This window comes from Rhodococcoides sp. S146-33 (assembly GCF_059489205.1).
In genome coordinates, this window is record NZ_JCAJWY010000003.1 from 338,239 (window position 1) to 395,784 (window position 57,546).

The following is a 57,546-nucleotide window of genomic DNA, read 5'->3' on the forward strand; positions in this document are numbered from 1 at the left end:
ACGAGGCGGTTCTCGCTGCGCGGAAAGAGCAGTAGCGGGTCAGCCCACTACTTGCTGACGCAGACCTTCGGTCGCCGCCTCGAGGATCGTCTTGGTTCCCTTTTTCACCAGGAAGCCTGGGAGCGGAATCTTCGGGTCGACCGTCAGCTCGAACTCGACGTGGGTGCCGTTGTCCTTGGGCGTCAACGTGTATCGGCCGTCCTGGGCCTTCTGCTGATCGCTTTCCACCAAGGTCCAGGACACCTCGTTCTCGCTCCAGGTGTATTCGACCAGCTGCTCGTCGTTGACACCGATGATCGAGACGTTCATCTTGACGTGGTTCGGTCGACCGTCCTCGAATCGATCGACCACCTCGCACTTCTTGTGCACCGGAGACCACGAGGGGATGCCTTCGACATCCGCGAGGACGTCGAGAATTGTCGCTGCGTCGGCGTCGATATCGACGGACTTGTTCACTGTGACTGCCATGGGGAGAAGGTATCTCAGCTTTCTGTACGGGGGCTGACGTTATGGGCGAACTCGCCGATGGCGCGTAGCGCGCGTCGGGCCTCGGGAACGAAATCGGCTGCCTGGAACACGTGGACCTGATCCTCGTACACCTGAAGTTCGCAATCTACCCCGGCGACTGCGAGACGCTGAGCCATGAGTTCGGCGTCGGCATAGACCATTTCGGTCGACCCGACCTGAATCAACACCGGCGGCAGACCCGTGAGGTCACCGTCGACGGGGGAGACCCGTGGGCCTCGCTGGCCCTCGACGACGATGCGCGCATCGACGCGATCGGCCAACGCAGTCAGTGCGGGAACTGCATTGGACGGAAACACCGAACACTTCGACGCGTTCTCGTGGTCGAGTTTGCGGGAGGGGTCCATATCGGTCAGCGGAGACATGGTGAAGATCCCTGCCGGTGCGGGCAGGCCGACGGTGCGCAGCGCCAAGGTGACCATGAACGCGAGATACCCGCCGGCCGAATCGCCGCCCAGGACGATCTGCTCCGGGCGGTAGCCGGAATCGAGGAGGAAGCGGTACGCGTCGACGCCGTCCTCGACGGCATGGTTGATGGGATTGCGCGGCATCATGCGGTAGTCGACCGAGAGCACTGGGCCGTCGATCTGCTTGGAGACCCGGGATGTCATTCGGCGATGGGTCCGCAGACCGCAGCAGACGAAGGCACCTCCGTGCAGGTACAGAACGACACGATCGGTTCCGGTGCCCTCGGCTCGGATCCATTCGGCCTCGCACTCGGCGAGCATGACGCGACTGCGTGTGGTGCCGCTGATCTGTGGGACGAGCAGCCCGGCGTAGTCGACCAGCCCCATCGGCCACGGAAGGGAGGGAGCCTGCGCCCACACCGTCAGAAACGGTCGGACGGTGAACTGCAGGTACTTGGACAGGATCTGTGATTGCAGGCTCGCGCCACGGATGTCACGGCGGCGTGCGGTGGCCGCCGGATCGGTCGATTTCACTACGGTGAGCGCCGGATTCATAGCCGTCGCCTCCATCCCCGTTGTCGTTGCGCGGAGCGTGTGCGCCGTGCGTCGGAACCCCGCTCTACTTGGAACCCCTGGTAACGGACAATAGCGGGTGGGTTTTCGTGAGCGCACGTAAGGTCGTGTTCTGAGTCACATTCGGTGCCGTACCGTGACATAAAACAAATGGAAAAAGGACAGCTCATGGCACTCATGCCCATCACCGAATCGATGTTTCTGATCGCCGAGTCACGGGAGCACCCGATGCACGTGGGCGGGCTGCAGCTGTTCGTTCCCCCGGGCGACCCGCACGAGTTCGCGCAAGAGGTGCACCACAAGTTCACCACCGGTGAGGTTCACGAGGTGTTCCGTAAGCGGCCTGCCCGGCCCGTACAGATCATGGGAAACCTGGCGTGGGCCTACGACCCTGACGTCGACTTCGAGTACCACGTCCGACGCACCGTGCTGCCCTCACCGGGACGCATCCGTGAGTTGTTCCAGTTCTTGTCTCTCACTCACAGTGCACCGCTGGATCGGTACCGGCCCATGTGGGAACTGCACATCGTGGAGGGGCTGGCCGACGGACGAATTGCGTTGTACACCAAGATGCATCACTCCTTGGTCGACGGCGTCAGCGCTCTCAAGCTGTCGATGCGCACGCTCACGAACGATCCGGACGATCGCAACGGGGTGGCCACCTGGGACCCGTCGTTGTTCCGCAAGCGCACGAAGCAAGCCGATGCCGAGCAGCCCGGGCGTTTGGCGCAGCTCGGAAGCGGGCTCTCGTTGGGACGCAAGATTGCCGGCGACCTGGTGGATTTCGCGCCGGCATCCGCTCGAATCGGGCTGCGCGCGTTGAAGAAACAGGGTGCACAGCTACCGCTGCAGGCACCCAGGACGATGCTCAACGTGCCGATCGGTGGAGCCCGTCGATTCGCCGCCGAGAGCTGGTCGATCGAGCGCATTCGCAAGGTCGGTACCGCGCTCGACGCCACGCTCAACGACATGGTGCTCGCGATGTGCGCCGGAGCGTTGCGCGCGTACCTCATCGACCAGAACGCGTTGCCCGAGGAGCCCCTGATCGCCATGGTTCCGGTGTCGCTGCGCAAGGAGGGCGACAGCAAGGATGCGGGTAACTCCGTGACGACAATCCTGTGCAATCTGGGAACCGACGAATCCGATCCCCTGCTGCGGCTCGAGCGCATCAAAGATTCGACCGTCAAGGGCAAGCAGATGATGAGCGAACTCAATACCCTCGAAGCTCTTGCCGTCGGCGCAATCACCATGGCTCCGTTGCTGTTCGGGCCGGTGCCGGGATTCGTCGACTACACCCCGCCACCGTTCAACGTCGTCATCTCGAACGTGCCGGGCTCCAAGGAGGATCTGTACTGGAACGGCGCGAAACTCGATGGCATCTACCCGGCGTCGATCGTGGTCGACGGGCAGGCGCTCAATATCACCGTCGCCAGCAACGGCGATTCGCTGAACTTCGGACTCATCGGGTGCCGACGCAGTGTGCCGCATCTGCAGCGCATGCTGACGCATCTGGAGAACACGTTGGAGGAGCTCGAGAAGACCCTGTGAGAGCGGCTTCGCCGCATGTGAACGAAAATTCGTAGTGGGGGTCGAAGTTTCGCTCACATGCGCGGAGCGCTCTACTCGTACTTCGGGAACACCGGCGTCGGGGTCGGTAGGGATGTGCCGGGTACCGAACGTGTTGTCAAATCGGCGAATTCGCGGTTGGACGCACCGAGCAGGTCGAGGATGCGAGACGCGGAATCGGGCATGACGGGCTGCGCCAGGATGCTCACGATGCGGAGCACCTCGATCGTCACGTACAGCACGGTGGCCATGCGATCGGGATCGGTCTTGCGTAGCACCCACGGCTGCTGCAACGAGAAGTAGCGGTTGGTCTCACCGAGTACCGACCAGATCGCCTCGAGCGCGGAATGGATTGCCTGCACGTCGAATTCGCGTCGGCAGATCTCCAACAGCGCGTCCGCGCGGGCCAGCATCGCCTCGTCCTCGGCGGTGAAGTCGCCCGGTGTCGGAAGCTGTCCTTCCAGATTCTTCGCGACCATCGTCAACGAACGCTGCGCGAGATTGCCGAGTTCGTTGGACAGATCCGCGTTGACGCGAGCGACGATGGCCTCGTGGCTGTAGCTGCCGTCCTGACCGAACGAGACCTCGCGCAGAAAGAAGAAGCGCACCGGATCGAGACCGTAGTTCTCCACCAACGACTGCGGGTCCAGTACGTTGCCGAGAGACTTGGACATCTTCTCGCCCTTGACGTTCAAGAACCCGTGCACGAACACCCGCTTGGGGAGCTCGATGTCTGCGGACATCAGGAACGCCGGCCAGTAGACGGTGTGGAAGCGAGTGATGTCCTTGCCGATGACGTGGAGATCGGCAGGCCAGAACGTGCGGAACGATTCGGACTCGAGGTCCGGGTAGCCGGCGCCGGTCAGGTAGTTGGTGAGCGCGTCGACCCACACGTACATGACATGTGCAGGATCGCCGGGAACCGGTACACCCCAGTCGAATGTGGTGCGCGAGATCGACAGGTCGCGTAGACCGCCCTTGACGAAATTCACGATCTCGTTTCGGCGCGTGTTCGGTGCGATGAAGTCGGGCGACGCGTCGTACAGCTCGAGAAGCTTGTCCTGGTAGTTCGAGAGCCGGAAGAAGTACGACGGCTCCTCGGTCCACTCGACAGCGGTGTTGGTCTCCGTGGCGACGCGGGAGCCGTCCTCGGCGAGGGTGGTTTCGGCTTCGGTGTAGAACGCTTCGTCGCGTACCGAGTACCAGCCGGAGAACGCGTCGAGGTAGATGTCGCCGTTCGCTTCCATCCGTCGCCACAGTTCCTGGCTCGCGGCGTGATGGTCGGCGTCGGTGGTGCGGATGAAGCGTCCGTACGAGATCTTCAGCAGATCCTGCGCAGTCTGGAACGCGTCGGAGTTGCGTGCTGCCAGGTCGCGGACGTCGATGCCCTCGGTCTGCGCGGTCTGCTGCATCTTGAGCCCGTGCTCGTCGGTTCCCGTCAGGAATCGCACGTCGTAACCGTCGAGGCGCTTGAAGCGCGCGATGGCGTCGGTGGCGATGTACTCGTAGGCGTGCCCGATGTGGGGAGCGCCGTTGGGGTACGCGATCGCCGTGGTGACGTAGAAGGGTGGCCGTGAGGCATCAGCTGGCGCAGTCATGGTGCGCCTACTCTAACGATCGTGAGTAGAGACCGTCCCGCACCACCGTTGCCCGAGCCCGTCGGCACCCTCGTCGACGCGCACACCCACCTCGATGCGTGCGGCGCGACCGACGCGGCGAGTGTGGCCGCGATCGTGGACAAGGCCGAGTCCGTCGGCGTCACCCGCGTGGTCACCATCGCCGACGATCTCGATGCCGCGCGCTTCGCCGTCGACGCTGCGTCCTGGGATTCGCGGGTGTGGGCCGCGGTGGCCATTCACCCCACCCGCGCGAACGTGCTCGACGACGACGCCAAGGCGGAGATCGAGCGATTGGCATCCGATCCGCGTGTGGTTGCCGTCGGTGAGACGGGGCTGGATTACTACTGGCCCGGCAAGCTCGACGGTTGCGCGACGGTGGCCGAGCAGCACGAGGGCTTTCGCTGGCATATCGACCTCGCCAAGCGGCTCGGGAAGCCGCTGATGATCCACAACCGCGAGGCCGACGAGGATCTGCTGGCGGTGCTGAGGTCGGACGGTGCACCCGAGACCGTGATCTTCCACTGCTTCTCCGGCGGTCCCGAGACCGCGAAGGCCTGCGTCGACGCCGGCTACGTTCTCAGTTTCTCCGGGACCGTCAGTTTCAAGAATGCGCACGCTTTGCGTGAGGCCGCGGTGCTGGTGCCCGACGAGTTGGTGCTGGTGGAGACCGACGCACCGTTCCTGACTCCGCATCCGTTCCGTGGCGCACCGAACGAGCCCTACTGCCTGCCGTACACCGCCAGAGCCTTGGCCGACGTTCGCGGCCAGGATCCGGCCGAGCTGGCGGCGCACGCGACGGCCAATGCCGAGCGGGTGTACGGCCTGTAGCAGCTGAAGTTGCGGCGTGGGTACTAATTCGTTACCGTACCGTGACCGAACTCGGCGTTTCGCGTACCGAGTCACGCTCGCAACCGCCAGGAATACGAAACTTGTCGACTATCAGACGTCTCAACTCCGCCCGTTCGACCACGCTCTACCTGGTCGTCGCGGCCCTGTTGATGACGCTCGTCGCCGGTGGCGTGATGGCCGTGAGCCGTCACAAGACCGTGACCATCGACGTCGACGGCGACATGATCTCCCTCAGCACGATGAAGACCGACGTGAACAGCGCCTTGGTCGATGCGGGCTACGCGCCGTCGGACAAGGATCTGGTTGTTCCCGCCCCCGATTCCGGACTGAGCGACGGCGACACCGTGGTGTTGCGCCGCGCGCGTGAGATCACGCTGAACGTGGACGGTAAGCCCGAGGACATCTGGACCACCGCCTTGACCGTCGACGAGGCGTTGCAGCAGACCGGTTTGGCCGAGGACGTGCACGTGTCCGCGTCCAGGTCCGAACGACTGCCCCTCGACGGAACCGAGCTCGATGTGGCTCTCCCGAAAAAGGTCTCACTGGTCGACGGCGGATCGCCGGTCACACCGCTCACCCTGGCCGCACCGACCGTGCGTGAATTCCTCGAAGCAGCGGGTAAGCCGCTGGAAGAGGCCGATACCGTCACCCCGGATCCCGACGCCACCGTCACCGACGGCGCGGAGATCGTCGTGACGCGCGATCGGACCGTCACCAAGACCGAGACCACCGATACAGATGCCCCGGAACAGCGCATCGAGGATCCGGCGATGAACATGAGCAAGACCGTCGTCGAGAACCCCGGCGCTCCCGGTGTCTCCGACATCACCTGGAAGATCAACATGGTCAACGGGGTCGAGGTCGGACGCGAGAAGGTCGACGAAGTGGTCAAGGTGCCGGCGCAGCCGAAGACCGTACGCGTCGGAGCCAAGCCCGGTACCGAGGTTCCGCCCGTGGAGAACGGTGCGATCTGGGACGCGCTCGCTCAGTGCGAGGCAACCGGCAACTGGGCCATCAACACCGGCAACGGTTTCTACGGCGGCGTGCAGTTCGACCAGAACACCTGGGAACGCCAGGGCGGCCTCAAATACGCTCCGCGCGCCGACCTCGCTACCCGCGAAGAGCAGATCGCCATCGCCTCGGTGACGCAGAAGTCCCAGGGTTGGGGCGCATGGCCGGCATGCACCTCGCGCTTGGGTTATCGCTGATTGCCTCAGTAGAGTCTCCCCAGTGTCCGAACATGTGAGGGGAGCTGCGGCTCTGCTCGGTCCCGCAGAGGTCCGTTCTCTCGCCGCCGAGCTCGATGTACGGCCCACCAAACAGCTCGGGCAGAACTTCGTCCACGACGCCAACACCGTTCGACGAATCGTCGCCTCGGCGGGCGTCGGCCCGCAGGACACGGTGCTCGAGGTCGGTCCAGGGCTTGGATCGCTGACCCTCGCGCTGCTCGATGTTGCCGAGGCCGTCATCGCGGTAGAGATCGACCCCAAGCTCGCGACCCGTCTGCCGATCACGGTGGCCGACCGGGCCCCGACTCTGGCCGACCGCCTGACGGTCATCGAGTTCGACGCCCTTCGTATCCGTGCCGCAGACATCGCCGGCGAGCCGACCGCTCTGGTGGCCAATCTTCCCTACAACGTCGCCGTTCCCGTGCTGATCCATCTGTTCTCGGAACTGCCGAGCCTGAGGGTGGCCGTGGTGATGGTCCAGGCCGAGGTGGCCGATCGACTGGCCGCGGTACCGGGAAGCAAGATCTACGGCATTCCCAGCGTCAAGGCCAGATTCTTCGGTGATGTCAAAAGGGCAGGCGCAGTGGGCCGTTCGGTGTTCTGGCCGGTGCCCAAGGTCGAGTCGGGACTGGTTCGCATCGATCGGTACGCCGAGCCACCGTGGCCGACGGACACAGCGCATCGCAAGGCCGTCTTCGCCGCGATCGATGCCGCATTCGCGCAGCGGCGCAAGACTTTACGAGCAGCCCTGGCGGGGTGGGCCGGTTCCCCGGTTGCCGCCGAACGGCGCCTCCGCGAGGCCGGGATCGACCCGACGGCACGCGGCGAGACCATCGACGCCGCAGCCTTCGTCCGTTTGGCCGCTACCGAAGCCTGACCGTCAGAACGGATTCATGGACACTTCGAGTGCGCCGGACGACGTGACCCGCTGCGGATTCAGCTGCTGAACGAATGCTCCAGAGGTGACCGTGATCGTGTACTCGACCCACCCGAGACCGGTGTCGATGTACGCCTCACCCCACGGATACCGCGCATTCCTGTCCTCGTGTGCGACGCCCGAGGCCCCGGTTGTCGTGTTGCGCCACTGCACTTCGGTGTGCGAAGCGAACGACAGAAAACGCCAGTTCTGGCTGTAGATCGGGTCGGTGGTCGGCGGCTGCGCGGTGATCGCCAGGAATGCGTGATACGGCCCGCCGAAGTCGGATCGAAGGCCGCTGTAGCCGTTGACCTCGAGCGTGTACGGCGCTTCCCAGGGGTACGCGCTCGGGATCGAGACGGTCGCGAGATGGGAGTGCGGCGCGGCCGCCGCCGTGCCACCCGAGACGAACAGTGCGGCCACCGTCATCGCCAGCGCCACCAGTGCCGTCGTCCATCGTCTACGCATGTCGGGCCCCTGTTCGTCGACGTTCCGTCAGATGCTGAGCAATGCTATTGGCATCCAACGATTGTGCGCGTCACGATTTCATATCAAACCACTTAGTTCGTTCAGAGGTGGATGTCGGACAGTCGCGTCAGCTCGGTCCACTTCGACGCTTCGGCACGAGCCGCGGCCACCGGTGCGTACCGATCGGCGTCGATGAGCAGGTCCAGTTCGAGACCGGTCGCCGACGCGATGTCGGCCACCGGAACCTGGTACGTCCGGTAGGGACCGAGGGGCGGGGGATCGGTCTCGAGTCGCAGCGGCTTGTCCAGGATCGGGTCGAGGGACGGCGACTGGTCCAGCACGTAGCCGGTGCACGCCGGACTCGAATCCTGGGACCACACTCCGATTTTGAAGAACCGCCTCGGAATGGCGATGCCTCGGTAGATCGGATCGTCGTCGGCGAAGATGCAGCCGCTGAACACCGAAAGTCGTTGGCCGTATTGCTCTGCGTATCCCAGGACGTAGTCCTCGAGCCCCAGCCAGAGTGTCTTGGACTGGTTCAACGTGGCTGTCTGCGGAGCACACACCGTGTAGTGGAAGGTGTCCTCGTTGGCGCGCGTGGCCACCGGCAGCTCGCCCCACACCGGGTCTCGCCTGCGAACCAGGTGCCCGCGATCGAGGTCGTTGTTCTTGTACAGCTCGTTACCGGCCTGCTGTGACGCCGGCAGTCGGTCGTCCAAGCGCCAGTCGTCGCCCCGCTCGACGTCTTTCAAGCTCATGCCGTCGATGTTGACGCCGGTGACCGCGGCGAGGCGTCGATCGGGGTCGATGGACACCGAGAAGTGGGTGTACGGCAGCACCACCAGGCCAGCGCGATCGGGCAGAGGAACGTCGATGTCGGACAGAAACTCCGGGTCGAAACCGAGTGGTGACGTCATCGGTCCATTGACTCACGCGTCGGTTACCGGAGAGTGAACCGCCGCCAGGTACCGGTCGGTCAGTCTCGCGTGCCGCTCGGCGACGACTCGGCATTCGTCACGTAGTTCCGGTGGATCGAGCACGGTGAAATCGGTTTCGAACGCTGCCAGCCACCGCGCGATCGACGGCAGCGAATCGCCGGACAGAATCACAGCGCAGGTGTGCTCGTCGATGGATTCGATTGCGCCCCATTGTTCGTCGATCATCGGAGCGATGGTCTCGATCGGTGCATGCAGCGCGATCCTCGCCTGCACCTGAGTGAACGCGCGATCGATACCCTGCGAGACGAACGCGGCCGCCCCACCGGCAGGCAACTCTCGCGGGGTGAACCGAGGACCCGTCGGGATCTTCGGAATCAGTCGATCCACTCGATACGATCGCCAATCCTCCCGCAGCACATCCCATCCCAGCAGATACCAGCGCGCTCCCGCCCGCACCAGGCTGTACGGCTCCACCTCACGTCTGGACTCGGAACCGTCGTGTTTGCGGTAGTCGAATCGGAGCCGCTCGTGCCGGTGACACACCGCCGCCACCGTCGACAGCACCGAGGCGTCCACCGCCGAACGTGGCGTCTGTTCCACCACGTCGATGCGCAGCGCGTCGAGCCGATGCTGGATGCGCGACGGCATCACCTGACGCAGCTTCGTCAAGGCCCGCAGCGACGCCTCGCCGATGCCTGCCACCGACCCGCCGGCGGCGGATTGCAACCCGAACGCAACCGCCAGTGCTTCGTCGTCGTCGAGCAGCAGTGGCGGCATCTCGGCACCGGGGCCGAGCTGATAGCCGCCGCCGACCCCCGGCGTCGCATTGACGGGGTAACCGATATCGCGCAGCTTGTCCACGTCGCGTCGCAATGTTCGCGGAGTGACATCGAGCCGCTCCGCCAGCTCCGCACCCGCCCAGTCGCGACGAGTCTGGAGCAGGGACAGCAACCGCAGCAGCCGGGCCGAGGTTTCCTTCATATCCACACAATGTCACCGAATGCGGACACATTCGGTCCCTTTTACCGACCCGATACCGCCACCCAAGTCCACCAAATGTGACATTGACCGTCACAAAGGCCACCGAACGTCACATTGACTCCTCTCGGGCGCTACGTCGCGTACCCCGAGCTGGGCCTCCTGGTGGTGAACTCGGCCGCTGTTTCTCCACTACTGTGGTTACTCGTGCTGTCTGTCGTTCCCACACCCGTTGTCGTACGGGCCCCGTCGAAGGTGAATCTGCATCTCGCGGTCGGTGACCTGCGTCCCGATGGCTTTCACGAGTTGACGACGGTGTTCCAGGCGCTCTCGTTGTCCGACGAGCTGTCGGTGATTCCGGCCACGTCGCTTTCGGTTCGGGTGCGCGGCGACGACGCGAAGGTGGTTCCCACCGATTCGCGGAATCTGGTGTGGAAGGCCGCGGTGCTGCTCGGCGAAAGAGTCGGCCGTGAGCCGTCGGTGGAGATCACCATCGACAAGGGCATTCCGGTGGCCGGAGGCATGGCAGGCGGAAGCGCCGATGCTGCTGCGACTCTGGTGGCCCTCAATGCGATGTGGCATCTGGATCTCTCTCGGGACGAGCTGGACGACGTCGCTGCAGAACTCGGTAGCGACGTACCGTTCTCGTTGCACGGCGGCACTGCGGTGGGAACAGGACGCGGTGAGAAGTTACTTCCGGTGCTCTCGCGCAACAGTTTTCACTGGGTACTGGCGTTGGCCAAGGGCGGTCTGCAGACGCCCGCGGTGTACAACGAACTCGACGAGTTGCGCGCCAAAGGCAGTCCGCCTCGCCTCGGCGGCACCGAGGATCTGATGCATGCGCTCACGTCCGGTGATGCGCGTGCCCTCGCGCCGTTGCTCGGCAACGATCTGCAGGCTGCTGCGGTGTCGCTGATGCCACAGCTGCGTCGCACCCTTCGCGCAGGGGTGACGGCCGGGGCGTTGGCGGGCATCGTCTCGGGCTCGGGCCCCACGTGTGCGTTTCTCTGCGCCGACGCCGACGCGGCGGTGTCGGTGAGCGCTGAACTGTCCGGTGCCGGCGTGTGCCGCACCGTCCGTGTTGCGAGTGGGCCGGTTCCCGGCGCTCGTGTTGTCACTAATGAATCGATTGGTTTTTCCTGATGGTCAATCTCGTCAATCTCGAAAACGTCAGCAAGTCCTTCGGCGTCAAGCCGCTGCTCGACGGCGTATCCCTCGGCGTGCAGGAGGGCGAACGCATCGGCATGGTGGGCCTCAACGGCGGCGGTAAGACCACCACGCTCGAGGTTCTGGCCGGTCTCGAACCGCCCGATTCGGGACGCGTCAGCCGAGTCAACGGCCTGCGGATGGCCGTCGTGACCCAGCGCGGGGTGTTGCCTCCCGGGTCGACCGTCGGCCAGGTTGTGCTCGACCCGCTCGGCATGGCCGAGCACGAATGGGCCGGTGATTCTCGGGTGCGCAACATCCTGACGGGCATCGGCATCGCCGATCTCGGACCGGTCGGCAGCTCCGGGCTGGACGCCTCGATCGACAATCTGTCCGGCGGCGAGCGCCGTCGCGTCGCGCTGGCTGCCGCGCTCGTGCAGGACCTGGACTTGCTCGTGCTCGACGAGCCCACCAACCACCTGGACGTCGAGGGAGTGCAGTGGCTCGCTGCGCACCTTGTTTCGCGTCGCAGCGCACTCGTCGTGGTCACTCACGATCGGTGGTTCCTCGATACCGTCGCCAATCAGACGTGGGAGGTCGTCGGGGGCGGTATCGAAACCTACGAGGGTGGCTACAACGATTGGGTCTTCGCGCGCGCCGAACGATCCCGTCAGGCCGACGCATCCGAGGAGCGGCGTCGCAACCTCGCCCGGAAGGAACTCGCGTGGCTGCGCCGCGGCGCTCCCGCCCGGACGTCCAAGCCCAAGTACCGAATCGAGGCCGCCGAGGCCTTGATCGCCGATGTTCCGCCGCCTCGTGACTCCGTTGCACTGTCCTCCTTCGCGCAGCGTCGGCTGGGCAAAGTCGTCATCGAACTGGAGGACGCGCGCCTGGAAACTCCCGACGGGCGTGAGCTGGTCAAGGACTTCACCTGGCGTCTGGCTCCCGGCGAGCGCGTCGGTCTCGTCGGCGTCAACGGTTCGGGTAAGACGACCATGCTCCGCACGCTTGCCGGTGAACTGCAGCCCGCTGCGGGCAAGCGCATTCAGGGCCAGACCGTCAAGATCGGTTGGCTGAAGCAGGAATTGGACGACCTGCCCAAGAAGCTCCGGGTGCTCGACGCGGTGAAGGAAGTGGCCGAGCGAATCACGTTGGGCGACAAGGAGATCTCTGCCGGACAGCTTGCGGAGAGGCTGGGCTTCACGCCCGCTCGCCAGCGCACGCCGGTCGGTGATCTGTCCGGTGGCGAACGCCGCCGCCTGCAATTGACGCGAGTCCTGATGGCCGAGCCGAACGTGCTGTTGCTCGACGAGCCCACCAACGACCTGGATATCGACACCCTGCAGCAGCTCGAGGACATCCTGGACGGTTGGGCGGGCACGCTCGTCGTCATCAGTCACGACCGGTACCTGATCGAACGCATCTGCGACTCGACGTGGGCACTGTTCGGCGACGGCAAACTCACCAACCTGCCCGGTGGCATCGAGGAGTACCTGCGCAGGCGGGCCGTTCTCGCCGCCGACGCGACCCCCGACTCGTTGACCACCGGCGGGACACCGCGCAAGGCAACCCGCGATGCGGCCTCGGAGCGCGCTGCCCGCAAGGAACTCAGCAAGCTCGAGAAGCTCGTCCTGCGCCTGTCCAAGCGTGAGGTCGAGTTGCACGCCGAACTCGTCGACGCGTCCACCGAGCCGGGCAAGCTCGTTGCTCTCGACACCGAGCTCAAGCAGGTCCTGGCGGACAAGGACGTGGCCGAGGAACGGTGGATGGAACTGGCTGCCGAGCTCGAGTGAGCGGCTCCGCCGCATGTGAACGGTAATTCGTAACCCGCTACGAAGTTTCGTGCACGTGCGCGCTGCGCATACTGGACACATGGCATCGGTGGTCGCGGAAGTACTCGGTTCGGATTTCTCACGTCTGCATCCCAAGGTTCAGTGGCGCTTCGGGTTGCAGTCCTCGGATCAGCTCGCCCAATTCGGGGTGGGCGTGATGGAGGAAATGACGCACTCACGTTTGGTGCCGCCGCCGTTGCTGTGGGCCGGCCGCAAGCGCGGACTCTTTCCTGCGGGCGTGGGCACGGACGTGCCGTTCACCATCGCCAACTACGCGTATGTCGACGAGTTGGGCCGCGAGACAATGTCTTTCGTGCGCCGTTTCGCCTTTGCCGGCCGTCCGCAGGGGATGAACTCCGTGATGGTGTCCTCTGCCGAGTCCGAAGAGTACGCCCTGGACTATCTGGGATTCTCCTCGGACATGGTGGTGCACACCAGGTGTGAGGTCGACGACGAAGGCGGTCTGATACTCGAGAGCGAAGTGCCCCGATTCCTGCTCGGCCCGGTGGCACCGAAATTGCCGAAGGTGGCGTCGGCGCTGACGATCGGTCGGGAGTGGTGGGACTCGGCCGAGGAGCGGCATCGCATCGAGATCAAGGTTCAGAGTCCGGTCCTCGGCCAGATCTTTCTGTATCGCGGATGGTTCACCGCGGAGGAGAGGCCGTGTCGAACAGCCGACATCCCCGGTGACGCGCGTCCTCGATCGGTGGAGTCACGCGAGTAGCGCGCTACTGTTACGCGTCGAACGATGTGCGGGTGAAGGAGTCAACAATGGCCGTTGTCGAAGCCGAGGTGTCCGGCGGGGTCGGACATATCGTCCTGAATCGGCCGGAGGCTCTGAACTCGTTGAACGGTGCCATGATCGACGGCATCCGCGACGCTCTCGATGCGTGGCGAGACGACGATGCGGTTGCGTCGGTATTGTTGACGAGTGGTTCGCCGCGGGCGTTCTGCGCGGGCGGAGATATCAAGGCGATTCGGCAGGCCGTCGTCGACGGCGATCGCGACGCCGGGCCGCAGTACTTCGCCGCGGAATACGATCTCGACGAACTGATCGCGAACTACCCCAAGCCGTACATAGCGATCATCGAGGCAGCGGCCTTCGGTGGAGGTCTCGGTATCTCGATTCACGGCAACATCCGTGTCGTCACCGAGAACGCGGTACTGGCCATGCCGGAGACTGCGATCGGCTTCGTGCCTGATGTGGGGTCGAGCTACTTCCTGTCACGACTGCCCGGTCGTGTAGGTCGGTATCTGGCGCTGACGGGTACGCGCATCACCGGACCGGACGCGCTCGCATTGGGTCTGGCCACGCACTTCTGCCCGAGCGAGGTCGTCGACGAATTGAAGGCCGACATCCTCGCCGGCACCGATATTCACGAGGCGCTGGATCGCCACACAACGGTGCCGTCGACGACAGAGCTCTCGTTCGACGCCGAGGCGGTGGCAGCGGTATTCGAGAAGGAGTCTCTCGTCGACATCATCGACGCGCTCGAGTGCGACACCCCGTGGTCACGTACCACGAAGACTCAGCTGGCGACGCTGTCTCCGACGTCACTGATGGCCACCGACGCGCTGATTGCGCGCGGAGCAGACAGCACGTTGCGGGAATGTCTGGACCGCGAGTTGCGAATGGCGACCTGGATCATCACCGAACCGGACTTCGCCGAAGGTGTACGCGCGGTGCTGGTCGACAAGGACCGCGCACCGCAGTGGAAGCCTCTGGTACTCGAAATGGTGCGACCAGAGGCTTTCCAACAGCTGTTGTGACCGTCTGGGGTCAGCGGTAACCCTTGGCAGGGTTCTGCAGGTCCAACACGATGGTCTGGCCGTTGGAACGCACATGGATCTCGGGGTTCTGCAGGCCACCCGAGACGAGGTATTCGCCGAGCAGCTGCAGCAGCTCGTCGGGGCCGACGGAGGTGTCGGGGGTGCGGATGTCACCGGTACGGCTGCCGAGCTCGTTCTGGGTCAGCCGGCCTGCGATGCGTACCGAGGCGACGCCCATGGCAGTACGACGATCGGGTGCCTGGCCGCGTCCGAGCGTCGGCGTGGAGCCGGCGGTCGATCCGTGAGACGTGGAGCGGCCGTTGGTGGGCAGGCCGTGTTCTGAGATCTGATCGCTTGTAGTCACTTCAACCTCGTTCGATTCCGTGGCGGGCTTCTCTGGACGACGTCGATCCGCGCGGGTAGTCGCTGAATCCGTGACGGACGACGTTGCTGGTGCAGGCGTTGTTGCAGACGCCTTCTCGGCGGGCGTGGTCGCTACGGCCGATTTCTCGGTGGTTGCGGCCTCGACCGCCTTCTCGGCGGGCGCTGCCGCCGAAGAATCGGTGCGGGCACTTTTTGGCGAAGTGGAGTCCGACTTCGGCGGCGTCGCCAAACGATGCGCAGGAGCGCCACCGACCTTGATCCCGGCCAATGGGTAATTCGAACCCTGTGTCATGTCGTCTTCCACTTCATCGTGTTCCCAGCTGGCTCGGTGCCGAGATGTCACGATCGGATATCGATCAGGACGTGCTACTCGGGGCCGAGCACGCTAAAACGTACTCTAAGTTTGTTCGGACCCTTTGAGAGTAGCATCACGATTGTTTAAGACGCCATTTTTTGACCCGTGTATTTGTTCTGGATCCTTAACCAGACGGCAAATCCCCAGGCAACGAACCCGGCGTACACCAGGTAGAGCGCCGCTGACGGATAGAACCCGGCGACGACGAGCAGGGGAATACCCACCACGTCGACCGCGATCCAGATCAGCCAGAACTCGGTGAGGCCGCGCGCCATTCCGAACGTGGCCAGCATCGATCCGGTGAAGATCCACGCATCGGCCCATTTGCCGAACGAGCCGAGATAGCCGAACAGCTGCGCGAACACGACCGTTCCGACGACTGCGACCACGAGCATCGCCGTCCGTTCACGCGTAGTACCCCACCGCGGGAGGACGGCGGCCCCCGTGCGCTGGGAATCGCGCATCCAGCGCACCAGCCCGTAGACGCTCACGGCGATGAACATCAGCTGGCGTCCGGCCTGGCCGTAGAGATCGAGGGCCTGCGGTGTGTGGAACACCCCGCCCAGAAAGACGGTGAACAGCAATGCATTTCCGATGATGCCCACCGGCCACGCCCATACGACGCGTCGCATCCCACCGATTGCCGAGAGCAACCCGAAGCCGTTGCCGACAACCTCGCGCCACAGCACGGGGTGGCCGAACACGCTGAATTCGGCGTCGAGCAGCTCGATCAGCACAGGGCTACTGATCGCCAGCGGCGACGAGCGGCTCGAGGGTCAGCTCGGGCATTTCCTTCTGGATGTACTGCAGGCGCCATTTGTCGCTGACCAACGCGAGCAACGCACCGTCGGTGCGGGTGAAGATCTCGACTCCGCGCTGACGACCCAGCTCGACGGCCGATGCCGCGTCGGTCCGCCGGGCCAAGGAGTAACCGAGGGGTTCCATTCGGGCGTCGACGCCGAACTCTGTCTTCATGCGTGCGGTGACCACCTCGAACTGCATGGGTCCGACGGCGGCGAGTACCGGCGACGCGTCACCGCGAATGTCGTTGCGTAGCACCTGAACCACGCCTTCGGAGTCGAGCTGCTCGACGGCACGGCGGAACTTCTTGTACTTGTCCGCACTGTCGACGCGCAGTGCCGAGAAGTGCTCGGGCGCGAACGACGGGATCGGCGGAAACTCGACCTTCTTGTCCGAATACAGGGTGTGGCCCGGAGCCAGCGCGGTCGCGTTGACGAGGCCGACGATGTCGCCGGGGTACGCGTTCTCGACCGTCGTGCGATCGCGACCGAACACCGTCAGGGCGTACTTGGTGGTGAACGGCTTCTTGGTCTGGGCGTGCGTGACGACCATCCCGCGCTCGAAGACGCCCGACACCACGCGCATGAAGGCAAGCCGATCCCGATGGGCGGTGTCCATGCCGGCCTGCACCTTGAACACCACGGCGCTGAACGGATCGGTCACCTCGCGCACGCCGCCGGAAGCATCGTCACGCGATCCCGGCGCAGGGGCCAGGGCCACGAGGGTGTCGAGGATTTGCCGGACGCCGAAGTTGAGCATGGCCGAGCCGAAGATCACCGGCGACGTCTGGCCGGCCAGGAACATTTCCTGGTCGTGCTGCTGACCGCTCGAGATCAGCAGATCGCTCTCCTCGACCGCGGTGTCCCAGTCGACGCCCTCGCGTGCGGCGGCAGCCTCGGCCGACATGAATTCCTCCGGCGCGATGGTCGCACCACCCGCGGTGCGGGTGAAGCGAATGTAGCTGCCGTCCTGCACGTCGAGCAGCCCGCGGAAATCGCCGGCAATGCCGACGGGCCAGTACAGCGGCGTCGGGGTCAGGCCGATCCGCGACTCGATCTCGTCCAAGAGCTCCAGCGGTGACTGGCCCGGACGGTCCCACTTGTTGATGACGGTGATGACCGGGATGCCGAACTGGCGGCACACCTGGAACAGCTTGAGGGTCTGGGGTTCGAGGCCCTTCGCGGCGTCGATGAGCATCACGGCTGCGTCGACGGCGGTCAGGACCCGGTAGGTGTCCTCGGAGAAGTCGGCGTGGCCCGGAGTGTCGACGAGGTTGATGACGTTGGTGATCGCGGCATCGGGTGAGGTGTGGTAATTGAACTGCAGCGCAGTCGAACTGACCGAGATACCGCGTGCCTTCTCCATCTCCATCCAGTCCGAGACGGTGGACCGGCGGCCGGCTTTGCCGTGGATCGCTCCGGCCTCGGAGATGACGCGGGCGTGTAATGCGAGTGCTTCGGTGAGAGTCGACTTACCGGCGTCGGGGTGTGAGATCACCGCGAATGTTCGACGCCTCGCGACCTCGGTCTCGAGTTCCTTGGCAGGGCTTCGGGAGGGTCCGGACTCTTCCAGCACTGCCGGTCCAGACCCTTCGAGCGTTGCGTCGACGTCGGGGGTACTGGACGGGGTACTCACGAAAACCTCATTCTCGTAGACAGGCAGGACCGATGCGGTGACCGGGCAGACATCAAGGATACGCGGCCTATTGTCCAGCGCGGGCGCGGCGGGACTGCCTACTGTGTTCGGTGGGGCGGGGTTCACGTCACGAGGAGACGCGCGTTGAGCAAGTTCACCGAGGAAATGTTCGAGACCGCGAGCACCAGCAAGCGAGGTCTGGTCACCGGCGAGCCCGACGAGGCGCTCCGACAGTCCTGGGGCGACATCCACGAACAGGCGCGTCGGATGGCAGGCGCGTTGGCCGACGCGGGCGTAGTACACGGTGACGCGATCGGCATTCTGGCCGGTCAGCCGGTGGATATCGCACCAGCGTGCCAGGCGACATGGATGCGCGGCGCCTCGGTGACGATGCTGCATCAGCCGACTCCGCGAACCGACCTCGCGGTGTGGGGCGAGGACACCGAAACCGTCGTGCGGATGATCGAGGCCAAGGCCGTCGTTCTCGGCGCCCCGTTCGACATCGCCGCCCCGGTGCTCGAGGAGCGCGGCATCACCGTGTTGAAGATCGAGGACATGAAGACCGGTCGCGATATCGACCCGGTGCCGACGGCGGAGTCCGACATCGCGCTGCAACAGCTCACCTCCGGTTCGACCGGTTCACCCAAAGCCGTGCGGATCACGCACGAGAACTTCTACGTCAATGCGTACGCGATGATCGACCGCATCGAGTTCGACGTCGAGTCCGACGTGATGGTCAGTTGGTTGCCGTTGTTCCACGACATGGGGATGGTGGGCTTTCTTTCGGTGCCCATGCAGGTCGGTGCCGAGGTCGTCAGCATCACTCCGCTGGACTTCCTTCGTTCACCGCTGCTGTGGGCCAAGCTCATTCACAAGTACCGCGGAACCGTCACGGCGGCACCGAATTTCGCGTATTCATTGCTTGCGCGCCGGTTGCGCCAGGCCGAGGACGATCTGGACCTCGACCTCTCCACACTGCGCTACGCCTGGAACGGGGCCGAGCCGGTCGATCCGGACACGATGATCGCCTTGGCCGAGGCCGGTGCGCGGTACAAGCTCAACCCGTCGGCGCTCGCTCCGGTGTACGGAATGGCCGAAACGACTCTGGCAGTGTCGATTCCGGACCCCGATCGCGGTCAGGTGATCGACGTGGTCGACGCGGACCTGCTCGAGACGCTGGGTCGCGCCGTTCCGTCCACCCGTGGAAACACCCGCTCTCTCGCCACTCTCGGCAAATTCGTGCCGGGCCTCGAGGGTCGGGTCGTAGACAAGGAGGGGCAGGTGCTGACCGCGCGCGGTGTCGGCATCATCGAAGTGCGGGGCAAGGCCGTCACACCCGGATACATCACCGTCGACGGGCCGGTCTCGACGCTCGACGCCGACGGCTGGCTCGACACGGGCGACGTCGGCTACATCACCGAGGACGAACTGGTGGTCGTCTGCGGACGCATCAAGGACGTCATCATCATGGGCGGTCGCAATATCTATCCCACCGATATCGAACGGGCTGCACAAACCGTCGCTGGTGTGCGACCGGGCAATGCCGTGGCCATTCGACTCGATGCAGGGGACAAGCGTGAAAGTTTCGCTGTAGCGGTCGAAACCAACGACATCGACAAGCCGGACGAGGTCAAACGCATCGAACGTGAGGTGATCCATGCGGTGCACTCGGAGGTGGGGGTGCGGCCGCGCACCGTCGCGGTACTCGGACCGGGCAGCATTCCCAAGACATCGAGCGGCAAGCTGCGACGGGCGAATTCGGCGTCGTTGCTGAACTGAGTGGGCGACAGGGACCTCACACCCTTTTTGCAAGGTGCGCGCGTGCGCTCGGAGGCGAGAACAGGCGCGCGCCTCGTAAAAGGGGTGTGAGCTTCAGCGCGGGTGCACTCGGTTCTGCGCTGCTTCCAGCCCGGCCGAAAGCAGAAGTTCGGCAGCGTCCGCTGCTTCTTCGACGACGACGCCGAGATCCTTGCGTTCGGCGGCCGAGAACGGCTTGAGCACGAACGACGCCGGATCCATTCGTCCGGGCGGGCGTCCGACGCCTACGCGGACCCGCAGATAGTCTTTGGTGCTCAGATGCTGGGAGATCGAGCGCAGACCGTTGTGGCCACCTTCGCCGCCGCCGAGCTTGAGTCGCAGAGCCCCGAAGTCGATGTCCAACTCGTCGTGCACCACCACGATGTTCGCCGCGTCGATGGAGAAGAACCGAGCCAACGCGGCCACCGGCTGGCCCGAGAGATTCATGAACGTGCGCGGCTTGGCGATGACCACCGAGCGTCGACCCAGACGAGCCTGCACGATGTCGGAATTGGACTTCTTGTGCGAGGAGAACGTCGCGCCGATGCGTCCGGCCAAGGCGTCGGCGACCATGAAACCGACGTTGTGGCGGGTCTTTTCGTACTGCGGGCCAGGATTACCGAGCCCGACGATCAAGGCCGGCTCTTCGGGTTCGACACTCACGGTCGTCATTGTCTCATCACGTCTTCGAAACGAACGACGCGCTGCTCCCGGCGCGGGAACAGCGCGTCGTACGCGGTCGATGGAGCGAGATCAGCTGTCGCTGTCCTTGCTGTCCTCGTCCGAATCCTCGTGGCTCTCGGCCTCTTCCTGAGTTTCGGCCTCGCCCTCCTCGGAAATCGGCTCGGTGCCTTCGCCGTCGGCCTCGAGCTCTTCCTCGGACGGTGCCTCGGTGACGTTGACGAGCAGCTGCTCGGGGTCGGAGATCAGGGTGACGCCGTCAGGGAGCTCGACGTCCTTTGCGTAGTACTGGGTGTCGATCTGGTTGTCCTCGACGGAGATGACGAAGTTCTCCGGGATCTCCAGCGCGTCGGCCTCGATCTCGATGTACGTGGAGTCGGTGACGACCAGGGTGCCCGGTGCGGCATCGCCTTCGACGATGATGTTGACCTCGACGGTGACGCGCTCGCCCTTCTTCAGGACGAGGAGGTCGGCGTGCTCGATGCTGCGACGGATCGGGTGCACGACGATCGACTTGGTGAGGGCCAGCTGCGACTTGCCGGCGATGTCGAGGGTCAGCACAGCGTTGGTGCCGTCGTTACGCAGCACAGCGGCGAACGCGCGAGCGTCCAGCGCGAGGTGCTGGGGATCGGTGGCGTGTCCGTAGAGAACGGCGGGAACGAGGCCGTCGCGACGTGCGCGGCGAGCTGCGCCCTTGCCGAATTCGGTGCGGACCTGCGCGGTGAGATTGTTTACCTTCGATGCCATGGTGCTACATGCTCCTGATAACTGTGGTTCGTGCGGCGTACTTCGTCGGGCGGTCAAGCTCGTCGGGGCGGACACGAACGAGCGCGGCCAACGGGGCCGAGCCGCGTCGATAACGGTGGATCCCTAAATCGTGGATCTACCCTCGCCGAGACAACCTGGAAGACAATACACGACCACGTCATGTGCGCGGAAGTTCGACCCCTGCTACGAACTTGCGTGCACCTGCGAGCGCAGCGAGCAACTCTGCGGCAACACCGCGCGCCACCGATATCGCATCATCACGTCCGCCTGCAGTCCCCATCACCACCGCGCCCTCGTGCAGTACCGACAGTCGCGAGCCAAGTTGTTCGGCGTCGGAGTACCCGGCGTCGGCGGCCAGTTGCGCGAACAGTGATCTGGTCCATTCCTTCTCGGACTTGATGATCTCGAGTACCGGGCTGTCGGTGCCGCCGAACTCGGCGAATGCGTTGACGAATCCGCAGCCGCGGTGGTTGTCGCGCATCCACAGATCGAGAGCGTCGTACACCCCGAGGATGCGTGCGTCGCCGGGTTCGAGGGATTCGACGTACCTGCTCACATGCTCGCACCACAGGCCGTATCGGCGGGTGAGGTATCGCTGCACCAGGCCGTCCTTGGAGCCGAAGCGGTCGTAGAGAGTCTTCTTGGTGGTACCGGCCTCCTCGGCGATGAGGTCGACGCCGACGGCGCGGATCCCGCGGGCGTAGAACAGCTCGCTGGCGACGCTGAGAATGCGTTCTCCGGCGGGGGTGAGCGGCTTGTCGAGCATGGATACCTTCCGAAAGCACTGGGGAGAAGCAGGTGCACTGCGAGTATACAGACCTGTGTGTTTACATCGCTGAATGAGAGCAAATATCGATACGGTCGCAGTTACGGCCCTGGTGGTGCTGTGGAGTTCGGGCTTCATCGGAGCCGAACTCGGCACAGCTGAAGCCCCCGCGCACACGCTGCTGGCCTGGCGCTACGTCGCGGCTGCGGTGCTCCTGATCGCCTGGTGCCGATATCGGAGGCTGACACCGACCTGGCACGCCATCCGAATTCACGCCGTGCTGGGCCTGTTCTGTCAGTTCCTCTACCTCGGGGCCACCATCACCGGCATCGGGATGGGCGTGCCGCCAGGTGTCGCCGCGCTGATCGCCGCCCTGCAGCCGCTGTTGGTCGCCATGGCGTCGAGCAGGATGTTCGGTGAACGCGTCGGACGTCGTCAGTGCTTGGGGCTCTTCGTCGGAATCGTCGGAGTAGCGCTGGTCGTGGTGGGGGATATGTCCGGTGCCGACCTCTCCTGGCCCGTCTACCTGCTACCGGCCGCCGGGATGATGGCGTTGTCGATCGGGACCGTCGGTCAGCGAATGCTGGCACCGAAGGAGCCGATCGCGCTGTCGATGGCTATTCAATGTTTCTTCAGCGCAACTGGTTTCATGATCTGGAGCGCTCTGGCGGGAGATCTCGCACCGCCGATGACGGTGGCTTTCGGAGCGGCCGTCGCCTGGACCGTGGTGCTGTCGACGTTCGGCGCATACGGCGCGTACCTGTTCGTGGTGCGTCGTAACGGGCCCACTCGCGCAAGCGTGCTGCTGTACCTGACTCCGCCGACGACCATGGTGTGGGCCTGGCTGATGTTCGGTGATGCGATCACCTGGGTGGGAGTGGGTGGACTGGTGGTCTCAGCAATCGGTGTGGCCGCCTATGTGAGCGGCAGTTCGGTGCCTGCTACGAACTCTCATGCACCTGCGAGCGCAGCGAGCATCGTGTCCAACTCGGCGAAGGTGACGAAATAGTGCGGGGACGCACGCACCACGGCGTCGAGTCCGCGGCCCGTCATGTCCAGGCGCGTCGAGCCACGGTGGCTGACGGTCACCGTCACGTTCTGGGCGGCGAGTCGATCGCGGACAGCCAGGGGATCTTCACCGTCGACGGTGAAGGAGACGATCCCACTCTTGCGTTCGCCCAGATCCCGCACCGTCACGCCGGGGACCTTCAGGAGCCCCGCGCGCAGATATTCGGCACGTTCGCCGACTGCCTCTTCGACGTGGTCGATACCGAGCTCGAGTAGATAGTCGACGGCGGCACCGAGAGCGAGCCTGGCCGCGACGTCGCATTCCCAGAACTCGAATCGCGTGGCGTCGTCGGCCATTCGGTAGGTGGAGGTGTCTTCCCATTGAGCGCTGTGCAAGTCGAGGGCCGGTGGATGCAGCGTCGACGCCAATCCTGGACGCAGGTAGAGAAATCCGGTTCCGCGCGGGCCGCGGAGCCATTTGCGTCCGGTGGCAGAGAGCGCGTCGACATCGAGCTCGTCGACGTCGATGCGCATCTGTCCCATGGACTGGCAGGCGTCGAGCAGTACCAGGGCACCGTGTCGGTGGGCGAGATCTGCGACAGCGCGGGCGGGGTTGATCAGACCGCCGTTGGTGGGTGCGTGCACCACCGAGACCAGCTTCACGCGATCGTCGAGCATGGTGGCCAGCGCGTCGACGTCGATCCGTCCCGACACGTCGCTCGGAATCACCTCGACCACCGCTCCGGTGACCTCGGCGCGGTGCAGAGCGGAGATCGCGTTGCTGGCGTACTCGGCCTCGCACAGCAGGATTCGATCACCGGGGGAGAGGGGCACGGAGTAGAAGAAGTCGGTCCACGCGCGCGTCGCGGAATCGCTCAGGGCGATGCTCGACGCCGAAGCCCCGATCAACGTTCCGATCGATGTCTTCACCGCCGCGAGATCGTCCGAGCGTTCGTTTGCTGCCCGATAGCCACCGACTTCCGCTTCCCGGCGCAGGTGCGCGACGGCGGTGTCGACGACGACGGTAGGCGGCATTGAGGAGCCGGCGCTGTCGAGAAACACCCGACCCGACGCACCGGGGGTATCGCGGCGGATGCGGTCCTGATCGAGCATCGGTCGTCCTTCCTGTCACGAACTCTCGGCATCAGGGTTGCACAATCGGTAGCCTCGATACGACGCGGGATCACTGCGTTTTCGATCCCCGCAGCTGGGTACGTTCAGTAGCGAAGAGCGTGGTGAGTGCGGAAAGAAGGAAAAAGTGTCGTCCAACGAAAAGTCCCTCGAGCTGAGCACACGCCCAGCAGCCGAGGCGTACGTGTCGAAAGTGTGTTTCAAGCTGGGTCCACCGACGTTGATCGGTGCCGAACTCGAGTGGCTCACTGCCCTCGACGACGGAACGCGTCCCAGCCTCTCTTCGCTTGCAACTGCGCTCGGTGATCACTCCCCGCGCAGCATCGCCCCCGAATCGCCCGCCCTGACGTTGCCGGGCGGAAGTATGGTCACGGTCGAACCCGGTGGCCAAGTCGAATTGTCCAGTTCGCCTTATACATCCGTTTCCGGCCTGGCATCCGTGCTCGACGCCGATGCGCGCTTGGTGCGAGACATGCTCGAGGGCGCCGGCATCCGCATCCTCGCCGTTCCGGCGGATACCACACGCGCTCCCGAACGGCTTCTCGTTCTGCCGAGATACTGCGCGATGGAGAACCGGTTCACCACCATCGGCCCCTTCGGCAAATTGATGATGTGCAACACCGCTGCCGCGCAGGTGAGTGTCGACGCCGGTCGCGACCGCGGCGAGGTTGCCGCGCGGTGGCGAATGCTCCACGTGATCGGCCCGGCGTTCGTGGCGGCATTCGCTCGGTCCCCGGAACTCGAGGGAGCCCCCGAAGGAGTGTGGGCGTCCCAGCGGATGCGCACGTGGCTCGAACTCGATTCCAGTAGAACCGATTCCAGCAGAACCGCGGTTCCGAATACCGGAGATCCGATTGCCGATTACGCGCGGTGGGCTCTCGACGTTCCGCTGCTGTGCATAATGGGCGTCGACCAGAACTGGGAAGCGCCTGCGGGTACGACGTTCGCACAGTGGCTGGCCGATCCGGATGTCGTCGGACGTGCGCCCACGTACGGCGACCTCGATTATCACCTGACCACCCTGTTTCCCCAGGTTCGAGCGTGCGGTCATCTCGAGATCCGTTATCTCGACGCCCAACCGGACGGGCAGTGGGTCATTCCTGCGGCGGCGTTCGAGGCGCTGTTGTCGTTGCCCGAGCTGGTGGCTCGCGCCACCGAGATCGGGGAAGGGACGGCCGGACGCTGGCTCGACGCAGCTCGTATCGGACTGGGCGACCGCGATCTCCGTTCGGCCGCAACCGAATTGCTCGACCTCGCAGCGGAATGTGGCGGTGAGTACGCCGACTACCTGTCGGCAGCTGCTCGCCGATGCCGAGCCGGCGAACCTCCCAGCGAGTTCGACACGGCATCACCGGATTTTCGGAATCGAAAGGAATCGGTGTGAGCGCCGAACAACTCAGGAACAGGATCGAAACGGTCCTCACCCGCAGCCGTGCCCGCAGTGCGGCACTCACCGACTGCGTGGACGAAACCGAACTGATGGCGCAGCATTCGCCGTTGATGAGTCCGCTGGTCTGGGATCTCGCGCACATCGGAAGTCAGGAAGAACTCTGGCTGGTCCGCGACGTCGGTGGTCGTGATCCCGTGCGTCCCGACATCGACGAGTTGTACGACGCGTTCAAGCACTCACGGTCGTCTCGAACCTCGCTTCCGTTGCTCACTCCGGACGAGGCGCGCGTGTACGTGCAGACCGTTCGCGACAAGGCCTGGGACGTACTGGACCGCAGTACATTCGCGGGCAGGCCGGTCGAGAAGCACGGATTTGCATTCGGCATGATTGCGCAGCACGAACAGCAACACGACGAGACGATGCTGGCGACCCACCAGTTACGCTCCGGCCCCGCCGTTCTCGCTGCCCCTGCGCCCCCGATGTCTGCGGCACAGGTGTCGGGTGAGGCGATCATCCCCGGTGGATCGTTCTCGATGGGCACCTCGCTCGATCCGTGGGCACTGGACAACGAGCGCCCTGCCCACGTGGTGCACGTGCCGACATTCGCCATCGACCGAGCTCCGATCACCAACGCGCAGTTCATTGATTTCATCGACGATGGCGGTTACGAGCGTCGCGATCTGTGGACCGAGAAGGGCTGGGCGCATCGCGTCGACGCGCAGCTCACCGCCCCGCAATTCTGGGAGCGTGACTCCGACGGCTCGTGGTGGCGTCGTAGCTTCGGGGTTCGCAAGCCGGTGCGTCCGCAGCAGCCCGTGGTGCACGTGAGCTGGTTCGAGGCCGACGCCTATGCCCGCTGGGCGGGTAAGCGACTACCGACCGAGGCGGAGTGGGAGAAGGCCGCGCGCTACGACGCCCGGACCGGTAGCAGCCACGCCTACCCGTGGGGCGACGCCGAACCCACTGCAGCGCGTGCCAATCTGAATCAGCGACACCTCGAACCGGCGGACGTGGGCGCATACCCGGACGGTGCGTCCGCCGCCGGTGTGCATCAACTGATCGGTGACGTGTGGGAATGGACGTCCTCCGAGTTCGAGGCGTACCCCGGATTCGAGGCGTTCCCCTACGCCGAATATTCCGAGGTGTTTTTGCGAGGCGATTACAAGGTGCTGCGCGGCGGGTCGTTCGGCACCGACGAAGTGGCGTGCCGAGGAACCTTCCGCAACTGGGATCACCCGATTCGGCGGCAGATCTTCAGCGGGTTCCGGTTGGCCCGCGACGTCGAGCCCAGCTGAATGTGCCGTCATCTCGGGTATCTCGGCCCTCGCACGTCCGTCGGGGGCGTGCTCACTGCCGGTGACCACAGTCTCCGCGTGCAGTCGTATGCCCCCAACGACATGCGCGGCGGCGGCACCATCAACGCCGACGGGTTCGGCGTCGCCTGGTGGCAGGACGGTTCGGTTCGCAGCTACCGCAATCCGATGCCCATCTGGACCGACCCGGCCGTCGACGATGTTCTGCGGCAGCTCGAGTCGACGTCGGTGATCGCCGCGGTGCGATCGGCGACGGTGGGAATGCCGGTGGAACGATCGGCCTGCGCCCCGTTCACCGACGGCCGCTGGGCATTCAGTCACAACGGTGTGGTCCGCGGCTGGCCACACTCGCTGACCGACCTGTGGTCCGAGGTACCACCCGTCGATGCACTCACGTTGCCGGCTCCGACCGACGCAGCGGCGGTGTGGATCGTGTTGCGTCAGTTGCTCACCCGCCTCGAACCGCCGGCAGCCCTTGCTACGTTGGTTCGGCGCATCGAAGAGCGCGCGCCGGGGTCCAGGCTCAACTTTCTCCTCGGCGACGGGGAGAACATGTACGCCACCGCGATAGATCACGCACTGTCCGTCCGCCGTTCCGACGACGCCGTCACCATCGCGTCCGAACCCACCGACGACTCCGACTGGACGCACATCGACGACCGCAGTCTTGTCGTCGCTACAGCATCGGAGTTCACCGTTTCCCGTCTCGATGAAGAGGAGCACACATGAGCACTGTCGAGGTACACCTGGCAGATACCGCACTGGTGGACGAATTGCGCAAGGATGTGCGTGACGGGTTGACGTCCTCGCCGAAATGGCTGTCGCCCAAGTACTTCTACGACGCACTGGGCAGTGAGTTGTTCGAGCAGATCACCGTGCTGCCGGAGTACTACCCGACGCGTACCGAGCGGGCACTCCTCGAAGAGCATGCCCTCGACATCGCCGAGGCAACCGAATCGACGATGTTGATCGAGTTGGGCTCGGGCTCGTCGGAGAAGACGAAGATTCTGCTCGCTGCAGGGGTCAAGCACGGTTCGTTGAACACCTATGTGCCGCAGGATGTATCGGTCACTGCGCTCGAGGGAGCCATCGAGCAGATCGGACAGGAATTTCCCGCTCTCGAGGTGCGCGGCATCGTCAGCGATTTCACCGACACCTTGCACAATCTGCCCGGGGGTCGCGCGCGCACCATTGCGTTCCTCGGCGGCACCCTGGGCAACCTCATCCCCGAGGAGCGCGAGGAGTTTCTGAAGGCCATCGCCGACGCCCTGGATGCCGGCGAATACCTGCTACTCGGTGTCGGGCTGGTCATCGACCCGACGGTTCTCGTTCCGGCATACGACGACGCTGCCGGGGTGACGGCGCAATTCAATCGAAACGTGCTGTCGGTGATCAACTCTCGTCTGGACGGAAATTTCGATACCGATGCGTTCGAGCACGTTGCGCTCTGGAACGCCGAGCAGGAGTGGATCGAAATGCGGCTCCGGGCCACGTCACCGCAGGAGGTGTACCTCGCCGATCTCGATCTGCACGTGCACTTCGACGCCGGTGAGGACTTGCGCACCGAAATCTCGGCGAAGTTTCGACCGGAAGGCATCACCGAAGAACTCGCCGCAGCGGGATTCGACGTCGACCATCTGTGGGCCGATGCAGACTCTCGCTTCGCGCTCATCCTCGCACGCAAGGTCGAGTAGCTCGCGCCGAGTGGGCACCAGTGCACGCTACTACCGACCCCGATCGACGGGATCCCGTCGATCGGGGTCGGTAGTGCGCAAACCTGCCCGCGCCGAGCGCTCCCACCGGATCAGGCGTCCGCCAACGCGAGTACCGGCGAGATCTGATTGGCACGTCGCGCCGGGGTCAACGAGGCCCCGATTGCGAGGAGTCCACCGCACAACACCGTTCCGGCGATGACGGCCCATGGCAGGGTGGGCGCGGTGAGCCCACGGGAATCGAGTGAGCCCAGCAGCGATTGTGCTGCGGCCCAGCCGTACACGATGCCGAGGATCAGACCGAAGCCCATCGATGCGACCACCATCTGAGTACTTTCCGACACGATCATTGCTCGAATCTGCTTGCGGGTGAACCCGAGAGCACGCAACAGACCGATCTCACGGGTGCGTTGCAGAATGCTCAGCAGCAGGTTGTTCACCATTCCGACGGCCGCGATGACGGCCGAGAATCCGATGAGTCCGGTCATGATTCCCACTGTCACGGTGAGCACCTGCCCGACGGTGGCCTCGTCGTATTCGTTGACGAGCATCGTCCGGTAGCTGTACATGGCGACCGCGAACGTCGTCACCAACGTCACCCCGATCAGCAGGCCCACCGCGGTACGAGTACTGCGATCCGGGTAGCGAATTGCGTTGGCGGACGCCAATCGAGCAGCAGGGCCGCGGCCGGACAGTCGCCCCACCAGCTTCAGGGTGGCGGGCAGAATGCGATACGCCCCGACCATGATTCCGGTGAACGATGCGATACCACCGAAGAATGCCACCAGCACACCGCCCGGGTTGACCATCCCGATCAGGACCCCGAGACCGAGCAGAATCACCCCGCCGGCGATGAGCACGATCGAGAGCACTGTCCTGATCCGACGCGACCGCGGAGCTTCCACTCCCGTGTCGACGGCACCTCCCGTTGCCTGGACGGGCGTGACATCCAGGACCTTGCGAGACCCCACGTACGACGCGACGGTCGTCGTCAGCACCACGATGACCACCGGCAAAATTATCAGAGGCTGAACGGTCGTGTACTGCACGTCCGGCAGCTGACCGGCCGAGACCGCAACGGCGCGGGCCAGGTGACTCGCGCCGACGCCGAGAACCATACCGATTGCGCCACCGAACAATCCGACGACGAGGCCCTCGCGTGCCACCGATCGGCGCAGGTCTCGAGAGCGGGCCCCCAGCAGGCGAAGTAGTGCAATGGTGCGGGTGCGCCCCGCGACGATCGTGGCGAATGTGTTCGAGGTGACCACCGCTGCGACGTACAGGGCAACGCCGATGAACACCAACGCCACGCTGTAGAGCGCGTTGATTGCGGCACTGTCGCCGTCCCCACCTCCGAATATGTCGACCAGAAAGGCCGTCGCCTGAATCAAGACGACACCGAAGAACGACGCGAGCGACGTCACCATGATGCTGGCACCGTGCTCTTTCGACGCCTGTGCAGAGGTCAACGCACTCATCGGACTGCACCTTCCATTCCCAGCATGTAGCTCGAGATCTGCTCCGCGCTCGAACGTCCCAGTTCGTTCACGATGCGGCCGTCGGCGAGGAAGACGATGCGATCGGCGTAACTGGCTGCGATGGGATCGTGGGTGACCATGACGATCGACTGGCCGTACTCGCGCACCGCTGCGGCCAGGAGGCCGAGAACCTCACGGCCGGTGCGGGAATCGAGGTTGCCGGTGGGCTCGTCGGCGAAGATGAGATGCGGCCGGGTACCCAACGCGCGGGCGATGGCGACGCGCTGCTGCTGCCCACCCGAGAGCTGATGTGGACGGTGATTCACCCGGCCACGCAGTCCGAGGGTGTCGATCAGCTGATCGATCCAGGCCGACTCCTGCTCGCTCGGCGCGCGGCCGTCCAGCTCGAAGGGCAACAGGATGTTGCCCCGAACATCCAGGGTGGGAACAAGATTGAAGGACTGGAAGATGAAGCCGACCTGCTTGCGACGCAACGTAGTCAGAGCGTCGTCGTCGGCCGCGGTGATATCTGCACCGGCCAGCATCAGATGGCCCGAGCTGGCGCTGTCCAATCCCGCCATGACGTGCATGAGCGTCGATTTACCGGAACCGGATGGCCCCATGATGGCGGTGAATTGGCCGCTCTGGATATCGAGGGACACGTTGTCGAGCGCGCTCACCGGATTGGACGAGTCGCCGAAATGCTTACTGACCTGGAATGCCCGTGCAACAGGGCCTGCTGTGATCGTCATGCCCACAACGCTATGAATTCGACGCACCGAAGTAGTCAGGCGCGAGTCTTCACCTCGTACATCTGCAGGATGACGTCGGCGTCAGTCTCCAGTGAGTCCATGCTCGAATGCGTAGACCACCAGCTGCACCCGATCACGCAGATGCAGCTTGGCGAATATGCGGCTGATGTGTGTTTTGACCGTCGCCTCGCTCAGGTACTCCAGCTCGGCGATCTCGGAGTTGCTCAGTCCGCGGGCGGTGAGCCGGAACAGCTCCTTCTCTCGCGCAGTGAGGGTTTCGAAGGCTGCCGGGACCGTCGGAACCGGAGGCGTGGGAGTGAAATGTGCGAGCAGACCGGTCGTCGCGGACGCAGCGATCACCGAGTTTCCGGCATGGACCGTACGAATCGCAGCGAGCAGAAACTCCGGGTCGGCGTCCTTGAGCACGAATCCGCTTGCACCGGAACGAATGGCCCGCGCAGCGCTCTCGTCCAGGTCGAACGTCGTCAGTACCAGAATGCGTGGGGGAGTGTCGGAGGCGGCCAGGATCTGCTCGGTCGCGGCGATACCGTCGAGCACCGGCATCCGGATGTCCATGAGCATCACGTTGGGAGTCGCGGACGCTGCGAGTTCGACGGCTTCTCGTCCGTTCCCCGCCTCCCCGACGAATTCCAGATCGGTCTGCGAGGAGATGAGCATGCGAATGCCCGCTCGGAACAGCTGCTGATCGTCGACCAGCGCAACTTTGATGCGATCGGAACTCACGTAGTGCCCTTCGTCGAGGGGGTGGTGGCAGGCAACCACGCCGTCACGGTCCATGACGAGGCGTCGCCGGTCGCAGTGCACGTACCGCCGGAGAGGCTGGCGCGTTCCTTCATGCCGGCCACTCCGTGACCGGCTGATTCCGCGGCGGGAGGCCCCGGCAACACACTGTTTCGTACCGTCAGTTCGACGCCGGCAGAATCAGATTCGACGGCGACGGTCACCGGCGCGTTCGGATCGCCGTGGCGCAGTGCATTGGTCAACGATTCCTGCGCGATGCGATACAGCGCCAGATGCACCCCGGCACCCAACGACACGTCACCGGTGCCGATCGAGGACTCGATGGTCAGGCCCGTGGCGCGCATCTGATCGATCAATCGCTCGAGGTCGCCTGGACCCGGGGTCGGGAGATCGCCCTGGCTGTGCCGGAGCTGCCCCAGCAGCACCCGAACGTCGGACAACGCCTCGCGCGCGGTGTCGGAGATCGTCGTCAGTGCAGTGTCGACGGCAGCGGGATCCACTGCACGCACGTAGCGTGCGCCGTCAGCCTGAGCGATCACCACGGCCAGGGAATGCGCGACGATGTCGTGCATGTCCCGGGCAATTCGGTTGCGCTCCTGTTCGATTACCACTTCCTGCTCTGCTCGCGCCTGATAGACCTCGGCGAGCTCGCGCGCGTGTGCCGACTCGATGGCCGTGCGCCGCGCGTAGGCGAGTCGACCCAATGCCCAGGACAAACCGAGCATGGCCCACAGGCCGACGAGGAGGAGGGCGAACTGAGCGAGGCGAGGCTCCTGGAATCCCTCTTCCGTCGGATCTCCGAACGGATTTCCGTCCACGTACGCGAGATACAGCGCCGCTATCACTCCGCCGACCACGGCCGAGACGAGACCGAGGCGTCGAACCACGTTGTCGCCGTAAGCGGCCGAGCAGTACAGAATCGCGAAGATCGCGATATCGGCCGACAGCGGGAGCACTCCGAAGACCATTTGCACGACAGCCAACACCCAGGCGAGCACCAACGACCATCGTGGAGAACTGCGCCGAATGGCCAAGGCAATGCCGAACCCGACCAGAACACCCACACCCGGGGTACCCGCTACTCCGTTCAGGGTGGACGCCAGAAGCAGCAGAACGAACACGACCGCATAGACGGCATCGAGCACCTGCCGTGAGATCGAACGGTTGCGCAGCACTCGATCAGACTACGTGGATCAGTTGGTGCGGCGACGAGCCTTCTCGAGCGCGGCCAACGTCGACAGCACGGTGGTCCGCTGACGTTCGAGATCCTTCATACGGGCGCGTGCGGGGAGGCCCTGTACGCCGTCAAGCGCACTGATCTGCTCGTCGACGGACGTGAGTTGGCCGAGCAACTTCTCCACGCGGGACTGCAGTTCGATCGCATCGATTCCGGTGACACCGGCCTGCGACTTCTTCGTCGGTGCCTTCGCCGGAGCGGACGTCGACGAGGGTGAGGCCGGTGCGTTCACTGCGGCAGCGGCCCTGGGGCGCAACGCCTTGCGGACGGCGGCGGGGTCGGGGAGCTTCTCGAGCCGAATGCGGTTGAGGACCTCACGCGCATCGCGGGCGGTGACGCGGTACTCGCGCTCCTCGTCGTCCTCGGACGCGAGAGTGCCGCCCAGGGGCCGCAGACCGTACATGCCGATGAAGTGCTTGGCCTCGTCGATGACGGCTTCCTTCTCGCGGCACAGGCCACAGCGAGGTTCGTTCCGAAAGGTTTCGACGGCGTCGGTGCTCCCGCACCAGACGCACCCGCCCGGCGTCCATCGAGCAATTCTGACGGTAGTAGTTCCAGCCGGGCCGTTGAGAGAGTGCGCGTCGATCACGACGAGTCATCTTAGGTGACAACGAAACCCGCCCCACACACCCCCGTCTCGCGAGCTGCATATTCCGGTCGTCGACGTGACGTAGTTCATGCAGTGCGGACGGAGAGTGGGTGGGGCGGGTTCCGGTCGAGCGAAACAGACCTACTGTTACGCGCTGCCGTTGAAAAGGCTGGTGACGGAACCGTTTTCGAAGACCTCGCGGATGGTGCGGGCCAGCAGGGGTGCGATCGAGAGTTCGGTGAGCGTGTCGAAGCGCTTCTCGTCGCTGATCGGCAGGGTGTTGGTGACGACAACTTCCTTGGCACCGCAGTTGGCCAGGCGCTCGGCGGCCGGGTTGGACAGCACGCCGTGAGTGGCAGCGATGACGACGTCACCCGCGCCGGCTTCCTTGAGAACCTTGACCGCTCCCGCGATGGTGCCGCCGGTGTCGATCATGTCGTCGATGAGGATGCAGGTGCGGCCTTCGACCTCGCCGACGACGCGGTTGGACTTGACCTGGTTGGGCACCAGCGGATCACGGGTCTTGTGGATGAAGGCCAGCGGTGCGCCGCCGAAGGAGTCTGCCCACTTCTCGGCGACGCGGACGCGGCCGGAGTCGGGCGAGACGACGGTGATGTGCTCGAGGCTGTACTTGCCGCGGATGTGATCGGCCAGCTGGCTGTGCGCGTGCATGTGATCGACGGGGCCGTCGAAGAAGCCCTGAATCTGATCGGTGTGCAGGTCGACGGTGATGATGCGGTCGGCACCTGCGGTCTTGAGCAGATCGGCGACGAGGCGAGCGGAGATGGGCTCGCGGCCGCGGTGCTTCTTGTCCTGGCGGGCGTACGGGTAGAACGGGAGGATCGCGGTGATGCGCTTGGCCGATCCACGCTTGAGAGCGTCGATCATGATGAGCTGTTCCATCAGCCAGGTGTTGAGCGGGAACGGATGCGACTGAAGAACGAACGCGTCCGATCCGCGGACCGACTCCTCGAAGCGCACGAAGATCTCACCGTTGGCAAAGTCACGTGCCGTCTGCGGGGTGATCTCGATGCCGAGTTCCTTGGCGACCTGCTCGGCCAGCTCCGGATGTGCTCGACCGGAGAACAACATCAGGTTCTTCTGGTTGTCGATCCAATTGGGGGTGCTCACTACTGTTCGCCGTCCTTTTGTTCGTGCCGATCACGATCTGCGAGCGCCGCTGCCTGCGCAGCTTCGGTTCCGGGCCTGTTGTCGATGACCCAGCCTTCGATATTGCGTTGCTTGCCACCGGAGACGGCCAGTGCGCCGGGAGGGACATCCTCCCGAATCACTGTTCCTGCGCCGGTGTAAGCGCCGTCGCCCACGTGAACGGGAGCGACGAACGTCGAGTCGGAACCGGTCCGCACGTGGGACCCGATTTCCGTGCGGCTCTTGTTGACACCGTCGTAGTTGGCAAAGACGTTGGAGCAGCCGATGTTGCTGTACTCGCCGATCGTGGCGTCGCCGACGTAGGTGAGATGGGGGACCTTGGTGTGTCTGCCGATCGTCGAGTTCTTCGTCTCGACGTATGCGCCGAGCTTGCCCCCCTCGCCGAGGACGGTCCCGGGACGCAGGTAGGTGAACGGCCCCACCGTGGCGTCCGGACCGATCACGGCCTGCTCGGCATGGGTGCGTACCACCGACGCGCGCTCACCGATCTCGACGTCACGCAGGGTCGAATCCGGCCCGACGACCGCGTCGTCGGCGATATGGGTCTTGCCGAGCAGCTGGACGCCGGGCTCGAGGCGAACGTCCGCGCCGAGTGTGACGTCGATGTCGATCCACGTGGTCGACGGATCCACCACGGTGACGCCCGCTCGCATGTGCCGCTCGATGATGTGGCGATTGAGCACCGACGTGACATGCGACAGCTGGACCCGGTCGTTGACGCCCACCACCAAGTCGGGATCGGCGAGCTGGGTGCCGTAGACAGCTTTGTCGTCGGCCTTGCTGATCTTGACGACGTCGGTCAGATACAGCTCGTGCTGAGCATTGGCAGTGCTGAGCTTGCCCAGTGCCGTGCGCAGCGCTACCGCGTCGAACGCGTAGACGCCCGAGTTGACCTCACCGATCAGCACCTGAGCGGGGGTGGCATCGGCGTGTTCGACGATCTCGGCCACCTCGCCGTCGTCGGTGCGCACTATGCGGCCGTAGCCGTTGGCGTCGTCCGGGACGAAGGTCAGCACTGTCGCGGCTGCGGGGCGGGGAGCGCTCAGATGCTCGTCGAGCAACGCTTTGAGGGTGTGGCCGTCGAGCAGAGGGACGTCGGCCGCAGTGACGAGGATCGTGCCCTCGAAGTCGTCCGGGAGCGCGGCCAGGCCGCACTGCACTGCATGTCCGGTACCCAACTGTCGATCCTGCACAGCGGTATGGATGGTGCGGCCCAAGGTGGCTGCGAGATCGTGCACGGCCGACGAGACGCGTTCACGATCGTGCCCGACGACGGTCACCAGGTGGTCGGGTCCGAGGTCGGCGGCCGCGTGTAGGGCGTGCGCGAGCATCGTGCGTCCGGCCAGAGGGTGCAGAACTTTCGGGGTCTTCGAGCGCATTCGGGTACCTGCACCCGCAGCGAGAACGACCACGGCGGTCTGCACAGGCATTGAGCTCCTCAGGCGGTAACGCGAAAGACGGGCATGCGTGAATGATGTTGCTCGCTCCGCCGCCAGGACTCGAACCTGAACTATCTGAACCAAAATCAGAGGTGCTGCCATTACACCACGGCGGATAAACGACCGGTGGTACACACAGTGGCCGACGAATCGAACGACGCATTCGTCAAGCCGTTGCGCTCCCACCGAGCGCAACGATCCTCGCATGAGAGGTAGCGGTGAGTCGAACCGCGACTCATAACAGACCGGCATGGTCGGTTCCCACACGCCCGGCAATCGGATACTTCGGACATCGCTAGGGTGAGGTAGTCGCCGATATCGGCGGCAGGACGCGCACGGTCGGTCAACGGAAGCGGTTTCCATGTCAGCCTCGGAGCAGGAGCGCTCACCTCGGGTTCGGATGACCGGGACGCAACGACGCGAGCAGTTGATCGAGGTGGGACGGACGCTCTTCGCCGAACGTGGCTACGAGGCCGCGTCGGTGGAGGAGATCGCCGGTCGCGCCAACGTGTCCAAGCCGGTCGTCTACGAACATTTCGGCGGCAAAGAGGGCCTCTACGCCGTCATCGTCGACCGTGAGATGTCCACGTTGCTGGGGATGATCACCAAATCTCTCGATCTCAATCGATCGCGAATCCGTGTGGAACGTGTCGCGCTCGCGCTGCTGACCTACATCGAGGATCGGACCGACGGTTTCCGCATTCTCGTTCGTGATTCACCCGCCTCTGCCGAGGACGGCAAGTACTCGTCCCTGCTCAACGAGGCCATCGGACGCGTCGGACACATGTTGGCCGGAGACTTCTCGCGTCGCGGCCTCGATCCCGAGTTCGCCCCGATGTATGCCCAGGCCCTGGTCGGAATGGTGTCGATGACGGCCCAGTGGTGGCTGGACGTGCGCACACCGTCCAAAGAAGTGGTGGCGGCACACGTGGTGAACCTGTGTTGGAACGGGTTGACGAATCTGGAAGCGGACCCTCGACTGACCGAGGAATGAGTACCCGGTTTCGTCTCTTCGCGATGAAAGAGCGGGTATCGTCCTCTTTGTCGGCCCTGAGAGCTACGTCACTCTCGGCGTGGTACTCAACCGGACCGATGCATGTTGACATGAGACGTAAAGCCACTCAGTGGTACCGTTCGGGCGTAATTTGCGCGGTGGCAGTACAGAATTGCGAAGGCGGATCCCATGGTCAGGCAGGCGCGCGCTGAAATAACTCGCGACACCGTGCTCGCGGGCGCAGCGAACGTTTTCCTGCGTCTCGGGTATGCGAACGCAAGTCTCAGCGAAATCATTTCTCAGTCTCAGGTCACCAAAGGCGCGTTGTACTTCCACTTCGGTTCCAAGGAAGAGCTGGCGCGCGCGGTCATCGACGAGGGCAACACTCGTTTGACGACGGCCTGCTCGCAGTTCAACGACGGTCGAATTCCCGCCCTGGAGGCGGCTATCGGCATCTCCTACATCGTCGTCGACCTCTCGGTCAGCGATCCCATGGTTTCGGCCATGCTCCGATTGAGCCATCAGATCGGCGATTACCGGGGTACCGAGGGCAACGTGATGGCCGGGTGGAGCGAGTCGTTCGACAGGCTCGCCGCCAAGGCAATCGCGCAGGGCGACATCGACCCCAACTCGGATTCGCGCACCATCGGGTCACTTGTCCTGGAAATCCTCACCGGCGCACACATGGTGGCGGTCGCCACCTCCACCACCGAGGAATTGCCCTCGCGCATGGAGCGGCTCTGGTACTACCTGCTGCCGGCGTTGGTTCCTGCCAACAAGCTGGACTACTTCCGCGAGTTCGCGGCGCGTCGCGTCATTCGCTTCGGGCCGTAGCTCAGGAGTTCTTCGCAACGAAGTCGGCAATGTCGTCTCGGAGTCGATCCGGGTATTCGCCGTTGATCGCGTGAGACGCGTCCGGGTAGAGGCGTACGGTCCCGTCGGGAAGCGTTTTTTCTGCTGTGGCGACGGCTTCCGTGGCGTCGTGCATCACGGATTTGCCGGCGATGACGGCCAGTACCGGCATACCCAGGGTCCGGAGTTGCTCCTCGGTCATCGGTGTCGGCTGCGGAAGTTTCAGTGAATAGCCCTGCATCCCGGCTTCGATCATGTCTGCGATGGGAACGTCCTGCACTTCAGCGCCTCCGGCAGTGTAGGAGTTGAAGCCGTCGCGCCAGGATTTCGGGAGCCACGGCACTGCGGCAGGGAGGGCGCGGATCGCTGTGCCCCACGGAATGTCGGCGAACACCCGGGCCGGGTCGATCAGCGTGAGAGTGGCTATGTGTGTGCCCTCGTGCAGCGCCAGGTTCGCCGCGGTCCACCCGCCGATCGACAGTCCGACGAGATGGACGCGGTCGTCGGGTAGAGCATCGAGTGTCTGATCGAGCCACGAGGCTTGGTCCTGGTCGTTGGAGATCGGCCGTTCCTGGATGCTGCGTCCGGGCTCACCGAGGAGGTCGACGGTGTAGACGTCGCCGATGGTCAGTAGGCCTGGCAGATTCGCTGCCCAGACCGGGGTCGCGGAGGAACGTCCGGGAAGCAAGAGCAGAGGTTGCGTGGAGGTCCCGGTGCCCTCGAACCGATACACGCGAACGACGCCGTAATCGGTTCTGATGTCGAGTGTGTCCGCCGGTGTGGGCAAGTCCTCGAACGCTCGGTCGTACGCGGCGAGGAAGCGGTCCTCGCTCGCTGCGCTGTTCCAATGCCCCACAGGTGACGGGGATCGGAGTGCGAACGTGAGGGCGAGCGCGCCGACGGTCAACGCCCCGGCGGCGATCTTCAGGTACCGACGGCGTGTTTTCGGTACTCGATGGTTCATGTCCGGACTCCTAACCGATCGGTAAGTATTTCGACCGTACGGTAAGCTGGCGGTTGTGGCAACGAGAGAACCGAGCTTCATCGAACGCACCCGGCGCGCGCAGTTGATCGACGTCACGATCGCTGCGGTCGCCGAGCACGGCTATTCGAACGTCTCGCTCGCGCGCATCGCAGACAATGCCGGAATCACGAAAGCAGCTGTGCTATACCACTTTCGAACCAAAGATGCGGTGGTGGAAGCGGCGTATCGCCATGTCCTCGATGCGCTCGTCGAGGACGTGACTGCCGCGGTCGGGAATGTTCCCGCAAAGGACGGTCCTGCGGCGTACGTCCGGGCCATGGTCGGCCACCTCCGCGCTCATCCCCAGCACACGCGCATGCTGATCGAGGCGCTGGCCAACTCCATGCCCGGTCACACCGCGGAGCAGCGATGGCGGCCGTTGGCCGACCTCATCGACGCGGCCGTCCGCGCACGCGGGACGTCAGGAGTCGAGTCTCGAACGCTCGCCATCATCACCGGCGGCGCGATCGACGCGATCGTCACCGAATGCCTGCACGACCCCGAGTACGACTCGGCTGCGGCCGGTGAGTCACTCGCAACGATCCTCGACGCAGCTCTCGGCTGACCTCGGGCTCGCCCGGCTGCCGGGTTGTCGGTGTACTCCCATAGACTCGATGCTGACTGTGCACGCGCAGCCGTCGCCTCGAATCGCTTGTAGGAGCATTGCTGTTGTCTTCCGATTCTCTGCCAGCCATTTCTCCATCCGGGCCGGTCCCGATCGTTCCCGACGCGGCGCTGCACCTGTCGGGTCTGGCCAGCGTCGCGCTGACGGATTCGTCGATGGTGGCCGTAGCCGATGCGATCGGCACCGCCGAACACACGCTCATCGGACCGCACTCGGTTCGTCCGTTCGTCGCCGCTGCCATCGCGCAGCACACCCAGCTGTTGATCGTGACCGCCACTGGGCGTGAAGCGGACGATCTCACCGACGAACTCCGCCAGATCCTCGGCGACGGTGTCGTGATGTTCCCGTCTTGGGAGACGCTTCCACACGAGCGGCTCTCACCGAGTGCTGACACCGTCGGCAAGCGACTGGACGTGCTCCGCCGGCTCGCTCGTCCCGGCGACACCGATTACGGCGATCCTCTGCGCGTCATCGTCACCACCGTGCGTTCGCTGGTCCAGCCGATGGCTCCGGGTCTCGGTGAGATCGAACCCGTGACCTTGAAGGTCGGGCTCGACATCGACTTCGACGGCTTGATCCACCGACTCGTCGAGTTCGGATACCTGCGCGTGGACATGGTCGGCAAGCGCGGCGAGTTCGCCGTCCGCGGCGGCATCCTCGACCTCTTCTCGCCGACGGCAGATCACCCGGTGCGCGTGGAATTCTGGGGCGACGAGATCACCGAACTTCGTGCGTTCGCCGTCTCCGATCAACGTTCGCTCCCCGATCACGAGGTCGAACTCGTCATCGCGCCGCCATGCCGTGAGCTACTCCTCACCCAGGAGGTCCGTGACCGCGCCGCGGTGCTCGCGGCCGACAACGCGGGGGACGCGGCGCTGGTGGAGATGCTGGACAAGATCTCCGCCGGCGTTCCCGTGGAGGGAATGGAGGCGTTGCTTCCCCTGCTGCAGCCGGGCGAGCTGGAACTGCTCGCCAATACTCTTCCCGCCGGAACGCATGTACTGCTCTCTGACCCTGAGCGAATTCGTACGCGCGCAACAGATCTGGTGCGAACCGGGCAGGAATTTCTCGAGGCGTCGTGGACGGCAGCGTCGATCGGCGGCGCTGCGCCACTGGACACCTCGACCCTCGACACGTCCAGTCTCGAAGGTGCGTCACTCGATCTCGGGGCCTCGGCGTATCGGTCGCTGCGGCAGGTTCGCGAGTCGGCTCAGGTTCACGGTCGACCGTGGTGGACCATCAGCCCGCTGGCCTCCGGCAACGGCGAAGAGGTCGAGCTTGCCGTCGATTCGGTCCCGGAGGTACGGGGGTCCGAAGAAGCGTTGACGGCCCTGTTCGCGACCTTGCGAGCGCATATCGCCACCGGTGGCCGCGCCGTCATCTCCGTCGCCGGTGCCGGCACCGCCACCCGCATCATCGAACGCCTCGCTGAGGCCGAAGTGCCTGCAGCGCATCTCGATTCCGGTGCCGTTCCGGTACCGGACGTCGTCAACGTGCTCTGTGGATCGCTGCACGACGGCCTGGTGTTCCCCGATGCCAAGCTCGTCGTCGTCACCGAAAGCGACTTGACCGGCAACCGCGTCGCCGCGGCAGGCGAGGGGCGCAAGCTTCCGGCGAAGCGTCGCAATCAGGTCGATCCGCTCGCTCTCGTCGCCGGCGACAGCGTCGTGCACGATCAGCACGGCATCGGCCGCTTCGTCGAGATGGTCGAACGCACCATCGGTGGTGCCCGACGCGAGTACCTGGTCGTCGAATACGCGCCGAGCAAACGCGGCCATCCCGGCGACCGACTCTTCGTACCCATGGACTCTCTCGATCAGCTCTCGCGCTACGTCGGTGGCGAGCTGCCGGCACTGAGCAAGCTCGGCGGATCCGACTGGGCCAACACCAAACGCAAGGCGCGCAAGGCAGTTCGCGAGATCGCCGGCGAACTGGTGCAGCTGTATGCCGCTCGGCAAGCAGCGCCCGGACATGCCTTCGGACCCGACACTCCGTGGCAACTCGAGATGGAAGATGCGTTCGGATTCACCGAGACGGTCGACCAGATGACTGCCATCACCGATGTCAAGGCCGATATGGAGAAGGCGGTCCCGATGGACCGCGTCATTCTGGGCGACGTCGGCTACGGCAAGACCGAGATCGCAGTGCGCGCCGCGTTCAAGGCGGTTCAGGACGGCAAGCAGGTAGCTGTTCTGGTTCCGACAACGCTTCTGGCGCAACAGCATCTGCAGACCTTCACCGCGCGGATGGCGTCGTTCCCAGTGACGGTGAAGGGGCTCTCCCGGTTCACCCACGGGTCCGAGTCCAAGGAGGTCATGGCCGGGTTGGCCGACGGCACAGTCGATATCGTCGTCGGAACCCACCGGTTGCTGCAGACCGGAGTCGCCTGGAAGGATCTCGGTCTGGTCATCGTCGACGAGGAGCAGCGATTCGGCGTCGAGCACAAGGAGCACATCAAGTCGCTCCGAACCCACGTCGACGTCCTGACCATGTCCGCGACTCCGATTCCGCGAACGCTGGAGATGAGCCTGGCGGGCATCCGTGAGATGTCGACCATTCTCACTCCGCCCGAGGAGCGGCATCCGGTGTTGACGTACGTCGGTGCGTACAACGACAAGCAGGTAGCGGCCGCCATCAGGCGTGAGCTGCTGCGCGACGGCCAGGTGTTCTTCGTCCACAACCGGGTCAGCTCGATCGACAAGGCCGCCAAGAAGATTCGTGATCTGGTGCCCGAGGCCAGGGTCGCGACTGCCCACGGCCAGATGAACGAGGAGACACTCGAGCGCACCGTGCAGGGGTTCTGGCAACGCGAGACCGACGTGTTGGTGTGCACCACCATCATCGAGACCGGCCTGGATATCTCCAATGCCAACACGCTCATCGTCGAGCGGTCCGATTCGCTCGGCCTGTCCCAGCTGCATCAGCTCCGTGGTCGCGTGGGCCGTAGCCGCGAACGTGGGTACGCGTACTTCCTGTATCCACCGGAGAAGCCGCTCACCGAAACTGCATACGACCGGCTGGCGACCATCTCGCAGAACTCCGACCTCGGTGCCGGTATGGCCGTTGCAATGAAGGACCTCGAAATCCGTGGTGCCGGAAACGTTCTGGGCGCCGAGCAGTCAGGTCACGTTGCCGGCGTTGGATTCGACCTCTATGTACGGCTCGTGGGTGAGGCGGTCGAGGCCTACCGCGCCGCTGCGGACGGAAAGCCCATCACGACCGACGAGGCTCCGAAGGAAGTGCGCATCGATCTTCCCGTCGACGCCAACATTCCGCCCGACTACGTCACCAGCGACCGCTTGCGCCTCGAGGGCTACCGAAAGCTTGCTGCGGCAGCCGATTCTGCCGGTATAGACGCTGTCATCGACGAACTCGTCGACCGGTACGGACCCCTTCCCGAGGAGGTCGGCCGCCTGGTCTCCATCGCGAAGTTGAGGCTCATCGCCAAGGAGTACGGCCTGACCGACGTCAACGTCGCCGGGACTCAGGTCAAACTGGCTCCGATGGATCTGCCCGACTCCAAGCAGATCCGACTCAAGCGGCTCTATCCCAGTGCCACCTACCGCGCGACAACCGGAGTGGTGCAATTGCCGCTGCCGCGCGTCGAGGGCGGCGGCGTGGGGGCGGCGCGCGTCCGCGATGTCGAATTGGTGCAGTTCATCGCCGATCTCATCCTATCCTTGGACGGGAAGCCATCTCGGTCGGTCTTGTTGGAGCAAACAGTGGGGGTGTAGCGGTGACGGTAGTTCTGCTCGACCCCGTTCGTCCGGCACAGGTACCCGTCGATGCTGTCGAATTTCTCGGTGGCGCGGTGCAATTCACCGAAGAGGTACCGGTGCGGGTGCGATGGCTGTTCTCCGGCACCGCTGCGCCCGATGCCGTCGACCCGGTTCTGGTCAGCACCGACCGGGCCAACCCAGAAGTCCAGGACCGAATCGCGCGCGGAGAACGCGTCATCGCCGCCGAGAAGTTGCCCGGTGACGACGTCATCGCGGCGATGCACTTGATGGACCGTTTGCACACCGCCGGTGGCTGGGAAGCACAGCAGACCCACGAATCGCTGCGCGGCTACCTGTTGGAGGAAACCTACGAACTCCTCGACGCAATTGCTGCGGGGAACCTGAACGACCTTCGTGAGGAACTCGGAGACCTGTTGCTGCAGGTGCTCTTTCACTCCAGAATTGCTCAGAACGCCACCGAGAATGCCTTCGATGTCGACGACGTCGCCGCGGGACTCGTTGCCAAACTGACACACCGCAGCCCGCACCTGGCTCGCCGTGACGGCGGACCGATCGACATTGTCGAGCAAGAGCGTGCCTGGGAAGAGAAGAAGGCCTCGGAAAAGGCGCGAGGATCCTGCATCGACGGGATTGCACTCTCGCAGCCCTCGCTTGCTCTGGCCCAGAAGGTGATCGGACGAGCCACCAAGGCTGGCCTACCCGATGAACTCGTCCCCGACGGCCTTCGCGTCGTGCACATCGGGGTGGACCACTCGCACGGTGGGGAGAGTGCCGAGGACGCGCTCCGGCGTCGGGTATTGGATTTCGCATCACTCATCCGCAACGCCGAAGCATCCGCGCGCAATGCGGGTATCGCGCCGGGAGAGATGTCTGCCCTGGATTGGATCGAGCACTGGGGTCTGCGGGGCTGACCTGCCTCCACCCCCGTAGGCTCCACCCCCGTCCGCTCCACCCTCACTCCTCACTCCTCACCTCGTCCCTCGGGTTCTGGGATCAATGTGGGTTTCAGTCGCTCAGAGTGCAACAAAGCCACATTGATTCACTCCGGTTACTTGCGCCAGAACAGGTGATGAGTGATTCCGCTGCTGCTGGGGACGACCTCGTGCTCGAATCTGTCGTTCAACTCGTCGGGCGAATCCCACAGCTTCAGGCCCGAACCGAATTCGATGGGCGCGACAGCGATGTGGATGGTGTCGACGAGATCGGCATCGAGGAACTCCCGGATACTGGTGACGCCACCGCCGAGGCGCACGTCCTTACCATCGGCCGCCTCCTTTGCCTGTTTCAGTACCTCGGACGGCTCGCCGTCGACGAAGTGAAATGTTGTGTTGGAGAGTGTGATCGACGGGCGCTCGTGGTGGGTGAGAACGAAAACGGGGGTGTGGAACGGCGGCTCGTCGCCCCACCAGCCCTGCCATTCGTGGTCGTCCCACGGCCCGCGCTGAGGTCCGAACTTGTTCCGGCCCATGATTTCTGCACCGATGTTGTTGGCGAAGTCGCGCGCGAAGTAGTCGTCGAGTCCGTGACTACCGCCCGAACCGGCGTTTCCAGGAAAGGTGGCGGTGGCGAAGTACCACTTCATCAATGCCAGGTGATCGAGGCCGAACGGGCTCTCGAGGCTCTGGTCCGGCCCCGCTGCGATCCCGTCGCTCGAGACGGTGAAGTTCTGTACCCGAACCAGCTGTCCCATGTGTGCTCCCGATGTCGAGGAAAAGATATACGACGTGTAGACCGATCTGCGCGCGCAAACTCATCGCTGGACGGAATCGGATCAGACTAGTCCGATAGCGCACGTCGTCGATCACCGAACCGTGAAGTATTCGGCCGGATCGAGCGCGTCGAATGCGGTCCACCGCTGTGGGATTGTCTCGGATTGGTCAGCGCCGTCGGACGGGGTCAGGACATCGAGGGCAAGGCGAGGGTCGTCGTCGATGCGCTGGGCCATGTCGTAGAAGACAGCGAGCACGTGGATGCACCGACCGGAGCTGTCGGGGCACGAGCACTCGACATGGGTGAGCTTCGGTACGGGTGGGTGCCCTAGCTCGGTGCACGCGCGATACATCTCGTCGGTGAGTACGGTTCGAGCTTGGGTGCCTATGAGGCTCAGAGCTGGTCCGGAAAGCGGTGCCACCCCGATGGACACCTCACGTGTTGTGCGTCCGTGTTCGACGGTTCCGCGGATCGTGCCTGCACCGATCGTCACCTCCACTTTTCCGCCCTTCGCCAGTGCGCGGGCGCGTGGCAGCCGTGGGTCGGGGCGGGTCACGCGCAACGGCTGCGCGAGTCGAACCCAATCCCGCCCCCATGTTGTGTAGCCGAAGTCGTCGTCCGCCATGTCAGCGACTTCGCTTGCGGCGCAGGGTTTCGACGAGTCGGTCGTCGTCCAATTTCGCCAATTCGGCAACGCCCGACATGTCGGCGACATCGGACAACGTCGATTTTCGCGAGTGCATGGCTGCGATGTGCTCCTCGATGGTGGTGTCGGTGGTCAGCGTGGTGATCGTGACGGTGCGGGTCTGCCCGATCCGATGAACGCAATCCGAGGCCTGCCCTTCGACGGCTGGGTTCCACCATCGGTCGAAGTGGATGACGTCGGCTGCGCGAGTCAGTGTCAGTCCGGTGCCGCCGGCTTTCAGGCTGAGTACCAGCACACTCGGGCCGTCGTCGTTCTGGAAGCGCCGGACGATATCTGCACGTTGTTCCTGATTCAGACCACCGTGGAAGAAGGGCACCGACGTCTCGAACTGTTCAGCGAAGTGCCTCACGAGAAGTTCGCCGGTCTTTCTGTACTGAGTGAAAATCAATGTGGGCGAATCGGTGTCGAGGTTGTTGGCAACGATGTCGGTACACAGATCGAGTTTGCCCGACCGCCCGGACAGATCTTCGTCGTCACCGGTAATCAGTGCCGGGTGATTGCAGACTTGCTTCAGTGCGGTCAGAGCCGCCAGCACCCGGGCCTGGCGTTGCACACCATCGCCGAAGCCGTCGTCGATCGCCTGATCGAGGACGAGGTCGTACAGCCGCTGCTGTTCTTCGGTGAGATCGCAGATCAGGTCGGCGTGGATCTTCGGCGGAAGTGATCCGGCGACCTGAGCCTTCTTTCGCATCAGCACAACCGGTTCGATGGCGGCCCGTAGCCGAATGGCGGCCGCCTCGGAACCGTCCGTTATCGGCTTGATGAATCGACGCCGGAACTGCGTCCTGTTACCGAACAAGTGCGGTGCGACGAGATCGAGTAACGCCCAGAACTCGTCCAGATGGTTCTCGACGGGCGTGCCGGTCATCGCGATGGTCGCACCGGCGTCGATGATGCGCGCAGCCTTCGAGATCTGGGTGCGCGGATTCTTCAGCACCTGGGCTTCGTCGAACACTGCTGTAGCCCAGTGATAATCAGCGAGTTGCGCACCGTGCATGCGCATCGTCGGATAGCCGGTGAGGACTATCGTTCTCTTGCTGACTTCTGGCAGGGGACCGCCGCGCCAGATCACCGCGGACAGGTCCGGCGCGAATCGAGCAATCTCGTGCGCCCAGTTTCCGACCAGCGACGTGGGACTCACCACCACCTGAGGTCCCTCGTCGGCGCGCCCGACCAGGTAGCCGATTGCCTGCAGCGTCTTGCCGAGCCCCATCTCGTCGGCGAGTATCGCACCGCCGTGTGCTGCGACGGTTTCCCGGATCCAGGCGACGCCGCGTACCTGGTACGGCCGCAGTTCGGCGTCCAGGGCTGCGCGTAGTTCGGCGGCAACGGCCGTCGTATGACGAAATGCGGTCACGGCGTAATCTGCCGACGTCACCAATTTGCCGGTGGCATCGGGAGTGGCATGCCCGGCGATAGGCAGAGCTGAATCGCCTCCTGCCAGGTGCGTCCGCCACACAGCGACCGAGGAACCGGGAGAGTCGAGGGCGACGTCGGCCAGCCGACTCGGCTCGATCAGCGTGCAGGCCACGTCGGACACCTCGAAACCCGAATTGTCCGGCGTCGGAACCGCCAGCGGGACGGTCTGGGCATCGCCGACGGGCGGCGGCGCTCCGACAGTGCCGGAAGACCAGGTCCACAGGGCAAACATGTGGCGATCGACGAGGTAGGTCGCGTGAGTATCGGCAGTCTGGGGGAGGGGCATGAATCCCTTCGAGGAGCAGTCGGCGACGAATCCGAACCGCTAGAACTTAAGCAGACCGCACAGTTCTGTCAATCTCGAAACAATTCCGAAAAGGGTTGCGAAATAACGGAATTTGTGACCTTTAGTCGAAAATTGACATCCGGAAATTGTGGCGCTCTCGGCTGTCCCGACCCCGACTCCTCGGCCCCTCGGCCGGGATCAATGCGGGTTTCAGTCGCTCAGACTGCAACAAGGTCGCATTGATCCGAACAGGTGAGGTCGTTCGACGCGGACAGGGTGGGGCGCGGACGGGGGTGGTCGGGCTGACCTACTCGAACAGCGTCGAACCCCAGTATTCGGATTCTCCGACGCCGGGTGGGCAGGCGAATACCGCAGAGCCCACGTGTTGGATGTATTCGTTCAGTGCGTCCTTGCGGGACAGGGCCAATTGCATCGGGACGAACTGGGTCAGCGGGTCGCGGCAGTAGGCGATGAAGAACAGTCCGGCGTCGAGGTGTCCGAAGCCGTCGGATCCGTCGGTGAAGTTGTATCCCCGACGCAGGAGTTGGACTCCGCCGAGATTTTCCTTCGACGCCAGGCGTACGTGGGCGGTCTTGTCGATGAAGGTGCCCTCGGGGCCCTGTGACTCGAAGTCGAGTGCGTCGAACTCGTCCTTCTGGCCGAGCGGGGCACCGGTTCCCTTGCTGCGCCCGATCACTCGCTCTTGTTCCTTCAGTGTGGTGCGGTCCCACGATTCGATGAGCATGCGGATACGACGGGCCACGAGGTAGGAGCCGCCGGCCATCCAGTCCTGATCGTCATCGGAAGCGACCCACACGTTCTCGTCCAGCAACGACGGGTCCTCGGCCTTGAGGTTCGCCGTTCCGTCCTTGAAGCCGAACAGGTTTCGCGGCGTTGCCTGGGTGGTCGAGGTGGATGACGTGCGGCCGAAGCCCAGTTGAGACCACTTCACCGACACGGTGCCGAACCCGACACGAGCGAGGTTGCGGATCGCGTGGACGGCCACCTGCGGGTCGTCGGCGCAGGCCTGAATGCAGAGGTCGCCGCCGGAGCGTCGGGGATCGAGGTTGTCGGCTGGGAAGTGCTGCAGATCGGCAAGCGACGCAGGTCTTTTCGAGGCCAGATCGAATCGGTCGAACATCGACGGGCCGAATCCGATCGTCAACGTCAGTGACGATGCCGTCAGGCCGAGCGCTTCGCCGGTGTCGGACGGCACGTTGTACTCGCCGCCGTCGATCGCACCGCCGTCGAAGGTCTCTTCACCGCGCACCAACCGCTCGGCCATCAGCGTCCACTTCTTCAGCAGCGCAACGAAGTCCTCGCGAGAATCGGTGGTGATGTCGAACGCGACGAAGTGCATGCGATCCTGCGCCGGGGTGACGATTCCGGCCTGGTGGTCTCCACGAAAGTCGACGACGTCCGAAACGGGTGCCTCGGCACCGGAGGCGGTCGTGTGTCCCGCCAGGGCCCCCACTCCGACGAGCGCGGCTCCGGTCCCGACGGCACCGAAGAGGCGCCGTCGGGAAAAGTGTCCAGTCTTATTGTCCGGCAACGACACCCTGCACCTGACTTACTTCGGCGGACAATGCATCGATCTTGTTCGAGAGTTCCTGACGCTGCGGTTCGGTCACCGTGTCGTAGAAGACGAAGCCGTCGCCGCTGCGGTACTTGGCGAGCTCGGCGTCGAGTTCTGCGAAGCGGGCATCGATGGCGGTACCGAGATCGGCGTTGCGCTCGTCGAGAATGGGGCGCACCGCGGCAATGGCAGCCTGGGAGCCGTCGACGTTGGCCTGGAAGTCCCACAGGTCGGTGTGCGAGAAGAAGTCTTCTTCACCGCTGATCTTGGTCTTGGCAACTTCGTCGAGCAGTCCCTGCGCGCCACCGGCGACCTGAATGGGGTCGATGGTGAAGTCGTCGGCCTTGATCTTGTCGGCGAGTTCGGTGATGTCGGCCTGCAGCTGATCGGCCATTGCGTTGGTGTCGGGCTGCAGTCCCTGCGCCCACAGGTCCTTCTCGATGCGGTGGAATCCGGTCCACTCGGCACCGGGCTCCACGTCCGGCTCACGCAGGTCGATGCGCGGGTCGAGGTCGTCGGGGAAGCTTTCGGCTACAGGCTCGATGCGCTCGTAATAGCTTCGCGCAATGGGGAACTCGGCCTTGGCTGCGTTGACGTCCCCGCTCTTGACGGCGGTGACGAACGACGCCGTGGTGTCCTGCAGTGCGTCGATCTGGCTGACGACGTAGCGCTTGTAGCCGGCGGCGGCCTCGGTGAGGAGCCCGTCCTCGCCTGCGGTGCGGACCGAGTCGCCGGTGACGACGTAGTCGGCGCGTATGCCGTCGCCCACCATGCCTGCCTTGCAGGCGGTTTGGTAGGTGCCTGGGTCCGGCAGGGCGACGATGAGCTGACGCGTCAAGCCGGGTCCGATGTTTTCGACTTCACCCATGACGCGGTCGCCCTCGCCGTAGACGTAGAACTCGGTGACCTTGCTGCCGTTGTTGGTGATCTGGAAGGTCGAGTTACCGGTGGTGCCCTCGGATGCGCTCACGTCGCAGGATGAATCGTTCGCAGTGACTGCGATATCACCCGATGCCGCTTCGGTGGAGGACTTCTCGGTGCATCCGGCCAGGACTATCGGCAGAACCGCGACCGCGGCCAGAGCGAAGGTGGAACGACGCATGATGGTGGTGCCTTTCAGGAGTTCTGAAGTACAGGCTCGGGAGCCGCGGGAACGCGGACCGGGCGGAGGAAGAGGAACAGCACGACGACGATGTAGAGGACCCATGCGATCGCTTGGAAGACAGTGGGTTCGGGGCGGAAGTTGAAGATGCCGCCGAGCACGGTGCCGTACCAGCTCGAGGCGTCGAAGTGAGCGCTGATGTCGAAGGCAACAGCGCTGCCACCGGGCAGAACACCGCCGATCTGCAGTGCGCGGATGCCGTAGGCGAGGATTCCGGCGGCGACCACGATGAGGAAGATGCCGGTGTACTTGAAGAACACGGCGAAGTTGATGCGTACGGCACCGAAGTACAGGAAGACCGTCAGCACGGCAGCGACGACGATGCCGAGCAGAAGACCGAGCAGCGGCCACAGGCTGCCGTTGGTGTTCTCGGCGTAGCCGACCATGAGCAGGGCCGTCTCGACGCCTTCCCGGCCGACGGCGAAGAACGAGAGCGTCAGCACTGCGGCAGGACCGACGGTGAGTGCCTTCTCCATGTTCGCTCGCAGTTCGCCGGAGATGTTCTTGGCGGCGGTCCGCATCCACAGCACCATTGCCGTCACGATGACCACGGCGACCAGCGAGGCAGCTCCCGCGATGATCTCGGCCGTAAGTCCGGTGACAGTGGACGTGCCGTAGTGGATGACGAAGAAGATGGCAGCGACCATGGCAACAGCCAGTCCGACGCCCAGCCACACCCATTTGAGTGCGTCGCGCCGGTTCGCCTTGACGAGAAACGCCACGAGAATCATGACGACGATTCCGGTCTCGAGACCCTCGCGGAGACCGATCAGACCGCTACCGAACATCTGGGTGGCGATCGATGGCGCAGATCCTGCGGCAGCCAGTACGGACACGGATGGTGCTCCTGTTGTGCGTCGAACATTGGTACGCCTTGCCTCGCGAAGGGTAGGCGACCCTCATGCGTGAAGGTTGACAGAAACATACACCCTGTAGCGCGATTCGAATGCACGATGAACTGGGGTTTTATCAGGCTTTAGCTTTCTATTACCTTCCGTGTGCAGGATGGTGAGGTGATCTCACGAATCGGCGTGCTCGCCACCGCATCGCTCCTCCTTGCGCTCACCGCATGCGGCAGCAGCGAGCCGAAGCGGGAGATCCCCGAGGGCATTCCGCCGGGTCCCGGAACCGAGGTGCCGCTGATCGATTTCAATGCCCCCGGCCGGACAGCCGATCTGTTGCTCGCATGGGCCGAACCTCAAACCGAGGCGCTCGGCATTTCGGTGACCGCTCTCGCGTCGTACGGGCATGCGGCCGCGATCATGACCGAGACCGATGCCGACTGTGGAATCGCCTGGACGACGCTCGCGGGCATCGGCTACATCGAGAGCCGTCACGGCACGTTCCAGGGATCGTCGGTGCAGCCCGACGGCCTGGTCGCGCCGCCGATCCGCGGCATTCCTCTCAACGGCGGACCGGGTGTTGCCGAGATTCCCGACACCGACGGGGGCGTCATGGACGGTGATGCCGAGTTCGATCGAGCAATGGGTCCCATGCAGTTCATCCCCGAGACTTGGAAGAAGTGGGGAGTCGACGCCAATGGCGACGGCATCGCAGATCCGGACAACATCGACGACGCGGCACTCACTGCGGCTCGCTATCTGTGCGCTCGCGGCGGCGATCTGCGGACGGCACAGGGCTGGGAGACGGCGTTGATGGCCTACAACCTGTCCGGCCAGTATCTGCGTGACGTGCGCGATCGGGCGGCGGCGTACTCGGTGGGCACCAGGCCGTAGAAACTCCGTGCATCGCGGGCACCATGCAAGAGCGGCTAGTCTTGCACCCGGCACAGTCCGCCGGTCCCCGTTACTAGGAGAAGCATTCGTGGCCATCATTGAGCAGGTCGGAGCTCGCGAGATCCTCGATTCCCGTGGCAACCCCACGGTTGAGGTCGAGGTCGCATTGGACGACGGGACGTTGACCCGCGCAGCCGTCCCCTCCGGCGCATCCACCGGTGAGCACGAGGCCGTCGAGCTTCGTGACGGCGGAGACCGCTACGGCGGCAAGGGCGTCGAGAAGGCCGTCAACGCGGTGCTCGACGAGATCGCACCCGCGGTCATCGGCCTCGACGCCATCGAACAGCGCACGGTCGACCAGGCTCTGCTGGATCTCGACGGCACGCCCGACAAGTCTCGCCTCGGCGCAAACTCCCTGCTGGGTGTTTCGCTCGCCGTCGCCAAGGCTGCAGCGGAGTCCACCGGCCTGGAGCTCTTCCGCTACCTCGGCGGCCCGAATGCACACATCCTGCCGGTTCCAATGATGAACATCATCAACGGCGGCGCACACGCAGACAGTGGCGTCGACGTGCAGGAATTCATGATCGCGCCGATCGGTGCTCCCACGTTCAAGGAGTCGCTGCGCTGGGGTGCCGAGGTCTACCACGCACTCAAGTCCGTGCTCAAGGCCAAGGGCCTGTCCACCGGACTCGGCGACGAGGGCGGCTTCGCTCCCGATCTCGCCGGCACCAAGGCAGCCCTCGACCTGATCCTCGAGGCCATCGGCAAGACCGGCCTAAAGCCGGGCCAGGACGTCGCTCTCGCGCTCGACGTGGCAGCCACCGAGTTCTACACCGCCGGAACGGGCTACGCCTTCGAGCGCGAGACCAAGTCGGCCGAGCAGATGTCGGCGTTCTACGGCGAACTCGTCGACGCGTACCCCCTGGTCTCCATCGAGGATCCGCTCGACGAGAACGACTGGGACGGCTGGGTTGCACTCACCGAGTCGATCGGCGACAAGGTTCAGCTCGTCGGCGACGACCTGTTCGTGACCAACCCCGAGCGTCTCGAAGACGGCATCGTGAAGGGTGCGGCAAACGCACTGCTGGTCAAGGTCAACCAGATCGGCACGCTCACCGAGACCCTCGACGCCGTCGATCTGGCGCACCGCAACGGGTACAAGACGATGATGAGCCACCGGTCCGGCGAGACCGAGGACACCACCATCGCTGACCTGGCAGTTGCCGTCGGCAGCGGCCAGATCAAGACCGGTGCGCCGGCTCGAAGCGAGCGCGTCGCCAAGTACAACCAGTTGCTGCGTATCGAAGAAGCTCTGGGCGACGCGGCGCGTTACGCCGGCGAGTTGTCTTTCCCCCGGTTCAATTACGAGGGATAGCACGCAGGTACGTATCGCACGAAGTGGAGATGAATGATGGCACGGCGCGGAAGGTCCGGGACCAGTCCAGGTGGACGTGATCCCCGACCCCGCGGCCGCTCCTCCTCTTCGAGTCGGTCGAAGGCCGGGGGCGTTTCTCGCGACGAGAACGCCTCCGGTCGGCAGGCCACCCCGCCCGAGCCGTCGGAACAGATGCGCGACGCGGTGGTCGGCGGCAAGGCCGCTCCCCGGCGCGTCGGAGCACGTAGGCCCAAGATGCCCGAGCGGACGTTCCTCGGACTGTCCACCGGGCGAGCCGTCATTCTCGGCGTAGTGGTGTGTGCGCTGGCGTTGACCCTGGCGGTACCGCTCCGGACCTACTTCTCGCAGCGCAGCGAGCTCGAGTCGGTCTTGGCCGAGCGGCGGGCGTTGGAGAACGACGTGCAAGCGCTCCAAACTCAAAAATCTCAGCTCGACGAGCCGTCCCGCATCGCGGCCGACGCGCGTGAGCGCCTGCGGTTCGTGATGCCGGGGGAGACGCCGTACCAGGTGCAGTTGCCCGGCGACTACGGCAAGACCCCCGAGGAACTCGCAGCCGACAGTGCGCCGACGGGGCCCTGGTACACAGACCTCTGGAACACCGCAGTTCAGCCGCAGGGTTCGGACGAGCCCGCCGAGCCGACGTCCGCACCGATGCCCGTCGTACAGCCAGAACCCGTGCCGGCCTCGCCGCCGGTACCTGAACCAGAAGGAGGACCGCTCGGGTGAATTCCTCGGCAGTCTCGCAGGAAGATCTCGATGCGGTCGCAGCGCAGCTCGGACGTGAACCGCGTGGCGTACTCGAGATCGCGTATCGATCTCCGGACGGCAGGCCGGGCGTGGTGAAAACCGCCCCGAAGTTGCCCGACGGCACGCCGTTCCCCACCCTGTTCTATCTGACAGACCCACGGCTGACGGCAGAAGCGAGCCGTCAGGAGTCGGCGGGCGTGATGCGGGAGATGACCGAACGTCTCGGTACCGATCCCGAGTTGGCTGCTGCATACTTGCGCGCCCATCAGTCCTATCTGGCCGAGCGCGACGAGATCGAATCTCTCGGAACGGATTTCACCGGCGGTGGCATGCCGGATCGGGTCAAATGCTTGCACGTCCTGATCGCCCATTCGTTGGCCAAGGGCCCGGGCGTCAATCCGCTGGGCGACGAGTCGGTGGCCCTCGCCGCCGAGAACTCGTTGCGCGGCAAAGCTATTCCGGCCGATTGGCCGACCATCGAAGAACTACGTGCGGAGAAACAATGACCAGGGTTGCAGCAATAGATTGCGGCACCAATTCGATCCGCCTACTCGTCGCCGACAACAACGGAAAGTCCCTCGCCGACGTCGCCCGCGAGATGCGTATCGTGCGACTCGGTCAGGGAGTCGACGCGACGGGAGCGTTCGTTCCCGAGGCCATCGAACGCACTCGCGTGGCATTGGTCGAGTACGCGGAGATCATTCGTAAGACCGGGGCCACCGCAGTGCGGATGGTGGCCACCTCCGCCACCCGGGATGCGTCGAATCGCGAGGAGTTTTTCTCGATGGTGCGCGAGGTGCTCGGCAAAGTCATTCCCGGTGCCGAAGCCGAAGTGATCACCGGTGACGAGGAGGCGCGGTTGTCGTTCGCCGGTGCAGTCGGTGAACTCGATTCTGCGGCAGGACCTTTCCTGGTCGTCGATCTGGGTGGCGGTTCGACCGAGCTCGTCCTGGGCGACGCCAAAGGCGTGAAGGCGGCGTTCTCGGCGAACATCGGCTGCGTCCGTCTGACCGAGCGGTTCCTGCATTCGGATCCCCCCACCGTGGACGAGATCAACGCTGCGCGTGAGTACGCCCGCGAGAAGTTGGCGGAGGCGTTCGAGGACGTGTCGATCGGCGACGCGTCGAGCTGGGTCGGTGTGGCCGGCACGATGACGACCATCGCGGCCATCGCCAAGGAACTACCCGAGTACGACGCAGACGCCGTGCACCTTTCGCGTGTGCCCTTCTCGGAGTTGTTCGAGGTGTGCGAGCGACTGATCGGAATGACGCATACGCAGCGAAGTGCGTTGGGCCCCATGCATCCCGGTCGAGTCGACGTCATCGGCGGCGGTGCGATTGTCTGCAGCGTGCTGGCCGAAGAGTTCGAGCGACGCGGTGCCGTGAGCTCGCTGACGGTCAGTGAACACGACATCCTCGACGGCATCGCGATGTCGATCAAGATCTGATCTGCAATTCTGCAGACCCGATCTGCGGCGATGAAGGTTGCATCGCTTCGTGTTTCGGTGAAGCCTGAGAGGCGCTGTGGCTCACGTCACGGCTCCCGACGAGGCTAGGACCACCGATGACGACACCCGCCCAGCAGGCCCCGGCCGAGAAAGGTCTGGCGCGCGTAGCGCAAGCGCTCGCCAAGGGAACCGAGAAGTGGTTCCCGGACGCGTACATCTTCGCTCTCGTCGGGGTGGTGGTCGTTGCCGTCGCTGCCTTCGCCAACGGGTCGTCTCCGCAGAATGTGGTCGACGCGTTCGGAAACGGCTTCTGGGACCTGACCGCCTTCACGCTGCAGATGGCGATGGTCGTCCTCACCGGTTACGTGGTGGCCACCTCTCCGCCGGTCGCCAGATTGATCACCCGTTTGGCGCAGGTGCCCAAGAGTTCCAGTAGCGCAGTCAGTTTCGTGGCGCTGTTGTCCTGCTCGGTATCGTTCCTCAATTGGGGCCTGAGCTTGGTGTTCGCCGGTCTGCTGGCCCGTGCCATCGCCCGCCGTGACGATCTGCGGACGGACTACAGGGCACTCGGGGCTGCGGCATTCATGGGACTCGGAGCCGTATGGGCCCTCGGAATGTCGTCCTCGGCTGCGCAGCTGCAGGCGACGGCGAGTTCGCTTCCGGCGACGCTGCTTTCGGTCACCGGAGTACTCGATTTCGGAACCACAATCTTCACGTGGCAGTCGTTGTTGATGTGCGCGATCATCATCGTCCTCACCGTGGCCATCGCGCATTTCTCGGCACCCAAGGGCGCGGCGATCAAAACCGCCGAGGACATGAACGTCAGTTTGGACGACACCGTGTCCGAGCCTGCTCCACGCAGCCGACCAGGGGAGTGGCTCGAGTACAGCAGAATTCTTCCGCTCTTCGTAGGCGCGATGACGCTGGGATGGCTTGTCTCCCAACTGTTGACGCTGCCGGTGCTGTCGGTGGTCAGTAGCCTGAACGGGTACCTTCTGGTCTTCCTGATGCTCGGGCTCGTGCTGCACGGGACGCCGCGGCGTTTTCTGGATTCGGTCAGCAAGGCCGTCCCCGCAACCGCAGGCATCCTGGTGCAGTTTCCTCTATACGCCGCGATGGCGGCCATGCTGACCAAGGCAGAGGGTAGGGGAGGTGTCACCATCTCCGAGCACCTCGCGAATTTCTTCACCGACATCGGCAGCGGCGGCGGGTTCGCCGTGGTCATCGCGGTGTACACCGTCGTACTCGGCCTGTTCGTCCCCTCCGGCGGCGGCAAGTGGCTCGTCGAAGCGCCGTACGTGATGCAGTCGGCGACGGACGTGCAGATGAACCTGGGCTGGACCGTCCAGATCTACAACGTCGCGGAGGCGCTGCCGAACCTGATCAACCCGTTCTTCATGCTGCCCTTGCTGGCGGTTCTGGGTCTGCGAGCGCGCGATCTGATCGGATTCACGTTCCTGCAGTTCATCTTTCACTTCCCGGTGGTCCTACTGCTCGTGTGGCTCCTTGGCATGACCTTCGATTTCGTGCCGCCGGTAATCCCGGCTCAGTAGCAGCCCGATATGATCGTCACCGCTGGAGCGAGTCTCTAGCGGTGGCCCCTATAGCCCAATTGGCAGAGGCAGCGGACTTAAAATCCGCACAGTGTCGGTTCGAGTCCGACTGGGGGCACCAGAGTCCGTATGGACCCAAAAATTCGGGGTATGCGCCGAGTCTTTGGCGGGTGTTGTGGACTTCTGCGTATTTCGATGGCTGTCAATTGATAAGTGACGCAGCGGTTTTCAGATCTTCCGACTTGGGCCATCTCCCTCAGCATTATTTGCGTCTTCGCGGGCGTTCAGTGCGTAAAGGTCTGTAGCCTGGACCGCTCATCGCGGTCGGCCATACGGGTAGGACGTCCTCGGCGCTCTCGTGTTCTCAACCGCGTCCATCTCGTGCCGTGCGGACGTCGAGTGGTCAGACCGACAGAAGCTCGTGGATCAGCGACAGCGTGTGGGGCACCGCGGGGTGACCCAGTTCGTCCAGGTACCCGTGCAGCGTTCCACGCTCGCAGACGATCGCGACATCCGTTCCCGCGAGCGCGAGGTCGGCGGCGAACGCCTCAGCCGACGGACGGAGCCTGTCTCGTTCCGCGGTCACGAT

At 64.3% G+C, this 57,546-nt stretch carries 55 protein-coding genes and 2 tRNA genes (2 of these 57 cut by a window edge); 28 read left to right on the forward strand and 29 right to left on the reverse strand.

Going from position 1 to position 57,546, the window contains the following annotated elements; all coding sequences use genetic code 11:
• Positions 1-35, forward strand: the final stretch of a protein-coding gene (rsmI, locus tag AC5WEY_RS17315; protein WP_495646826.1) for a 16S rRNA (cytidine(1402)-2'-O)-methyltransferase. Its footprint begins 808 nt before the window's first position; only the last 35 of its 843 coding nucleotides appear in the window; its start codon lies beyond the left edge, outside the window; its stop codon occupies positions 33-35.
• Between the two features lie 4 nt (positions 36-39).
• Here the strand turns inward: rsmI and AC5WEY_RS17320 are convergent, their stop codons facing one another.
• Together AC5WEY_RS17320 and AC5WEY_RS17325 are read right to left on the reverse strand one after the other, a co-directional pair.
• Positions 40-468 carry an SRPBCC family protein gene (locus AC5WEY_RS17320; RefSeq protein WP_495646827.1) on the reverse strand — a complete coding sequence of 143 codons (429 nt, stop codon included), beginning with the start codon at positions 466-468 and terminating at the stop codon, positions 40-42.
• 14 nt (positions 469-482) lie between these two features.
• Positions 483-1,502, reverse strand: coding sequence for an alpha/beta hydrolase (locus AC5WEY_RS17325; protein WP_495646828.1), 1,020 nt, complete (start codon positions 1,500-1,502; stop codon positions 483-485).
• Positions 1,503-1,673: 171 nt separating this feature from the next.
• On the opposite strand from AC5WEY_RS17325, the gene AC5WEY_RS17330 reads away from it, so the two are divergent.
• Positions 1,674-3,053: a WS/DGAT/MGAT family O-acyltransferase gene (locus AC5WEY_RS17330; protein WP_495646829.1), complete on the forward strand. Its 1,380-nt coding sequence runs from the start codon at positions 1,674-1,676 to the stop codon at positions 3,051-3,053.
• A 71-nt stretch (positions 3,054-3,124) separates the two neighbouring features.
• Here the strand turns inward: AC5WEY_RS17330 and metG are convergent, their stop codons facing one another.
• Positions 3,125-4,669, reverse strand: coding sequence for a methionine--tRNA ligase (gene metG, locus AC5WEY_RS17335; protein WP_495646830.1), 1,545 nt, complete (start codon positions 4,667-4,669; stop codon positions 3,125-3,127).
• A 21-nt stretch (positions 4,670-4,690) separates the two neighbouring features.
• Here metG and AC5WEY_RS17340 point away from each other — a divergent pair, with 21 nt between their 5' ends.
• The 3 genes from AC5WEY_RS17340 (at position 4,691) to rsmA (ending at position 7,645) form a co-directional block, all read left to right on the forward strand.
• Positions 4,691-5,518, forward strand: a complete 828-nt coding sequence (locus AC5WEY_RS17340; protein WP_495646831.1) for a TatD family hydrolase — start codon at positions 4,691-4,693, stop codon at positions 5,516-5,518.
• 101 nt (positions 5,519-5,619) lie between these two features.
• The gene (locus AC5WEY_RS17345; protein ID WP_057479321.1) at positions 5,620-6,747 is read left to right on the forward strand and encodes a resuscitation-promoting factor; all 1,128 of its coding nucleotides are present in this window, start codon (positions 5,620-5,622) and stop codon (positions 6,745-6,747) included.
• 22 nt (positions 6,748-6,769) lie between these two features.
• Positions 6,770-7,645 carry a 16S rRNA (adenine(1518)-N(6)/adenine(1519)-N(6))-dimethyltransferase RsmA gene (rsmA, locus tag AC5WEY_RS17350; protein WP_495646832.1) on the forward strand — a complete coding sequence of 292 codons (876 nt, stop codon included), beginning with the start codon at positions 6,770-6,772 and terminating at the stop codon, positions 7,643-7,645.
• 3 nt (positions 7,646-7,648) lie between these two features.
• Here rsmA and AC5WEY_RS17355 read toward each other — a convergent pair whose 3' ends face one another.
• The 3 genes from AC5WEY_RS17355 to AC5WEY_RS17365 all read right to left on the reverse strand — a co-directional run bounded on the left by AC5WEY_RS17355 (position 7,649) and on the right by AC5WEY_RS17365 (position 10,071).
• A complete protein-coding gene (locus tag AC5WEY_RS17355) occupies positions 7,649-8,152 on the reverse strand; it encodes a hypothetical protein (RefSeq protein ID WP_057479147.1) in 504 nt (167 codons plus the stop codon).
• A gap of 101 nt (positions 8,153-8,253) precedes the next feature.
• The gene (locus AC5WEY_RS17360) at positions 8,254-9,069 is read right to left on the reverse strand and encodes a DNA/RNA non-specific endonuclease (protein WP_495646833.1); all 816 of its coding nucleotides are present in this window, start codon (positions 9,067-9,069) and stop codon (positions 8,254-8,256) included.
• 12 nt (positions 9,070-9,081) lie between these two features.
• Entirely contained in the window at positions 9,082-10,071 is a 990-nt protein-coding gene (locus AC5WEY_RS17365; protein ID WP_495646834.1) for a helix-turn-helix transcriptional regulator, read from the reverse strand.
• A 204-nt stretch (positions 10,072-10,275) separates the two neighbouring features.
• Between AC5WEY_RS17365 and AC5WEY_RS17370 the strand changes: the two genes are divergently transcribed.
• The 4 genes from AC5WEY_RS17370 to AC5WEY_RS17385 all read left to right on the forward strand — a co-directional run bounded on the left by AC5WEY_RS17370 (position 10,276) and on the right by AC5WEY_RS17385 (position 14,816).
• Positions 10,276-11,211: a 4-(cytidine 5'-diphospho)-2-C-methyl-D-erythritol kinase gene (locus tag AC5WEY_RS17370; protein ID WP_495646835.1), complete on the forward strand. Its 936-nt coding sequence runs from the start codon at positions 10,276-10,278 to the stop codon at positions 11,209-11,211.
• Positions 11,211-13,007, forward strand: coding sequence for an ABC-F family ATP-binding cassette domain-containing protein (locus AC5WEY_RS17375; protein ID WP_495646836.1), 1,797 nt, complete (start codon positions 11,211-11,213; stop codon positions 13,005-13,007). Before AC5WEY_RS17370 ends, AC5WEY_RS17375 begins: the two co-directional genes overlap by 1 nt.
• 79 nt (positions 13,008-13,086) lie before the next feature.
• Entirely contained in the window at positions 13,087-13,770 is a 684-nt protein-coding gene (locus tag AC5WEY_RS17380) for a DUF4166 domain-containing protein (protein WP_495646837.1), read from the forward strand.
• A gap of 47 nt (positions 13,771-13,817) precedes the next feature.
• Complete coding sequence (locus AC5WEY_RS17385) at positions 13,818-14,816, forward strand: enoyl-CoA hydratase/isomerase family protein (protein WP_495646838.1); 999 nt, start codon at positions 13,818-13,820, stop codon at positions 14,814-14,816.
• Positions 14,817-14,826: 10 nt separating this feature from the next.
• Here AC5WEY_RS17385 and AC5WEY_RS17390 read toward each other — a convergent pair whose 3' ends face one another.
• Complete coding sequence (locus AC5WEY_RS17390) at positions 14,827-15,180, reverse strand: hypothetical protein (RefSeq protein ID WP_235581791.1); 354 nt, start codon at positions 15,178-15,180, stop codon at positions 14,827-14,829.
• A gap of 70 nt (positions 15,181-15,250) precedes the next feature.
• Between AC5WEY_RS17390 and AC5WEY_RS17395 the strand changes: the two genes are divergently transcribed.
• A complete protein-coding gene (locus tag AC5WEY_RS17395; RefSeq protein WP_235581790.1) occupies positions 15,251-15,475 on the forward strand; it encodes a hypothetical protein in 225 nt (74 codons plus the stop codon).
• A gap of 163 nt (positions 15,476-15,638) precedes the next feature.
• Here AC5WEY_RS17395 and pnuC read toward each other — a convergent pair whose 3' ends face one another.
• Both pnuC and AC5WEY_RS17405 read right to left on the reverse strand, forming a co-directional pair.
• The gene (gene pnuC, locus AC5WEY_RS17400) at positions 15,639-16,292 is read right to left on the reverse strand and encodes a nicotinamide riboside transporter PnuC (protein WP_495646839.1); all 654 of its coding nucleotides are present in this window, start codon (positions 16,290-16,292) and stop codon (positions 15,639-15,641) included.
• Between the two features lie 4 nt (positions 16,293-16,296).
• Complete coding sequence (locus AC5WEY_RS17405; RefSeq protein ID WP_495646921.1) at positions 16,297-17,931, reverse strand: peptide chain release factor 3; 1,635 nt, start codon at positions 17,929-17,931, stop codon at positions 16,297-16,299.
• A gap of 204 nt (positions 17,932-18,135) precedes the next feature.
• Here AC5WEY_RS17405 and AC5WEY_RS17410 point away from each other — a divergent pair, with 204 nt between their 5' ends.
• Positions 18,136-19,770: a fatty acyl-AMP ligase gene (locus AC5WEY_RS17410; RefSeq protein ID WP_495646840.1), complete on the forward strand. Its 1,635-nt coding sequence runs from the start codon at positions 18,136-18,138 to the stop codon at positions 19,768-19,770.
• Between the two features lie 93 nt (positions 19,771-19,863).
• Here the strand turns inward: AC5WEY_RS17410 and pth are convergent, their stop codons facing one another.
• The 3 genes from pth to AC5WEY_RS17425 all read right to left on the reverse strand — a co-directional run bounded on the left by pth (position 19,864) and on the right by AC5WEY_RS17425 (position 22,003).
• The gene (gene pth / locus AC5WEY_RS17415) at positions 19,864-20,460 is read right to left on the reverse strand and encodes an aminoacyl-tRNA hydrolase (RefSeq protein WP_495646841.1); all 597 of its coding nucleotides are present in this window, start codon (positions 20,458-20,460) and stop codon (positions 19,864-19,866) included.
• 81 nt (positions 20,461-20,541) lie between these two features.
• Complete coding sequence (locus AC5WEY_RS17420; protein WP_495646842.1) at positions 20,542-21,216, reverse strand: 50S ribosomal protein L25/general stress protein Ctc; 675 nt, start codon at positions 21,214-21,216, stop codon at positions 20,542-20,544.
• 178 nt (positions 21,217-21,394) lie between these two features.
• Entirely contained in the window at positions 21,395-22,003 is a 609-nt protein-coding gene (locus AC5WEY_RS17425; protein WP_495646843.1) for a TetR/AcrR family transcriptional regulator, read from the reverse strand.
• A gap of 73 nt (positions 22,004-22,076) precedes the next feature.
• Here AC5WEY_RS17425 and AC5WEY_RS17430 point away from each other — a divergent pair, with 73 nt between their 5' ends.
• A complete protein-coding gene (locus tag AC5WEY_RS17430) occupies positions 22,077-23,012 on the forward strand; it encodes a DMT family transporter (protein ID WP_495646844.1) in 936 nt (311 codons plus the stop codon).
• Here the strand turns inward: AC5WEY_RS17430 and AC5WEY_RS17435 are convergent.
• Positions 22,955-24,124, reverse strand: a complete 1,170-nt coding sequence (locus AC5WEY_RS17435; protein WP_495646845.1) for an aminotransferase class V-fold PLP-dependent enzyme — start codon at positions 24,122-24,124, stop codon at positions 22,955-22,957. The genes AC5WEY_RS17430 and AC5WEY_RS17435 overlap by 58 nt on opposite strands.
• A 145-nt stretch (positions 24,125-24,269) precedes the next feature.
• Here AC5WEY_RS17435 and egtA point away from each other — a divergent pair, with 145 nt between their 5' ends.
• The 4 genes from egtA to egtD are packed head-to-tail and all read left to right on the forward strand — an operon-like array spanning position 24,270 to position 28,539.
• The gene (gene egtA, locus AC5WEY_RS17440) at positions 24,270-25,526 is read left to right on the forward strand and encodes an ergothioneine biosynthesis glutamate--cysteine ligase EgtA (RefSeq protein ID WP_495646846.1); all 1,257 of its coding nucleotides are present in this window, start codon (positions 24,270-24,272) and stop codon (positions 25,524-25,526) included.
• Positions 25,523-26,827, forward strand: coding sequence for an ergothioneine biosynthesis protein EgtB (egtB, locus tag AC5WEY_RS17445; RefSeq protein ID WP_495646847.1), 1,305 nt, complete (start codon positions 25,523-25,525; stop codon positions 26,825-26,827). Before egtA ends, egtB begins: the two co-directional genes overlap by 4 nt.
• A complete protein-coding gene (gene egtC, locus AC5WEY_RS17450) occupies positions 26,828-27,574 on the forward strand; it encodes an ergothioneine biosynthesis protein EgtC (RefSeq protein ID WP_495646848.1) in 747 nt (248 codons plus the stop codon).
• Positions 27,571-28,539 (forward strand): L-histidine N(alpha)-methyltransferase, encoded by a 969-nt coding sequence (gene egtD, locus AC5WEY_RS17455; protein WP_495646849.1) that lies wholly within the window; start codon positions 27,571-27,573, stop codon positions 28,537-28,539. Before egtC ends, egtD begins: the two co-directional genes overlap by 4 nt.
• A 110-nt stretch (positions 28,540-28,649) precedes the next feature.
• Here the strand turns inward: egtD and AC5WEY_RS17460 are convergent, their stop codons facing one another.
• The 8 genes from AC5WEY_RS17460 to AC5WEY_RS17495 form a co-directional block, all read right to left on the reverse strand.
• Positions 28,650-30,035, reverse strand: a complete 1,386-nt coding sequence (locus AC5WEY_RS17460; protein ID WP_495646850.1) for an ABC transporter permease — start codon at positions 30,033-30,035, stop codon at positions 28,650-28,652.
• Positions 30,032-30,787, reverse strand: a complete 756-nt coding sequence (locus AC5WEY_RS17465) for an ABC transporter ATP-binding protein (protein ID WP_495646851.1) — start codon at positions 30,785-30,787, stop codon at positions 30,032-30,034. Before AC5WEY_RS17465 ends, AC5WEY_RS17460 begins: the two co-directional genes overlap by 4 nt.
• 81 nt (positions 30,788-30,868) lie before the next feature.
• Positions 30,869-31,531 (reverse strand): response regulator, encoded by a 663-nt coding sequence (locus AC5WEY_RS17470; RefSeq protein WP_495646852.1) that lies wholly within the window; start codon positions 31,529-31,531, stop codon positions 30,869-30,871.
• Positions 31,528-32,724, reverse strand: coding sequence for a sensor histidine kinase (locus AC5WEY_RS17475; protein WP_495646853.1), 1,197 nt, complete (start codon positions 32,722-32,724; stop codon positions 31,528-31,530). Before AC5WEY_RS17475 ends, AC5WEY_RS17470 begins: the two co-directional genes overlap by 4 nt.
• An 18-nt stretch (positions 32,725-32,742) precedes the next feature.
• Positions 32,743-33,375 carry a hypothetical protein gene (locus AC5WEY_RS17480; protein ID WP_235581786.1) on the reverse strand — a complete coding sequence of 211 codons (633 nt, stop codon included), beginning with the start codon at positions 33,373-33,375 and terminating at the stop codon, positions 32,743-32,745.
• Between the two features lie 147 nt (positions 33,376-33,522).
• Positions 33,523-34,506, reverse strand: coding sequence for a ribose-phosphate diphosphokinase (locus AC5WEY_RS17485; RefSeq protein WP_082521150.1), 984 nt, complete (start codon positions 34,504-34,506; stop codon positions 33,523-33,525).
• Complete coding sequence (gene glmU, locus AC5WEY_RS17490) at positions 34,506-35,975, reverse strand: bifunctional UDP-N-acetylglucosamine diphosphorylase/glucosamine-1-phosphate N-acetyltransferase GlmU (protein ID WP_495646854.1); 1,470 nt, start codon at positions 35,973-35,975, stop codon at positions 34,506-34,508. The genes AC5WEY_RS17485 and glmU overlap by 1 nt, the downstream gene beginning before the upstream one ends.
• Before the next feature lie 54 nt (positions 35,976-36,029).
• Positions 36,030-36,100 (reverse strand) — tRNA-Gln (locus AC5WEY_RS17495).
• A gap of 245 nt (positions 36,101-36,345) precedes the next feature.
• Between AC5WEY_RS17495 and AC5WEY_RS17500 the strand changes: the two genes are divergently transcribed.
• Both AC5WEY_RS17500 and AC5WEY_RS17505 read left to right on the forward strand, forming a co-directional pair.
• Positions 36,346-36,978 carry a TetR/AcrR family transcriptional regulator gene (locus AC5WEY_RS17500; RefSeq protein ID WP_080730482.1) on the forward strand — a complete coding sequence of 211 codons (633 nt, stop codon included), beginning with the start codon at positions 36,346-36,348 and terminating at the stop codon, positions 36,976-36,978.
• A 189-nt stretch (positions 36,979-37,167) separates the two neighbouring features.
• Positions 37,168-37,812, forward strand: coding sequence for a ScbR family autoregulator-binding transcription factor (locus tag AC5WEY_RS17505; RefSeq protein WP_057479126.1), 645 nt, complete (start codon positions 37,168-37,170; stop codon positions 37,810-37,812).
• 1 nt (position 37,813) lies between these two features.
• Here AC5WEY_RS17505 and AC5WEY_RS17510 read toward each other — a convergent pair whose 3' ends face one another.
• Positions 37,814-38,794, reverse strand: a complete 981-nt coding sequence (locus tag AC5WEY_RS17510; RefSeq protein WP_495646855.1) for an alpha/beta fold hydrolase — start codon at positions 38,792-38,794, stop codon at positions 37,814-37,816.
• Between the two features lie 55 nt (positions 38,795-38,849).
• On the opposite strand from AC5WEY_RS17510, the gene AC5WEY_RS17515 reads away from it, so the two are divergent.
• The 3 genes from AC5WEY_RS17515 (at position 38,850) to AC5WEY_RS17525 (ending at position 44,130) form a co-directional block, all read left to right on the forward strand.
• On the forward strand, positions 38,850-39,419 hold the full coding sequence (locus AC5WEY_RS17515) for a TetR/AcrR family transcriptional regulator (RefSeq protein WP_495646856.1): 570 nt from the start codon (positions 38,850-38,852) through the stop codon (positions 39,417-39,419).
• A gap of 215 nt (positions 39,420-39,634) precedes the next feature.
• A complete protein-coding gene (gene mfd / locus AC5WEY_RS17520; protein ID WP_495646922.1) occupies positions 39,635-43,213 on the forward strand; it encodes a transcription-repair coupling factor in 3,579 nt (1,192 codons plus the stop codon).
• A 2-nt stretch (positions 43,214-43,215) separates the two neighbouring features.
• A complete protein-coding gene (locus AC5WEY_RS17525; RefSeq protein ID WP_495646857.1) occupies positions 43,216-44,130 on the forward strand; it encodes a nucleoside triphosphate pyrophosphohydrolase in 915 nt (304 codons plus the stop codon).
• Between the two features lie 137 nt (positions 44,131-44,267).
• On the opposite strand, the gene AC5WEY_RS17530 is transcribed toward AC5WEY_RS17525, so the two are convergent.
• The 6 genes from AC5WEY_RS17530 to efeU form a co-directional block, all read right to left on the reverse strand.
• Positions 44,268-44,909, reverse strand: a complete 642-nt coding sequence (locus AC5WEY_RS17530) for a dihydrofolate reductase family protein (protein WP_495646858.1) — start codon at positions 44,907-44,909, stop codon at positions 44,268-44,270.
• A 111-nt stretch (positions 44,910-45,020) separates the two neighbouring features.
• Positions 45,021-45,554 (reverse strand): SWIM zinc finger family protein, encoded by a 534-nt coding sequence (locus AC5WEY_RS17535; protein ID WP_495646859.1) that lies wholly within the window; start codon positions 45,552-45,554, stop codon positions 45,021-45,023.
• Position 45,555: 1 nt separating this feature from the next.
• Complete coding sequence (locus tag AC5WEY_RS17540; protein WP_495646923.1) at positions 45,556-47,286, reverse strand: DEAD/DEAH box helicase; 1,731 nt, start codon at positions 47,284-47,286, stop codon at positions 45,556-45,558.
• 361 nt (positions 47,287-47,647) lie between these two features.
• A complete protein-coding gene (gene efeB, locus AC5WEY_RS17545) occupies positions 47,648-48,898 on the reverse strand; it encodes an iron uptake transporter deferrochelatase/peroxidase subunit (protein ID WP_495646860.1) in 1,251 nt (416 codons plus the stop codon).
• A complete protein-coding gene (gene efeO, locus AC5WEY_RS17550) occupies positions 48,879-50,018 on the reverse strand; it encodes an iron uptake system protein EfeO (RefSeq protein ID WP_495646861.1) in 1,140 nt (379 codons plus the stop codon). Before efeO ends, efeB begins: the two co-directional genes overlap by 20 nt.
• 14 nt (positions 50,019-50,032) lie before the next feature.
• Positions 50,033-50,914: an iron uptake transporter permease EfeU gene (efeU, locus tag AC5WEY_RS17555; protein WP_057479119.1), complete on the reverse strand. Its 882-nt coding sequence runs from the start codon at positions 50,912-50,914 to the stop codon at positions 50,033-50,035.
• Positions 50,915-51,103: 189 nt separating this feature from the next.
• Here efeU and AC5WEY_RS17560 point away from each other — a divergent pair, with 189 nt between their 5' ends.
• From AC5WEY_RS17560 to AC5WEY_RS17590, 7 genes are all read left to right on the forward strand, one after another.
• Positions 51,104-51,814, forward strand: a complete 711-nt coding sequence (locus tag AC5WEY_RS17560) for a lytic transglycosylase domain-containing protein (protein ID WP_495646924.1) — start codon at positions 51,104-51,106, stop codon at positions 51,812-51,814.
• Between the two features lie 88 nt (positions 51,815-51,902).
• Positions 51,903-53,189, forward strand: coding sequence for a phosphopyruvate hydratase (gene eno, locus AC5WEY_RS17565; RefSeq protein ID WP_008718800.1), 1,287 nt, complete (start codon positions 51,903-51,905; stop codon positions 53,187-53,189).
• 192 nt (positions 53,190-53,381) lie between these two features.
• Complete coding sequence (locus tag AC5WEY_RS17570) at positions 53,382-53,936, forward strand: FtsB family cell division protein (protein ID WP_495646862.1); 555 nt, start codon at positions 53,382-53,384, stop codon at positions 53,934-53,936.
• Complete coding sequence (locus AC5WEY_RS17575; RefSeq protein ID WP_032395686.1) at positions 53,933-54,463, forward strand: DUF501 domain-containing protein; 531 nt, start codon at positions 53,933-53,935, stop codon at positions 54,461-54,463. The genes AC5WEY_RS17570 and AC5WEY_RS17575 overlap by 4 nt, the downstream gene beginning before the upstream one ends.
• On the forward strand, positions 54,460-55,404 hold the full coding sequence (locus AC5WEY_RS17580) for a Ppx/GppA phosphatase family protein (protein WP_495646863.1): 945 nt from the start codon (positions 54,460-54,462) through the stop codon (positions 55,402-55,404). The genes AC5WEY_RS17575 and AC5WEY_RS17580 overlap by 4 nt, the downstream gene beginning before the upstream one ends.
• Before the next feature lie 116 nt (positions 55,405-55,520).
• Positions 55,521-56,957, forward strand: a complete 1,437-nt coding sequence (locus tag AC5WEY_RS17585) for a short-chain fatty acid transporter (protein ID WP_495646864.1) — start codon at positions 55,521-55,523, stop codon at positions 56,955-56,957.
• A 44-nt stretch (positions 56,958-57,001) separates the two neighbouring features.
• Positions 57,002-57,078 (forward strand) — tRNA-Leu (locus AC5WEY_RS17590).
• A gap of 282 nt (positions 57,079-57,360) precedes the next feature.
• Here AC5WEY_RS17590 and AC5WEY_RS17595 read toward each other — a convergent pair.
• Positions 57,361-57,546, reverse strand: partial view of an alpha/beta hydrolase fold domain-containing protein gene (locus AC5WEY_RS17595; RefSeq protein ID WP_495646865.1) — the 3' portion only. It continues 684 nt past the right edge of the window; the window shows 186 of its 870 coding nt (coding positions 685-870); the start codon falls outside the window, past its right edge; it ends in the stop codon at positions 57,361-57,363.

Coding starts and splice junctions, on each gene's coding strand:
- AC5WEY_RS17320 (WP_495646827.1), bottom strand. CDS start 468: ATGGCAGTCACAGTGAACAAGTCCGTCGATATCGACGCCGACGCAGCG.
- AC5WEY_RS17325 (WP_495646828.1), bottom strand. CDS start 1,502: ATGGAGGCGACGGCTATGAATCCGGCGCTCACCGTAGTGAAATCGACC.
- AC5WEY_RS17330 (WP_495646829.1), top strand. CDS start 1,674: ATGGCACTCATGCCCATCACCGAATCGATGTTTCTGATCGCCGAGTCA.
- metG (WP_495646830.1), bottom strand. CDS start 4,669: ATGACTGCGCCAGCTGATGCCTCACGGCCACCCTTCTACGTCACCACG.
- AC5WEY_RS17355 (WP_057479147.1), bottom strand. CDS start 8,152: ATGCGTAGACGATGGACGACGGCACTGGTGGCGCTGGCGATGACGGTG.
- AC5WEY_RS17360 (WP_495646833.1), bottom strand. CDS start 9,069: ATGACGTCACCACTCGGTTTCGACCCGGAGTTTCTGTCCGACATCGAC.
- AC5WEY_RS17365 (WP_495646834.1), bottom strand. CDS start 10,071: ATGAAGGAAACCTCGGCCCGGCTGCTGCGGTTGCTGTCCCTGCTCCAG.
- AC5WEY_RS17375 (WP_495646836.1), top strand. CDS start 11,211: ATGGTCAATCTCGTCAATCTCGAAAACGTCAGCAAGTCCTTCGGCGTC.
- AC5WEY_RS17380 (WP_495646837.1), top strand. CDS start 13,087: ATGGCATCGGTGGTCGCGGAAGTACTCGGTTCGGATTTCTCACGTCTG.
- AC5WEY_RS17385 (WP_495646838.1), top strand. CDS start 13,818: ATGGCCGTTGTCGAAGCCGAGGTGTCCGGCGGGGTCGGACATATCGTC.
- pth (WP_495646841.1), bottom strand. CDS start 20,460: ATGACGACCGTGAGTGTCGAACCCGAAGAGCCGGCCTTGATCGTCGGG.
- AC5WEY_RS17420 (WP_495646842.1), bottom strand. CDS start 21,216: ATGGCATCGAAGGTAAACAATCTCACCGCGCAGGTCCGCACCGAATTC.
- AC5WEY_RS17425 (WP_495646843.1), bottom strand. CDS start 22,003: ATGCTCGACAAGCCGCTCACCCCCGCCGGAGAACGCATTCTCAGCGTC.
- AC5WEY_RS17430 (WP_495646844.1), top strand. CDS start 22,077: ATGAGAGCAAATATCGATACGGTCGCAGTTACGGCCCTGGTGGTGCTG.
- AC5WEY_RS17435 (WP_495646845.1), bottom strand. CDS start 24,124: ATGCTCGATCAGGACCGCATCCGCCGCGATACCCCCGGTGCGTCGGGT.
- egtC (WP_495646848.1), top strand. CDS start 26,828: ATGTGCCGTCATCTCGGGTATCTCGGCCCTCGCACGTCCGTCGGGGGC.
- egtD (WP_495646849.1), top strand. CDS start 27,571: ATGAGCACTGTCGAGGTACACCTGGCAGATACCGCACTGGTGGACGAA.
- AC5WEY_RS17460 (WP_495646850.1), bottom strand. CDS start 30,035: ATGAGTGCGTTGACCTCTGCACAGGCGTCGAAAGAGCACGGTGCCAGC.
- AC5WEY_RS17465 (WP_495646851.1), bottom strand. CDS start 30,787: ATGACGATCACAGCAGGCCCTGTTGCACGGGCATTCCAGGTCAGTAAG.
- glmU (WP_495646854.1), bottom strand. CDS start 35,975: ATGCCTGTGCAGACCGCCGTGGTCGTTCTCGCTGCGGGTGCAGGTACC.
- AC5WEY_RS17500 (WP_080730482.1), top strand. CDS start 36,346: ATGTCAGCCTCGGAGCAGGAGCGCTCACCTCGGGTTCGGATGACCGGG.
- AC5WEY_RS17505 (WP_057479126.1), top strand. CDS start 37,168: ATGGTCAGGCAGGCGCGCGCTGAAATAACTCGCGACACCGTGCTCGCG.
- AC5WEY_RS17510 (WP_495646855.1), bottom strand. CDS start 38,794: ATGAACCATCGAGTACCGAAAACACGCCGTCGGTACCTGAAGATCGCC.
- mfd (WP_495646922.1), top strand. CDS start 39,635: ATGGTGGCCGTAGCCGATGCGATCGGCACCGCCGAACACACGCTCATC.
- AC5WEY_RS17530 (WP_495646858.1), bottom strand. CDS start 44,909: ATGGGACAGCTGGTTCGGGTACAGAACTTCACCGTCTCGAGCGACGGG.
- AC5WEY_RS17535 (WP_495646859.1), bottom strand. CDS start 45,554: ATGGCGGACGACGACTTCGGCTACACAACATGGGGGCGGGATTGGGTT.
- AC5WEY_RS17540 (WP_495646923.1), bottom strand. CDS start 47,286: ATGTTTGCCCTGTGGACCTGGTCTTCCGGCACTGTCGGAGCGCCGCCG.
- efeO (WP_495646861.1), bottom strand. CDS start 50,018: ATGCGTCGTTCCACCTTCGCTCTGGCCGCGGTCGCGGTTCTGCCGATA.
- AC5WEY_RS17570 (WP_495646862.1), top strand. CDS start 53,382: ATGCGCGACGCGGTGGTCGGCGGCAAGGCCGCTCCCCGGCGCGTCGGA.
- AC5WEY_RS17580 (WP_495646863.1), top strand. CDS start 54,460: ATGACCAGGGTTGCAGCAATAGATTGCGGCACCAATTCGATCCGCCTA.
- AC5WEY_RS17585 (WP_495646864.1), top strand. CDS start 55,521: ATGACGACACCCGCCCAGCAGGCCCCGGCCGAGAAAGGTCTGGCGCGC.